Source organism: Aeromonas sp. 62-46, assembly GCF_001898585.1.
GTDB lineage: Bacteria > Pseudomonadota > Gammaproteobacteria > Enterobacterales > Aeromonadaceae > Aeromonas > Aeromonas caviae.
In genome coordinates this window covers 1-57,671 of the sequence record NZ_MKUI01000006.1, presented here as the reverse complement: position 1 = coordinate 57,671, position 57,671 = coordinate 1, and the positions used below count along the sequence as shown (strand labels likewise).

The 57,671-nt window shown below is 62.3% G+C and carries 49 protein-coding genes; 21 read left to right on the top strand and 28 right to left on the bottom strand.

The window, feature by feature from the left end:
- Positions 1-5: 5 nt before the first annotated feature.
- A complete protein-coding gene (locus tag BGO64_RS02985; RefSeq protein WP_010674548.1) occupies positions 6-641 on the bottom strand; it encodes a YitT family protein in 636 nt (211 codons plus the stop codon).
- Between the two features lie 822 nt (positions 642-1,463).
- Positions 1,464-4,670 carry an alpha-amylase family glycosyl hydrolase gene (locus tag BGO64_RS02980; protein ID WP_286700129.1) on the bottom strand — a complete coding sequence of 1,069 codons (3,207 nt, stop codon included), beginning with the start codon at positions 4,668-4,670 and terminating at the stop codon, positions 1,464-1,466.
- Between the two features lie 376 nt (positions 4,671-5,046).
- On the opposite strand from BGO64_RS02980, the gene BGO64_RS02975 reads away from it, so the two are divergent.
- Both BGO64_RS02975 and xseA read left to right on the top strand, forming a co-directional pair.
- Positions 5,047-5,955 (top strand): DMT family transporter, encoded by a 909-nt coding sequence (locus BGO64_RS02975; protein WP_134997788.1) that lies wholly within the window; start codon positions 5,047-5,049, stop codon positions 5,953-5,955.
- A gap of 106 nt (positions 5,956-6,061) precedes the next feature.
- Positions 6,062-7,426: an exodeoxyribonuclease VII large subunit gene (xseA, locus tag BGO64_RS02970; RefSeq protein WP_286700128.1), complete on the top strand. Its 1,365-nt coding sequence runs from the start codon at positions 6,062-6,064 to the stop codon at positions 7,424-7,426.
- Positions 7,427-7,482: 56 nt separating this feature from the next.
- Here the strand turns inward: xseA and hutW are convergent, their stop codons facing one another.
- The 12 genes from hutW to pspA form a co-directional block, all read right to left on the bottom strand.
- Positions 7,483-8,838, bottom strand: coding sequence for a heme anaerobic degradation radical SAM methyltransferase ChuW/HutW (hutW, locus tag BGO64_RS02965; protein WP_286700165.1), 1,356 nt, complete (start codon positions 8,836-8,838; stop codon positions 7,483-7,485).
- Positions 8,839-9,113: 275 nt separating this feature from the next.
- The gene (gene yfiB, locus BGO64_RS02960; protein ID WP_010674543.1) at positions 9,114-9,602 is read right to left on the bottom strand and encodes an outer membrane lipoprotein YfiB; all 489 of its coding nucleotides are present in this window, start codon (positions 9,600-9,602) and stop codon (positions 9,114-9,116) included.
- 33 nt (positions 9,603-9,635) lie between these two features.
- Positions 9,636-10,877, bottom strand: a complete 1,242-nt coding sequence (gene dgcN / locus BGO64_RS02955; RefSeq protein ID WP_042863783.1) for a diguanylate cyclase DgcN/YfiN — start codon at positions 10,875-10,877, stop codon at positions 9,636-9,638.
- On the bottom strand, positions 10,874-11,392 hold the full coding sequence (gene yfiR / locus BGO64_RS02950) for a regulatory sequestration protein YfiR (protein ID WP_080769893.1): 519 nt from the start codon (positions 11,390-11,392) through the stop codon (positions 10,874-10,876). The genes dgcN and yfiR overlap by 4 nt, the downstream gene beginning before the upstream one ends.
- A gap of 222 nt (positions 11,393-11,614) precedes the next feature.
- Positions 11,615-13,162 (bottom strand): transcriptional regulator TyrR, encoded by a 1,548-nt coding sequence (gene tyrR / locus BGO64_RS02945; RefSeq protein WP_286700127.1) that lies wholly within the window; start codon positions 13,160-13,162, stop codon positions 11,615-11,617.
- Between the two features lie 142 nt (positions 13,163-13,304).
- Positions 13,305-13,643, bottom strand: coding sequence for a 4a-hydroxytetrahydrobiopterin dehydratase (locus tag BGO64_RS02940; RefSeq protein WP_010674539.1), 339 nt, complete (start codon positions 13,641-13,643; stop codon positions 13,305-13,307).
- Between the two features lie 41 nt (positions 13,644-13,684).
- Positions 13,685-14,479, bottom strand: a complete 795-nt coding sequence (gene phhA / locus BGO64_RS02935; protein WP_286700126.1) for a phenylalanine 4-monooxygenase — start codon at positions 14,477-14,479, stop codon at positions 13,685-13,687.
- A gap of 166 nt (positions 14,480-14,645) precedes the next feature.
- Positions 14,646-15,689, bottom strand: coding sequence for a YcjF family protein (locus BGO64_RS02930; RefSeq protein WP_286700125.1), 1,044 nt, complete (start codon positions 15,687-15,689; stop codon positions 14,646-14,648).
- Positions 15,690-15,738: 49 nt separating this feature from the next.
- Positions 15,739-17,145, bottom strand: coding sequence for a YcjX family GTP-binding protein (locus BGO64_RS02925; RefSeq protein ID WP_039039019.1), 1,407 nt, complete (start codon positions 17,143-17,145; stop codon positions 15,739-15,741).
- 72 nt (positions 17,146-17,217) lie between these two features.
- Complete coding sequence (gene pspC, locus BGO64_RS02920; protein WP_010674535.1) at positions 17,218-17,622, bottom strand: envelope stress response membrane protein PspC; 405 nt, start codon at positions 17,620-17,622, stop codon at positions 17,218-17,220.
- Between the two features lie 106 nt (positions 17,623-17,728).
- Positions 17,729-17,965, bottom strand: a complete 237-nt coding sequence (gene pspB / locus BGO64_RS02915; protein WP_005300084.1) for an envelope stress response membrane protein PspB — start codon at positions 17,963-17,965, stop codon at positions 17,729-17,731.
- A gap of 3 nt (positions 17,966-17,968) precedes the next feature.
- A complete protein-coding gene (gene pspA, locus BGO64_RS02910; RefSeq protein WP_010674534.1) occupies positions 17,969-18,649 on the bottom strand; it encodes a phage shock protein PspA in 681 nt (226 codons plus the stop codon).
- Between the two features lie 196 nt (positions 18,650-18,845).
- On the opposite strand from pspA, the gene pspF reads away from it, so the two are divergent.
- The 6 genes from pspF to BGO64_RS02880 all read left to right on the top strand — a co-directional run bounded on the left by pspF (position 18,846) and on the right by BGO64_RS02880 (position 25,574).
- On the top strand, positions 18,846-19,892 hold the full coding sequence (gene pspF, locus BGO64_RS02905) for a phage shock protein operon transcriptional activator (protein ID WP_286700124.1): 1,047 nt from the start codon (positions 18,846-18,848) through the stop codon (positions 19,890-19,892).
- Between the two features lie 136 nt (positions 19,893-20,028).
- Positions 20,029-21,624 carry an ABC transporter substrate-binding protein SapA gene (sapA, locus tag BGO64_RS02900; protein ID WP_010674532.1) on the top strand — a complete coding sequence of 532 codons (1,596 nt, stop codon included), beginning with the start codon at positions 20,029-20,031 and terminating at the stop codon, positions 21,622-21,624.
- A gap of 61 nt (positions 21,625-21,685) precedes the next feature.
- The gene (locus BGO64_RS02895; RefSeq protein ID WP_010674531.1) at positions 21,686-22,645 is read left to right on the top strand and encodes an ABC transporter permease; all 960 of its coding nucleotides are present in this window, start codon (positions 21,686-21,688) and stop codon (positions 22,643-22,645) included.
- An 89-nt stretch (positions 22,646-22,734) separates the two neighbouring features.
- A complete protein-coding gene (locus tag BGO64_RS02890; RefSeq protein WP_069784996.1) occupies positions 22,735-23,628 on the top strand; it encodes an ABC transporter permease subunit in 894 nt (297 codons plus the stop codon).
- Between the two features lie 79 nt (positions 23,629-23,707).
- Positions 23,708-24,706: a peptide ABC transporter ATP-binding protein gene (locus tag BGO64_RS02885; protein WP_010674529.1), complete on the top strand. Its 999-nt coding sequence runs from the start codon at positions 23,708-23,710 to the stop codon at positions 24,704-24,706.
- Positions 24,707-24,788: 82 nt separating this feature from the next.
- A complete protein-coding gene (locus BGO64_RS02880; protein ID WP_039039015.1) occupies positions 24,789-25,574 on the top strand; it encodes a peptide ABC transporter ATP-binding protein in 786 nt (261 codons plus the stop codon).
- Between the two features lie 138 nt (positions 25,575-25,712).
- Here the strand turns inward: BGO64_RS02880 and miaE are convergent, their stop codons facing one another.
- Positions 25,713-26,471: a tRNA isopentenyl-2-thiomethyl-A-37 hydroxylase MiaE gene (gene miaE / locus BGO64_RS02875; protein WP_286700123.1), complete on the bottom strand. Its 759-nt coding sequence runs from the start codon at positions 26,469-26,471 to the stop codon at positions 25,713-25,715.
- Positions 26,472-26,564: 93 nt separating this feature from the next.
- Complete coding sequence (locus BGO64_RS02870) at positions 26,565-27,575, bottom strand: LacI family DNA-binding transcriptional regulator (RefSeq protein ID WP_286700122.1); 1,011 nt, start codon at positions 27,573-27,575, stop codon at positions 26,565-26,567.
- A 253-nt stretch (positions 27,576-27,828) separates the two neighbouring features.
- Here BGO64_RS02870 and ascF point away from each other — a divergent pair, with 253 nt between their 5' ends.
- Both ascF and BGO64_RS02860 read left to right on the top strand, forming a co-directional pair.
- On the top strand, positions 27,829-29,283 hold the full coding sequence (gene ascF / locus BGO64_RS02865) for a PTS cellobiose/arbutin/salicin transporter subunit IIBC (RefSeq protein WP_128296697.1): 1,455 nt from the start codon (positions 27,829-27,831) through the stop codon (positions 29,281-29,283).
- 31 nt (positions 29,284-29,314) lie between these two features.
- Entirely contained in the window at positions 29,315-30,745 is a 1,431-nt protein-coding gene (locus BGO64_RS02860; RefSeq protein WP_286700121.1) for a 6-phospho-beta-glucosidase, read from the top strand.
- Positions 30,746-30,835: 90 nt separating this feature from the next.
- Here BGO64_RS02860 and purF read toward each other — a convergent pair whose 3' ends face one another.
- The 7 genes from purF to lrp all read right to left on the bottom strand — a co-directional run bounded on the left by purF (position 30,836) and on the right by lrp (position 39,894).
- The gene (gene purF, locus BGO64_RS02855; RefSeq protein ID WP_010674523.1) at positions 30,836-32,356 is read right to left on the bottom strand and encodes an amidophosphoribosyltransferase; all 1,521 of its coding nucleotides are present in this window, start codon (positions 32,354-32,356) and stop codon (positions 30,836-30,838) included.
- A gap of 18 nt (positions 32,357-32,374) precedes the next feature.
- A complete protein-coding gene (locus tag BGO64_RS02850) occupies positions 32,375-32,866 on the bottom strand; it encodes a CvpA family protein (protein ID WP_010674522.1) in 492 nt (163 codons plus the stop codon).
- A gap of 175 nt (positions 32,867-33,041) precedes the next feature.
- Positions 33,042-34,337, bottom strand: a complete 1,296-nt coding sequence (gene serS / locus BGO64_RS02845; protein ID WP_039039009.1) for a serine--tRNA ligase — start codon at positions 34,335-34,337, stop codon at positions 33,042-33,044.
- Positions 34,338-34,617: 280 nt separating this feature from the next.
- On the bottom strand, positions 34,618-35,955 hold the full coding sequence (locus BGO64_RS02840) for a replication-associated recombination protein A (protein ID WP_041211365.1): 1,338 nt from the start codon (positions 35,953-35,955) through the stop codon (positions 34,618-34,620).
- Positions 35,956-36,022: 67 nt separating this feature from the next.
- Positions 36,023-36,631, bottom strand: a complete 609-nt coding sequence (lolA, locus tag BGO64_RS02835; protein ID WP_039039163.1) for an outer membrane lipoprotein periplasmic chaperone LolA — start codon at positions 36,629-36,631, stop codon at positions 36,023-36,025.
- Positions 36,632-36,708: 77 nt separating this feature from the next.
- On the bottom strand, positions 36,709-39,213 hold the full coding sequence (locus BGO64_RS02830) for a DNA translocase FtsK (RefSeq protein ID WP_286700120.1): 2,505 nt from the start codon (positions 39,211-39,213) through the stop codon (positions 36,709-36,711).
- 189 nt (positions 39,214-39,402) lie between these two features.
- Positions 39,403-39,894: a leucine-responsive transcriptional regulator Lrp gene (lrp, locus tag BGO64_RS02825; protein WP_005300047.1), complete on the bottom strand. Its 492-nt coding sequence runs from the start codon at positions 39,892-39,894 to the stop codon at positions 39,403-39,405.
- 150 nt (positions 39,895-40,044) lie between these two features.
- On the opposite strand from lrp, the gene ald reads away from it, so the two are divergent.
- The 3 genes from ald to BGO64_RS02810 all read left to right on the top strand — a co-directional run bounded on the left by ald (position 40,045) and on the right by BGO64_RS02810 (position 43,594).
- Positions 40,045-41,160 carry an alanine dehydrogenase gene (ald, locus tag BGO64_RS02820; RefSeq protein ID WP_010674517.1) on the top strand — a complete coding sequence of 372 codons (1,116 nt, stop codon included), beginning with the start codon at positions 40,045-40,047 and terminating at the stop codon, positions 41,158-41,160.
- 183 nt (positions 41,161-41,343) lie between these two features.
- Entirely contained in the window at positions 41,344-42,294 is a 951-nt protein-coding gene (trxB, locus tag BGO64_RS02815) for a thioredoxin-disulfide reductase (protein WP_010674516.1), read from the top strand.
- Between the two features lie 58 nt (positions 42,295-42,352).
- A complete protein-coding gene (locus tag BGO64_RS02810; RefSeq protein ID WP_029314438.1) occupies positions 42,353-43,594 on the top strand; it encodes a diguanylate cyclase in 1,242 nt (413 codons plus the stop codon).
- A gap of 83 nt (positions 43,595-43,677) precedes the next feature.
- Here the strand turns inward: BGO64_RS02810 and BGO64_RS02805 are convergent, their stop codons facing one another.
- Positions 43,678-44,148, bottom strand: a complete 471-nt coding sequence (locus tag BGO64_RS02805; protein ID WP_042878043.1) for an outer membrane lipoprotein — start codon at positions 44,146-44,148, stop codon at positions 43,678-43,680.
- A 17-nt stretch (positions 44,149-44,165) separates the two neighbouring features.
- On the opposite strand from BGO64_RS02805, the gene aat reads away from it, so the two are divergent.
- The 3 genes from aat (at position 44,166) to infA (ending at position 45,873) form a co-directional block, all read left to right on the top strand.
- The gene (gene aat / locus BGO64_RS02800; RefSeq protein WP_286700119.1) at positions 44,166-44,873 is read left to right on the top strand and encodes a leucyl/phenylalanyl-tRNA--protein transferase; all 708 of its coding nucleotides are present in this window, start codon (positions 44,166-44,168) and stop codon (positions 44,871-44,873) included.
- Positions 44,870-45,586: an arginyltransferase gene (locus tag BGO64_RS02795; RefSeq protein WP_045524744.1), complete on the top strand. Its 717-nt coding sequence runs from the start codon at positions 44,870-44,872 to the stop codon at positions 45,584-45,586. The genes aat and BGO64_RS02795 overlap by 4 nt, the downstream gene beginning before the upstream one ends.
- A 68-nt stretch (positions 45,587-45,654) precedes the next feature.
- Positions 45,655-45,873, top strand: a complete 219-nt coding sequence (gene infA, locus BGO64_RS02790) for a translation initiation factor IF-1 (RefSeq protein WP_005300033.1) — start codon at positions 45,655-45,657, stop codon at positions 45,871-45,873.
- A 69-nt stretch (positions 45,874-45,942) separates the two neighbouring features.
- Here the strand turns inward: infA and clpA are convergent, their stop codons facing one another.
- Complete coding sequence (gene clpA / locus BGO64_RS02785) at positions 45,943-48,195, bottom strand: ATP-dependent Clp protease ATP-binding subunit ClpA (protein ID WP_010674511.1); 2,253 nt, start codon at positions 48,193-48,195, stop codon at positions 45,943-45,945.
- Between the two features lie 60 nt (positions 48,196-48,255).
- A complete protein-coding gene (gene clpS / locus BGO64_RS02780; RefSeq protein WP_005325410.1) occupies positions 48,256-48,573 on the bottom strand; it encodes an ATP-dependent Clp protease adapter ClpS in 318 nt (105 codons plus the stop codon).
- Between the two features lie 228 nt (positions 48,574-48,801).
- Between clpS and cspD the strand changes: the two genes are divergently transcribed.
- The gene (gene cspD / locus BGO64_RS02775; protein WP_010674510.1) at positions 48,802-49,020 is read left to right on the top strand and encodes a cold shock-like protein CspD; all 219 of its coding nucleotides are present in this window, start codon (positions 48,802-48,804) and stop codon (positions 49,018-49,020) included.
- 116 nt (positions 49,021-49,136) lie between these two features.
- On the opposite strand, the gene asd is transcribed toward cspD, so the two are convergent.
- Entirely contained in the window at positions 49,137-50,249 is a 1,113-nt protein-coding gene (asd, locus tag BGO64_RS02770) for an aspartate-semialdehyde dehydrogenase (protein WP_286700118.1), read from the bottom strand.
- Between the two features lie 340 nt (positions 50,250-50,589).
- Here asd and sugE point away from each other — a divergent pair, with 340 nt between their 5' ends.
- The gene (sugE, locus tag BGO64_RS02765) at positions 50,590-50,904 is read left to right on the top strand and encodes a quaternary ammonium compound efflux SMR transporter SugE (RefSeq protein WP_041215293.1); all 315 of its coding nucleotides are present in this window, start codon (positions 50,590-50,592) and stop codon (positions 50,902-50,904) included.
- A 226-nt stretch (positions 50,905-51,130) separates the two neighbouring features.
- On the opposite strand, the gene BGO64_RS02760 is transcribed toward sugE, so the two are convergent.
- Entirely contained in the window at positions 51,131-51,814 is a 684-nt protein-coding gene (locus tag BGO64_RS02760) for a B3/B4 domain-containing protein (protein WP_239053458.1), read from the bottom strand.
- A 335-nt stretch (positions 51,815-52,149) separates the two neighbouring features.
- On the opposite strand from BGO64_RS02760, the gene ycaO reads away from it, so the two are divergent.
- The 3 genes from ycaO to pflB all read left to right on the top strand — a co-directional run bounded on the left by ycaO (position 52,150) and on the right by pflB (position 57,464).
- Positions 52,150-53,910 carry a 30S ribosomal protein S12 methylthiotransferase accessory factor YcaO gene (gene ycaO / locus BGO64_RS02755; protein ID WP_286700117.1) on the top strand — a complete coding sequence of 587 codons (1,761 nt, stop codon included), beginning with the start codon at positions 52,150-52,152 and terminating at the stop codon, positions 53,908-53,910.
- Positions 53,911-54,291: 381 nt separating this feature from the next.
- Complete coding sequence (gene focA, locus BGO64_RS02750) at positions 54,292-55,140, top strand: formate transporter FocA (RefSeq protein WP_128345702.1); 849 nt, start codon at positions 54,292-54,294, stop codon at positions 55,138-55,140.
- A gap of 41 nt (positions 55,141-55,181) precedes the next feature.
- Positions 55,182-57,464, top strand: coding sequence for a formate C-acetyltransferase (gene pflB, locus BGO64_RS02745; RefSeq protein ID WP_010674504.1), 2,283 nt, complete (start codon positions 55,182-55,184; stop codon positions 57,462-57,464).
- The last annotated feature ends 207 nt before the right edge of the window (positions 57,465-57,671 follow it).

The following is a 57,671-nucleotide window of genomic DNA, read 5'->3' as shown; positions in this document are numbered from 1 at the left end:
GGGGTTCAGTTCCCCTGATAGCGGCCCGGCTTGTGCCAGTTCATCAGCATGGCGTTCATGGCCAGCGCACTCAGGGTTGACCAGAGCAGCAGGGGAAGCGGCAGGGTGAGCAGAGAGAGCGCAAACACCAGCACATCCAGCACCATCTGGCTCTTTCCCGCATTGATGCCGGTGCGCCGTTGCAGCCAGAGCGTCACCACGCCGGTGCCCCCCACGGAGGCATTGTGACGCGCCAGAGACAAGACCCCCATGCCGAGGAAGGTTCCCCCCACCAGGGCGGCAAACAGGGGATGGACATAGCTCACCGTCAGCAGCAGCGGCACCGCCTGGGTGGCCGCCGAGAGGGCGACGTTGACGATCAGCGTCTTGAGGGTGAAGGCGCGCCCCATGGTGACGTAGCAGAACACCATGAAGGGCAGGTTCACCAGGAAGAAGAGCACGCCGATGGGCAGGGTGCTGACATGGGCGATCAGCAGGGCGATGCCCGCGATGCCACCGGTGATCATGCCGGAACACTTGAGCAGATTGAGCCCCACGGCGATAAACATGACCCCGAGCACCATGCCGTAGACATCGTCCTTGAGGGTATGGGCCAGCCCCCTGCCCGCAGCCGCTGGCTGCATGGTCATTTCACCTTCCATATGACTCCTTAGATCCGATTTGATGGTGGCATCCGTTGCCCGACAACCAGGCCGCGTTGGGGCTGATGGCGGCGACCCGTTCACCTTGCCGTCCCCACCCCCCAATCTTGCGCTCCCCCGCCCCCTGATCTCGCCATCATGGGGATGACAAGGCACAGCAAAAAGAGCGCCAATCAAAACAAGAGTCCGCGATAACATAAATAATCGGATTTAAATTCCGACAAATGCGCAATATGCAGGTAGAATCCACCACTTCCGTGATCGGCCATCACAGTGGCGCAGCATGTTTACCCGCGTCACCGAAAAAGGCCTCGTGCTATCCCCTTCACAGCCCGGTTTTTCGGCAGATCATGTCGATAGGATGCCGCTTTTCAGCATGGATGATGCTTGTCATGGGGGAAGCCCGGGGGCCATACGGCGTGTTTCTTCGGGGCGGGTTCCAGGGGCGGATGTGGATGTCGCGCACCAATAAAGAGCAATTGCACCAATATAGAGCAGCCGAGTGGCACAGTTTGCCTTGCACCGCAGCGCAAAGACGACATGGGCACCGCTTTGCTCACTGCCATGAGCACAGCAATGAGCACTCCAATATGCAGAGCATGAAGTGACTCGGGCGGCGGATGCACCACTCCCCTTCCCTCTAGCCCCCTGCCCATGAGCGTGCTGGTCGCGAGTCCACAGGTCTGCCCATCCACCAGCCCCCGCAGCTAGAGCCAGAGCCAGAGCCCCATCAGGATGGGGCATCCATTCAGGCATAGGCAGAAGGCAGAATAAAAAAGTCGGCCCGAAGGCCGACTCGCTGCACCCTGTGACAGGGCTTCCTTACTTGAGGTATTTGCCGTCAGCACCGACCTTGCCCGGGCCGTTCAGTACCCAGACCCGCGCCGAATAGGCGGGCACCGCAAAGCTCAGGCTGCCGTTGCTGACGCTCTGGCTCGCACCGGTTACCGCGTCCGTGTAGGTGCCGTTCTTCAGGCCACTCAGGTTTATCTGCTGGGCCGAGTTGGCCGCAAGGCCCACGGCGGCGTAGCTCCCTTCGGCACTCAGATCACGCACGAAGCTGATGCCGCTCCCCCACTCGTTCACCTGGCTCATGGGCGCTTTTTGCAGGGCGGGCACCGCCTTGCGGATCTGGTTCAAGCGCTTGATGTGCTGATAAAGCGGGTGGCTCGGGGTGGCGGGGTTGTCCAGCACCTCCCCGTAGTAGGCACGACCGGTCTGATCCACCGTCATGGTGGCCCCATCGATATCCTGGGGCTTGCCCGCCTGGAACATCACCTCCTCCCCGTAGTAGAGGGTCGGGATCCCCCGCGCCGTCCAGAGCAGGTTGTAGGTCATGGCCGCATTCCCCTCTTCCCCGCCGTAGCGGTACTTGAAGTCGTTGTCCGGCCCCACGTCATGGTTCTGGAAGAAGGTGATGAGCTTGGTGGCATCCCCATAGACCCAGTCCATGGCGAAAATCCCCCCTACCCCGCCAAAGTTCCCCCGGGTGACGTTGTCACGGAAGGTGGAGAAGAGGGAGAAGTCCAGCACAGAGAGGCCGGAATCGCCCCCTGCACGGGGATTGGCCGGGTTCGGCGTGGTGCGGGTATACCACCAGGGGCGGATCACCGCCGAGGCATTGTCGTTGGCCAGCTCAGAGCCCCAGCCGGTGCCCTTGACCAGGTTTTCGCCAAAGACGAACAGCCCCGGCTTGTGGGCCTGCCAGTCGTGGACATAGGTCAGCAGTTCGTCCCGCTCGATGTGCTTCAAGGTATCGATACGGATGGCATCGACCCCCATGTCGAGGTACTGACGAATGGCGCCGTTGAGGTAGTCCTTGACGTTCTGGTTGCCGGTGGCCAAGTCGATGCAGTCCCCCGCCATGTGCTTGCGCTGCAGGGCGAGCGGGCTCTCCCAGTCACCGCCGGACATGAAACCGTCCAGGTGATACCAGGCGGGATCCAGGGTCTGGGCGTCGATGCCGAAGAAGCGGTTGGGGTTGTAGCCTGCGCTCGGCACGGTGGCGCCAGTCTTGGGGTCTACCAGGGGCTGGGTGCCCGCCGGATCGGACTGGCAGCGGGCCTTATACCAGTCGGGAGCCGCCGGGTTGTCGTCGTCACAGCGGTTGGCACTGGCGTAGTCCCCAAGATTGCCCTGATAGGGACCATTGTTGATGAGTCCCTGGCTCGACCCCGCCGGTACGTAGTATTTGACGGGCAGGCGATCGATCCAGGTCTTGCCGCGCAGGCCGTACTGGCTCGAGTGGTTGAGCACCACGTCCTGGATCACCTTGAGCCCCTTGGCGTGGGCCGCCTGGATGAACTCCCGGTAACCCGCCCCCGGCGACTCCAGACGGGGATCGACCCGGTAGAAGTCGTAGGCATGGTAGCCGTGGTAGTCGAGGCCGGAGCGGTTCTCCACCGGCGGCGTCACCCAGATGGCGGTGAAGCCGAGATCCTTGATGTAGTCGAGCTTGGCGATCAAACCCTTGAAGTCGCCGCGCCACTGGGGATCCCCCGCCTTGTAGCGATCCCGGTTGTAGTAGTTGTTGCTGGCATCGCCATCATAGAAGCGGGCAGTCAGCAGGAAGTAGATGCTCTCGGCACGAAAATCGCCGCTCGCCACCCCCTGCTCGCCGATGCGGTACTCGAAGCGCTGCTCGCGCTGATTGCCGCTGGCGTCGATGGCAAGGGTGCGGATCACCAGATCGGTGCCACTCCCCTTGTCACTCGCCACCAGGGGCTGGCCTGCATAGCGGGCCGATGCCGTGGTGGGCTGGCTGCCGTCCGTCGTGAAATGCACGGCGGGGGCGCTGTCCTGATCGTCGCTCACCCCCAGGGTGATGGACTGGCTGTCCACATAACTCCCCGGGGACGGGGTGGCCGTCACCGTGGGGGCCTGCAGATCGGCCCCGGCCAGCGTCTCCACCTCGATGGCCTTGCGCAGGCTGTCAAAGCAGATGCGATAACTGGTGTTGGCGCTGACTAGGTAATCCTGGGCCGGATACGCCTCGGTCCAGTCCCCCTTGTGGTCAATCTTGAAGCGGGGGTTGTTGCTGCCAAAGGCCTGCTCGGTGCAGAAGGTGGTGCCATCCTCGCTGGTCATAGGGGTGAGCCCCCAGTTGTTGGCCGTGCCCCGGAAGTACCAGCTGTCGCTGCTCTGTCCTGCCCCGACCACCACGCTCACGCTGCTGCTGCCCTTGGCGCCCTGATCGTCGGTGACCGTGAGGCCATAGGTGAAGGTGCCGGTCTGGGTGGTGTTGACGACGATGCTCTCCGTGGTTTCGCCGCTGCTCCACAGATAGCTCGCGATCTGGCCGTCGGGATCCGTGGAGTCGCTGCCGCTCAAGGTGAGCGACGCCCCCTGGGTCACGTTCACCGTCCCCCCCGGGGTGATGACCGCGAGCGGCGGCTGGTTGTCATCCCCAAGGGGGGTGATGCTGTAGGCCAGGGTCTGATCGTTGACCTGGATGCGCACCGTGCCCACGGCGCTCCAGAAGATGTCGCTGCCACTTTTCTCCAGCACGCCGTCACCGTTGCTGTCGCCAAAGTTGACGGCCCAGTCACCAGCCTGATCAAACTTGAGGCGCTGGCTCGCCTTGCCATCCAGGTAGGCGTCCACCTGCCACAGGTGATCCCCTACCAGGGTCATGGGGAGGCTGGCCCAGCCGTTGAAGGTGCCGCGCACGTTGAGCTGCGGCAAGGTGCTGGCAAACCCCGAGGCCTCGCAACTGGCCACCGCCGTCGCGCTCACCGCCTGGGTGCTGGCGTTGATGCGGATCTGGTACGCCGTGTTGGCATTGACCCCGTAGTCGGCCGCCGGGTAGCTCTGCTGCCAGTTGCCGTACCTGTCTATCTTGAAGCGCGGGCCGCCGCTGGCATCCCCGCTCACGAAGCGCTGACAGGTATCAAAATTGACGCCGTCCGTCGACGTCATGGCGGTCGCCGCCCATCCATTCGCGGTGCCCCGGAAGAACCACTCCGCCGCCGTGCTCGGCGCCGTGATCAGGGTTCCCAACAATCCGGCCGCGAGTATCCATCTAGCCATTGATAGTCCTTTATTTTCATTGTTTGTGTGTGATGCCGGTGTGTCCCGGCATTCCCCCATCCGCAACGTCCCGCCTTCAGATGAGCCCGACCAGTCTAGAGTCCCCCATGGCCAATTCATGGCCAACACGCGCAAAATGTGACCACTGTCGACCTCGTCATGGGCTGTATGTGATTGATAGCGCTTTCATTTCCTGGCGCAGAAGTGAGGGGCACCCCCATCGGGGAGAGCAAGATGGCCGCCCTCCGCGACCACCTCGGGCACAGGGTCAGCCCCTGCCTCCTGCACGGCGCCGTTGCCATCGGGGACACTTGCCCCCATGATGCAATCCCTCTTGCCATCTCGGGCAACAGGGCGGTTCATTCAGGGAGAAACGATGAGACCATCGGATTACGGGAGATTGCTCGCGCTGGCAGCCATCTGGGGTGCCAGCTTCTTGTTCATGCGCATCGCGGCGCCGGCGTTCGGCTCGGTCAACACCACCTTCCTGCGGGTCTTCTTCGCCCTCGTCGGGCTCGCCGCCATGCTCCTGCTGCTGCGCACCCCCATGCAGTTTCAGGGCAAGCTCAAATCCATCATGGTGCTTGGCATCATCAACTCCGGCGTCCCCTTCCTGATGTATGCCGTGGCGGCCCTCTGGCTGCCCGCAGGGTATTCCGCCATCCTCAACGCCACCACGCCCCTGATGGGCGCCCTCATCGGCTTCTCCTTCTTTCACGAGGCGCTGACCTTGCGCAAGTGGGCCGGGGTGATGCTGGGGCTGGTGGGCATCGGTCTCATCACCACCACCGGGGAGGTCGACCTGAGCGGCCAACTGGCCATCGGGGTGCTGGCCTGCCTCATCGCCACCGCCTGCTATGGCTGCGCCGGCTTTCTGACGAGGCGCTGGGTCACCGAGCGGGGAGGCCTGGACGCCAAACTGGTGGCCTTTGGCAGCCAGATAGGGGCCGTCCTCTTCCTGCTTCCCTTCTTCGGCTACACCCTGGCGACCGGCCCCGCCGTCGACTGGGCCCAGCCTGGGGTCTGGGCCAGCGTGCTGGCGGTCGGCTTCCTCTGTACCGCCTTCGCCTATCTGCTCTATTTCAGGCTGATCGCCGACATCGGCCCCCTGCGAAGTCTCACTGTCACCTTCCTCATTCCGCCCTTCGGCATCCTGTGGGGCTATCTGGTGCTGGGGGAAACCCTCACCGGCGGCTTCGTGTTCGGCGGCGCCGTGGTCTGCCTCGCGGTCTGGCTGGTCACCAGCCCCGCCAAAGCCGTCAAGTCGGCCAAGGCACAAGCCTAGGCTCCGCGTCATCTGCCGGGCCCATGGCTCGGCAGATGGGCGCAACTGGGGTAAGATGACCCCCATCGTTTCTCCCGCCCCGGCGGACACCACAGCAGGGCCAGCCTTGAATCACCTCGAACCCGCCAGTCAGAGCAGACAACAGCAGATCTTCACCGTCACCCGCCTCAACAGCGCCGTGCGCATGATCCTGGAGCAGGATCTGGGGCTGGTGTGGCTGACCGGGGAGCTCTCGAACCTGGCGATGCCAAGTTCCGGCCACTGGTACTTCTCCTTGAAGGACATGTCGGCCCAGGTGCGCTGCGCCATGTTCAAGGGCAACAACCGCCGGGTGCCGTTCCGTCCCCAGGATGGCATGCAGGTGCTGGTGCAGGCGCGAGTCTCCCTCTATGAACCCCGGGGCGACTACCAGCTCATCATCGAGTCCATGCAGCCCGCCGGGGATGGCATGCTGGCCCTGCGCTTCGAGGAGCTCAAGCGCCGCCTCGGAGCCGAAGGGATCTTTGACGAAGGGCGCAAGCGCCCCTTGCCCCGGGAACCCCGCGCCGTCGGGCTGGTCACCTCCGCCACCGGCGCCGCCCTGCACGACATGCTGACGGTGCTTGAACGCCGCGCCCCGGACTTACCCGTTTTCATCTACCCGACCCAGGTGCAGGGGAGCGCCGCCACCGCCCAGATCGTCTCGGCCATCATGCTTGCCAACCGCCGCGCCGAGGTGGATGTGCTCATCGTCGGACGCGGCGGCGGCTCCCTTGAAGATCTCTGGTGCTTCAACGAAGAGGCGGTGGCACGGGCCATCGCAGGCTCCGCCATCCCCGTGGTGAGCGCCGTAGGACACGAGGTGGACGTCACCATCAGCGACTTTGCCGCCGACCTTCGTGCCCCCACCCCCTCTGCCGCCGCCGAGCTGGTGGCGCCGGACAGGCGCACCCGCGCCCAGCGCCTCGTGCACCTGCGCCAGCGGCTCACCCAGGCCATGAGCCGTCACCAGGTCGCCGCCCGCCATGGCTTCGTCCTGCTGCAGAAGCGGCTCGATCATCAGGATCCCAAGCGACGGCTGGAGCAGCAGTCCCAGCGCCTCGACGAGCTCGACCGCCGCTTGCAGCAGCACCTGCGTGATCGCCTGCACCAGGGGGAGCGGCGCCTCGCGGGCCTCGCCATGCGCCTGCAGGCCAGAAGCCCCGAAAAGCGGCTGGCCATCGGCAAACGTCGTCACCAGCTTGCCGAGGAGCGCCTCCATGCCCTCATCGCAAAACGCCAGGATCTCGCCCGCCACCGCCTCGCCATGCTGGGAGCCCGCCTCGACGGCATCAGCCCGCTGGCCACCCTGGGGCGCGGTTACGCCATCGTGCGCACCCCCTCCGGGGAGGTGATCCGCCGCGCATCCCAGGTCAATGCAGGCCAGACCCTGATCACCACCCTCGCAGAGGGAGCGCTGCGAGTGCGGGTGGACGAGGTCGACAACCGCTGACAAAAAGCGGGGGCCTGCACCAGGCCCCCGCCTCCTTTCTGTGCTCCGATAGCCCGTTATACCCGGGCATGACCGGCCATCTTGCCCGGGTGGCCGGATGGTCTCTCGCCCCCCTTGCTCCCCCCCGGTGGATTGCACCTCAGATACTCGAACAACCCGGCCTGCAAATTCACGTTCCAGAAACGCCCCGCCAGGGTGAGGGCGAGACGCTCGGCCGAGAGCCGTGCCAACCCGTGTCGCTGCCAGGCCTCAAAGAGCGGCATCAAGTGGGAAACCAGCCCCTGTGGCAATTGCGACAACGCCAGCCATCCGGTATCGAGCCCCCCTCGCAGCAGCCCGTCGAGACGGGCATCGGGATTGGGCCTCATCACCATGCCGGGAGCACGCACGCCCTTCGCCTGCGCCTCATGCCAGGGCGCCAGATCCCGGCCATACATGAGGCCGTGGCCGTGAATGTCGCCCCCCGCCCCTGCGCCGAAAGGCAGGATCTCGGCGCCCCACTTGGCCATCTGGTTGTAGCGGCTCTGCTCGGCATCGGTGCGCCGCCAGTGGCTGCAGGAGAGCCGCTCCCAACCCCCCGCCTCCAGCGTCCGGGCCCCGTCGGCATACATGACTGCCCGCTGCTGGCCATCGGCGGCCCAGCCCAGGGTGCCTTTCTCGTCGGCGCGCGCCAGGTTGGTGCCCGCCATGGAGATGAGTTGATAGAGATCCACCCCGTGCACACCGCTCGCCATCACATCCGCGATATCCTGGCGCCACACGGCCTCATCTTGCCCCGGCAGACCGAAGATGAGATCCGCCACGATCACCGCCTCGTTGTGGCGGGTCAGCGCCGCCAGCCGGGCCAGCAAGGTCTCCCTGTCATCGAAGCGGGCCGCCTGCTGGCGCACGCGGGTATCAAAACTCTGCACGCCGAACGAGAAGCGATTGAAGCCACCCGCCAGGGCCGTCTGCCACTTCTCGTCATCAAAGCCGTTGAGCCGCCCCTCCAGGGTCAGCTCCGCATCCACGGTCAGGGGAAAACGGCGGATGGCGCTGGCCAGGCGGGCGAGATCGCCCGCCGCCATGTCGGTTGGCGTGCCGCCCCCCACATAGACCGCCGAGAAAGGCCGGCTCTGGACGAGCGGCGTCTCGGCTGCCTGGCGCAGCGACCCGCAGAGTGCCTCCATGTAGCGGCTCATGCGCGTCGGATTGGCGCCGTTTTCGAAGAAGTTGCAAAAACTGCAGCGCTTGCGGCAAAACGGGATATGGATGTAGAGCGCTCGGGCCTTGGCCTCGCTCTCCTGCTGCCACCAGGCTTGCCAGCCGGCATCGTCCAGCATCAGGGGGGCGGCCCCTCCCCGGCTGGCATGGGCCGACGTCTTGGCGGTGAAGGCGAATTTAAGGGGATCCGGGGTACAAAGCCCCGTCATGGTCGAAGAAAGCTGGAGAGTCGTCACTGGGGTTACCCTGCGTAAATAACGCAAATGATAACGAATATCAGTTGCAGATATTTGTGCTGGATCAAGTCGGGAAGGATTGAGCCGTCACTCTGTCCCCATCAGAGCAGCAGCGCGTCAGGCAAGGAAGGCGTGAAACAACAAGGGAAGAGAGCCACTCTCCCGCTGGAGAGTGGTGGCACACACAGGATCAGGCGGTTGATTCAAGGCTCCCGACGGGAGCGCCGCACCGATACCGGCTGACGGGATCAGCCATTGCCGATGATGATGGCAACCCGGCGATTTTCCGCTCGTCCGGCAGCGGTCGCGTTGTCGGCGATGGGCGCCTCTTCTCCGCGGCCGCGGATATCCAGGTTCCCCTGGGGCATACCCACCGACACCAGGACATCGGCCACCGACCGTGCCCGCTTGAGGGAGAGTTGCTGGTTGTAGGCCTCATCACCGTTGGAGTCGGTATGACCGTCCACCCGGGCCCGGTTCAGTCCTACCTCAATCAGGGCCTTGCCGAGTTTCTCCACCACCTGGCGGGTCTCGGGGTTGAGGGCCCCCACATTGTTGGCGAACAGCACCTTGTTGGAGATATCCAGGGTCCATCCCTCGTCGGTCAGGTGAAAGCCCTGCTCCTTCAAGGCGGCGATCTGCTCCGCCGTGAGCCCCTGGGGAGGGCTCTGGCACGCCGCCAGCACACTCAGCAACAGTGCCACCAGGCCCGCTTTGATCGGGTTCAACATGCGCATTCTTATCATCCTTTCACTATTTCCGGTTCAACTTCACGTGCTCGTTTTTCGTGTTTCTCTCTCCTCCCTGCGTTGTCGTTTGGCTTGATACATGGCGTCGTCTGCCCATTGCAGCAGGGCATCCGCCGTCCTCCCCTGCTCGGGATAGCGGGCAGAGCCGATGCTGATCCCCACCCCGAGATGGCGACCGTCACTCAATACCACGGGGGTGTTCATGGCCTGCTGCACTCGCCCTATTACCTCGCGCACCTCGTCCTCCCCCTGGATCGGGGTCAGGAGGATGACGAACTCATCTCCCCCCAGCCGGCAGACCAGATCCAGGGGTCTGAGCTGATGCTGCACCCGCCGCGCCACGGCGATCAGCACTTCGTCGCCGATGCCGTGGCCCAGGTTGTCATTGATCTGCTTGAAACGATCGCAATCCAGATAGAGCAGGGCAAAACCTTCATGCCCCTTGTTGCCTGCCAGAATGGCCTGCCCCATGCGAGCCTCGAACAGAGCGCGGTTGGGCAGACCGGTCAGGGGATCATGGGTTGCCTGATGCAGCAGGCTGGCGTTCTCCCGCTTCTGGTGGGCCTGCCAGGCTTCCAGCTCGTCGAGCAGCGAATTGAAATCCTCCCCCAGCTCGTGCAGCTCGGCGATATTGGCCGCCGGCACCCGCTCCTTGAGGGCCCGCTGGCGGCTGACGTTGTAAGCCACCTCGGTCAGGGCCTTGAGGGGGGCCGTGATGGAGCGCTGCATCCGGCGCGCCACATGGAGTGCCCCGAGAATACTGATGAGCAGGCACACCAGGGTAGCCAGCAAGGTCTGCAACAGGAATCGCAGCAGGTACTGGCCGTGACCGACCAGATGCACCCTGGCTATCTCCTTGTGCTCGCGCACCATGGGGAGCGCCACGGGCCCCGGCAGGATCAGGCGGGCCAGGTGCTGCTCCAGGGTGGTCCAGGGGGTAGTGATGTCCCGGCGCCAGCTCGCCAGTACCTGGCCGTCCGGCAGCACTATGCTGGCGCTGGCTATGTCTTCCCGGGAGGTGATGGTCTCCAGGGCATCCAGTGCCGCCTCCTTGTCATGGAAGACCACGGCCGCCTCAGTGGTGTAGCTGATGGCCCGCGCCACCAGCTTGAGGTTGTGATCCGCATAAAGGCGCAGCGCCAGCAGCGCCGTGACGGTCAGAAACAGCCCGGCCATACAGACGGCAGTCAGGGAGATCATCATGTGGGTGCGCCCCAGACTCTGTCGCAGGGTAAGCCTGGGAGTGGCGTGATGGACCGTCATCGCACCTCCTCATCGGCTCGCGCGAGCTTGAGCACGGCCGGGTGCACTCGCACGCCACTACGGGCCAGCGCATCCAGATTGACCCGAAAACGCACCCTCTCCTCCCCGGCCTGCAGACAGAAGACCGCATCGGCAATGCACTCGCGGCTCTGCTCACTGATGCTGAGGATGGCGTGACCGCGAAGGCGCTCGAACAGGGAGAGGCGCTGCGCCGGTGCCAACACCCCCAGATAGATGACATCGCAGCGCTGGATCAGCGCCTCATCGTCCATGTCGTAGTGATGGACCTCCACCGGTCGGCCATTGGCCTGCCGTTCGATGGTCAGAAGGGATGACGCATATTCCGTCGGCGCCGTGATGCAGAGCCGAAGTCTGGCGGGCTCGCTGGGCCAGCGGGTGTAACTGAGGATATCGAGCACGGTCTGGCGCACCATGTCGCTGCGCGCCTCGGCGGAGGTTGCCGCCATGGCCTGGTTTGCCAGCATCAGCATGCAGCACAGTGGCGCCAGCCACATCAGTAACCGGAGGTAACAAAACATCTGCATGGTGCCCGCGAGAGTGTCAAGGTCGGCGCCGGGGTAACCCGACGCCCATGATGAGAGTGCCTGCATGGCACCGCACCGAGCTTACCAGCCGGGTGGCCAGCCCCCAGAGGCAAGTGGCACGGTTGCGTCACCGGGTGTCGCAGCCGTGCCTGCAAGGCGCTCAATGCCCCAGGCAGACACCGTCCATCGACACTACTTCTTGCCAATCCCATATTCGCGCAGCTTGTTGGCGATGGCAGTATGGGAGACACCGAGCCGCTTGGCCAGTTGACGGGTGGAGGGGAACGCCGGGTAGAGCCGCTCCAGCAGGCGGCTCTCGAAACGCTTCACCGCCTCGTCGAGCCCCCCTTCGAACCACTCGTCGATGAGCGGCATGGCATCGGCCGCCACCGGCAAGTCCACGTGCTCGGGTCCAATCTCGTCCCCTTCCAGCAGGGTCATGGCGCGGTAGAGGCAGTTGCGCAGCTGGCGCACGTTGCCGGGCCAGCGATAGGCGGTGAGGTACTCGGCCATGTTGCGGGTAAAGCGCGGACGCGGGCGCTGCAGTTCGCTGGCAAAGCGCGACACGAACTGCTGGGCCAGGGCCATGATGTCCGCCTTGCGCTCGCGCAGCGGCGGCAGATTGAGGCTAAGCACATTGAGGCGGTAGTAGAGATCTTCGCGAAACTTCCCTTCATGAACCAGATCCAGCAACTGCTTCTGGGTGGTGCAGATGAAGCGCACGTTGACCCTCACCTCCTGCTCGTCACCGACCCGGCGAAACACGCCATCTTGCAGCACTCGCAGGAACTTGGTCTGCAGATGGGGGGACATGTCGCCGATCTCGTCCAGCATCAGGGTGCCGCCGCTGGCCAGCTCCAGCACCCCGCGCTTGCCCTCGGTGTTGTTGCCAAAGGCGCCGGGGGCATAGCCGAACAGCTCGCTCTCGGCCACGTTGTCCGGCATGGCCGCGCAGTTGAGCGCCATGAAGGGGTGGCTGGAGCGCAGGCTGGCGCCGTGGCAGGCCCGGGCCAGCAACTCCTTGCCGGTGCCGGTCTCCCCCACGATGAGCAAGGGGGCGTCCTGCATCGCGAGCTTGGCTGCATGGGCCAGCACCTCTTTCATCTTCTGGCTCTCGGCCTGGAGGTGCTCAAAGCCCCCCACTTCCACCGCGTGCAGGGCACTGAAGTGCATGCCGACCCGGCGGGCGGATTTGAGCACCACCACGGCGCCGGCCAGAGCCTGCTTGCCCTTCTCTTCGGCCACGAACAGCGGCATCAGATCGCCCAGGTACTCTTCGCCACCGAGGCTCAGCTTGCAGGTCTGGGGCTTGCTCTCCCCCGACTCCAGCCAGCGGCCAAACGAGAAGCCTTTGACCAGGGAGGCGATCGCCACGCCGCGCACCTCGTCCGCTGGCAACGCCAGGGTGGTGAGGGCGGCCTGGTTGGCCTGGGTCACCCGCCCCTTGCTGTCGAGGGAGAAGACCAGGTCCGGCAGTGCCTTGAGCAGGGCCTCTATCTCGTGGTGTTCCCGCTCGGAGGGCATGTAGGGGATGGTCTTGACGTCATAGACGCCGGGAATGCGGCGAATTTCCGGCATCAGATGCTGAAAGTCACGGAACTCCAGCTCGGGGAAATTGAGATAGATGATGCCTGAGGTATCGATTTCGATGCCGCGCAGATCGATGTTGTGCTCCACCAGTCGGTCGAGCAATTCCCGGGTCAGGCCCAGACGGTCTTCACAGCTGACTTCAAGACGCATTCGGCACACACTTCCTAGCTAACATTCTGAATAACGGGATAATACAGACTCGATCCCGCCAGTGCGAGCGCTCCCCCACAAAAATGCGGGCCTGCCCCGCTTTCACCGGGCAGGCCCTGTCTGCGCTGGCGCCAGACGGCGGTTACTTCATCAGCCCGTCGGTGCGGGCAGCCATGATGAAGTCGTTGCGATGCAAGCCGCCTATCTTGTGGGTCCACCAGCTCACGGTCACCTTGCCCCATTCGAGCAAGATCGCCGGATGATGGAACTCCGCCTCCGCCAGTTCTCCGAGGCGGTTGGTGAACGCCAGCCCCTCCTTGAAATTGCGAAACACAAATTCACGACGCAGTTGCAGCTCGCCGTTCACCACCAGGGGCTGCCAGTCGGGGATGAGGTGCATCAGCTCCCCCAACTCCTGATCGCTCACCCTGGGGGCATCGGCGCGGCACGCCTCGCATCGTTGACTCGCCAGTTCAGTCATTCGGGACTCCTTTCATGAAACATCGTGGGAATGAATTCGGGTCAGCTCGCCTGCTTGCCGGCAATGGGGGCAAAGCGGGGTGGACGCAGGCCAAGACGACGGGCCTCGGCCACGGCCGCCATGATCCCCGGCCCCTCCAGACCATAGAGGGTATCGAGACGAGGCAGCACGAAATAGGTCGGCTGCATGATGTCGATGCGATAGGGGGTACGCAGGATCTCCAGCAGATCGAAGGGTTGCAGCTCGGGCTTGCCCGAGAGGGCATAGGCGGTCTCGCCGATGGAGGAGAGAATGCCGCCGCCGTAGATGCGCAGCCCCTCCTCCCCCTGCAGGAGACCGAACTCCACCGTGAACCAGTAGAGCCGCGCCAGATAGACCCGCTCCTCCTTGCTGGCATGGCGTCCGAGCCGACCATACAGGTGGGTGAAGTGGGCAAAGGCCGGGTTGGTCAGCATGGCGCAGTGGCCGAAGATCTCGTGGAAGATGTCGGGCTCTTGCAGGTAGTCGAGCTCGTCCCGGCGGCGAATGAAGGTGGCGACGGGAAAACGGCGATCAGCGAGCAGCGCGAAGAAGTGATCAAAGGAGATGAGGGCTGGCACCGCCGCCACCGACCAGCCGGTGGCGGGCATCAGGGCAGCGTTGATCTCGCCTAGCTGGGGGATGCGGTCCAGAGGCAGGTCGAGGCGTGCCAACCCGGCCTGGTATTCGTCGCAGGCCTTGCCATCGAGCGCCGCAAGCTGGCGTGCAATCAGGATCCGCCAGGTGCCGTGCTCCTCGTCCGTGTAGTGGATCCTGCCCTGCCCATCCGGTTGGCGGGCCGTGTAGAGACTTGCCATGAGTGCTCCCATCCTTCGGGTGCCAGCCGCCATCCGGGCGGTCACTGGCCGTTGAGTCATGGGATCACTGTAACGGTTTGCCCCTCAAAAAAGCAGCCGACCCCGGGGTCGGCTGCTTTTGACAATTGTAAATTATTTGTGACACCCCTATCAAATCCCAGCCACCTCACGACTTGTTGAGATAACCCGCCAACTGGCCGATCAGCCGCTTGCGCAACTCCCCCAGTTTCGGCTTCTCGTCGGCACACCAGGGGAGCGGACGACAGGCTTCCATGGTACGCATCCCAAGGCGCGCAGTGAGCAACCCGGCCCCGACCCCTTGGGCGGCGCGGGCGGAGAGCTTGGCGGTCAGCTCGGCCCCCAGCAGATCCATCCCTACCTCGGTCACCAGCTCGGTGGCCCCCGCATAGAGCATGTTGCGAAACACCTGGCGAATGAGGCGGATGCGGCTCCAGTAGCCGAGCTCGATGGCATAGACATCGGCGATGTCCTCGATCATCCGCAGGTTGCGCCAGAGCATCAGCATCATGTCGACCGTGGCGAGCGGGCTCAGGGCCACCAGCACGGCGGCCTCCCCCGACCATTTGGCGACGCGGGCCTGGGCCAGCTTGTCCCGCTCGGTGAGCACCAGGTGGCTGTAGAGGGTCAGCACTTCCCGATCGCTGTGGCTCTCGTCAAGCTGGGATAGCCAGGTGCGATACCCTTCCCGCCCCTTGTCACCGCTCTTCTCGGCCAGGGCCTCGCAGAAGGCCTGCCCCTGACCCACCCCCTGATGGGCCAGCAGATCTTCGGCTCTTGAGCGCACATCCTGGCGCCGCTTCAAGGTGCGCAGCCGCAGCCATTCGCGCCCCGCCACCCCGGCGGTGCCCACCGCCACCAGGCCGGAGGCGAGCAGCCAGGCGCCGCCCCAGAAGGGGGAGGCGGCAAACTGATCCACCAGAAAAGCGCCAAACTGGCCAAGCGACAGCAGCCCCACCCCGCCCAGCCCCCAGGCCAGCAGACGATGACGGCGCCGAGGCCTGACGGTAAGCGCGGGCTCCACCTCGGTGAGCTCGTCCAGCGCGTCCAGAGGCTCGAAGCTCTCCTCTTCCAGCCGCCGGGCCGGGGCGGGTGGCTGCGCTTCGCTTGCCACCGAGGGCGCGGGCTCCAGCGTCACCTTGCCTTGCAGGGGAGCTGCGTCATCGGTGCGCCATCTTGTTTGATCGTTCATCGCATTCTCTCCTGTGGGCGCCCCTCGAGCACAGCGGGCCACCCACCCGTTATTCGAGGTGATCCCCGAGCAGGAACTCCAGCGCCGCATCGAGCCGGATATGGGGGAGCGCCTGATGGGCGCTCATGGGCAACGGGCGAAAGGCCTGAAAATCAAACCCTTGAGTTTTCCACCACTGCGCAGGCGGGATCTGGGCAGGCACCTCCCCCGGGAAGAGCAGCAAGGGCTCGCCCGAGAGGGTAGTGCCACGAATGGCGGGAAATTCCCGTCCGTCGGCCACCCCCTTGCCCACCTCGGTGGCCTTGATGGCGGCCAGCGCCAGGCATTCGGTCTCTATCCCCTCAAAGCGGGCCTGACCCCGGCCACGGCTCACTAGGTGCTGCAGGAGCGACACCAGAGGCCCGTGCTGCTCCGGCGTGACGTGATCGGCCTTGCTCGCCACAAACAGCAGCTTGTCGATGCGCGGAGCGAACAGACGGCGCCACCAGTTGCTCTTGCCGTAGGCGAAGCTCTCCATGATGCGGGCGATGGCCTGCTGCATGTCACCAAAGCTCGCGGCACCGGCATTGAGGGGCGCCAGGCAGTCCACCAGCACGATCTGGCGATCAAAGCCTGCAAAGTGCTGCTCATAGAAGCCCTGTACCAGATGCTGCTTGTACTGCTCGAAGCGCTGCTTGAAGGTGGCGTAGAGGGTGCCGTCTTCGGGGGAGTGTGTGGGCATCTCCCATACCCAGGGCACGAATTGCAGCAGCGGCGCACCGGCATACTCGCCGGGCAACACGAAACGCCCGGGCTGGATGAGGTGAAGCCCGAGCGCCTGCTTGCAGGCGTGCAGATAATCGGTGTAGCGGGCGGCCAGTTCGCTGGCGGCCCGCTCCTCGAAGGCTTGATCCGCCTGCCAGAGCGGCGTCAACCAGCCTGCCGCCAGGGCTTGCAGCTCGGGACGACGCAGTTGCTCCCGCACCTGCTCGCTCCACTGCTCGTAGTTCAGATCCAGCAGCGGCAAATCCAGCAGCCACTCCCCGGGATAATCCACCAGATCCACATAGAGGGTGGAGATCTCACCCAGGTGCCGACGCAGCGGATGGCGGGTGCGATAACGGATCTCGAGGCGTACCTCGGCCACCCCCCGGGTCGGCGCGGGCCAGGCGGGCGGATCGCCAAACAGGGCATCGAGGCCCCGTTCGTAGGGAAAGGTGGGAATGTGGGCGTTTTGCTGGGGCACCCGGCGAGCACCGAGGATGCGTCCCTGACGCTGGGCGTCCCAGAGTGGCAGACGACCGTCGATGGCCGCGTGCTCCAGTTGATTGACCAGCGCCGTGATAAACGCGGTCTTGCCACTGCGAGAGAGGCCGGTGACCGCCAGCCGGATGTGGCGATCCCGGGCCCGGTTCACCGCGTCAACGGCCTTGTGCTGGAGCACCGACCAGGAGTGTTCGAGTTTGTTGCGTATCAAGGCGGGTCTTCTTCTCCTTGTGATCACATCCGAGAGACGGCCGCGAGGCGGTATCCTCGCGGCTCGGCACGATTAGAGCTTGCTGAACTCCCGTTGCAGGGTGAACTCCTTGGAGGTCACCAGCTTCTCGATGCGCTGCACCCTGGGCTCCAGTGCATCCAACTCCTGGCCGATGCGGGCAAGGGCCTGATGAGGTGTGACACCTGCCTGCCAGCTGCGCGCCTTCATCCGCACCTCTGCGAACTCGGCATCCTCCTGGGAGTAGAGGGTGACCGGCTTCTTGTCGAGCAGGAACCAGGCGGCAATATAGGCGGTGAAGGTGATGAAACCGGCGAAGATGAGACCACTGATGGCCAGCAGCCGCACGATCCAGGTCTCCACCCCGAAGTACTCTGCCAGACCGGCACAGACCCCGGCAATCTTGCCCCGTTGGGGATCCCGGTACAGGTTGCGCCCTTCACGACTGACACTGTTCATACCTTGTTTCTCCAACCGGGGACTTCCGCATCCAGAATCGACGCCAATACGGTTCCGGCCCGCTCCGGCTTTTTGCCACGGTCATGACATCTCTCATTGAAAACCGTCATACCTTGTTTCTCCAACCAGGAACCTCGGCATCCAGAATCGACTCCAGGGCGCCGACCCGTTCCTGCATCTTCTCGGCACGCACCAGCAAGCCCTGCAGCTGTTCACGCTCACCATCGGCAAGGCCGGCGCCAATGCGTCCCTTGGCGCGGTAGTGCAGCACCAGCCAGATGGGGGCCACCACCACCATGAAGACCACCATGGGAACCATCAATACACCCAGCAGATCTTCCATCTGTTACTCTCCCTGTTTCGGTGCCGGATTGTGCTGGCCCAGCTTCTGGCGCATGGCTTCCAGCTCGCGGCTGATCTGGTCGTCCGCTTCCAGCTCGGCAAACTGCTGGGCGAGCGCCTTGTCGGACTGCCCCAGATCGGCGCGGGCTTCCATCTCGTCGATGCGGCGCTCCATGCGCTCGAACTTGCTCACCACGGCCTGACTGTCGCCACGGGCCACCTGGCTTTGCACGTTGAGACGGCTGCTGGCGGCTTCGCTGCGAATGGCCATCGCCTTCTGGCGGGCACGGGCGTCTTCCAGCTTGGCTTCCAGCTGACGGATCTCCTCCCCCAGCTTCTCGATGCCGCTGTCCACCGCCTGCTGTTCACGAGACAGGGCGTCGGCAAGCTCCGCCTGCTTGCTCTTCTCGATGAGGGCGGCCCGGGCCAGATCTTCGCGCCCTTTGGTCAGGGCCAGCTCGGCCTTGCCCTGCCACTCGGCGACCCGCTCCTGATGGCGGCTCACCTGACGGCCGATCTCTTTTTGATTCGCGAGGAAGCGGGCCAGGTTGGAGCGCTCCTTCACCAGTTCATCTTCCATCTCCTGGATGATCAGACGCACCATCTTCTGGGGATCTTCCGCCTTGTCGAGCAGGGCCGTCAGATTGGAATTGATGATGTCGGCCAGGCGAGAAAAAATGCTCATGATTGTACTCCTGTGATAGGCATCGGGTTGTGTCTCCATTGACAATGGCAACTTGTGTGCCAATCTGGAACAATATTTAACTTGTTGATTTATATGGGCACTCAGAATGCAGTTCAAGTCCCGGGGAAACAAGTGATGATTAAAATAACCAACTTTTGGTAAGATTAACCAGATTTTTCAACTCACAGGGGCAGGGATGACCACGGCCACGGAAAGTCTGTTGGGTGAATCCAACGCATTTCTAGAAATCATCGAGCAGGCATCGCGCCTCGCGCCGCTGCGCAAGCCCGTACTCATCATCGGCGAGCGGGGGACCGGCAAGGAGCTCATCGCCCACCGCCTACATTATCTCTCGGATCGCTGGGATCAAAGCTTTGTCACCATCAACTGTGCCACCTTGAGCGAGAGCCTGCTAGAGACCGAGCTGTTTGGCCACGAGGCGGGCTCCTTCACTGGCGCCGCCAAGCGCCATCAGGGGCGCTTCGAGCGGGCCGACGGCGGCACCCTGTTCCTCGACGAACTGGCCACCACCAGCGCCCGGGTGCAGGAAAAACTGCTGCGGGTCATCGAGTACGGGGAGTTCGAACGGGTGGGCGGTGCCAAGCCCCTCAAGGTGGATGTGCGGCTGGTGTGCGCCACCAACGAGGATCTGCCTGCACTGGCAGAGAAAGGACGGTTTCGTCACGACCTGCTGGACCGGCTCGCCTTCGACGTCATCACCCTGCCCCCCCTTCGGGAGCGGCGCGAGGACATCCTGATGCTGGCGGAGCACTTCGCCCACGGCATGACCCGGGAGCTGGGGTATCCGCTCTTTGCCGGCTTCTCGCGCAAGGCGACCCAGCTGCTGCAAGATTACCCCTGGCCGGGCAACGTGCGGGAGCTCAAGAACGTGGTGGAGCGCAGCCTCTATCGCCAGGGCAACCCCCAGCTGCCGCTGGCGGAGCTGGTACTCAATCCCTTTGACTCCCCCTGGCGCCCCCGTGCCCGAGGTGACACCGCCCCTTCCACGGACGCGCCGACCTCGGCAGAGACAACCCCTACCCTGACCCTGCCGCTGGATCTCAAAGGGGCGGTGGCGGAGTACGAGATTAATTTACTCAAGCAAGCGATGCAGCAATCCCAGTATAATCAGCGCAAAGCAGCCCAGTTGCTGGCCCTGAGCTATCACCAGTTCCGGGGGATGCTGCGCAAATATCAATTGCTGGACGGGGATGACAACAGTGGCAACCAGGAGGCGGGCTGATGCCTGGCACCGGGTCTGTGCGCGCGGATAACGCGGCGCACGTCACCCCTGACGGGAGCGCCTGCCCGGCCGCCCCCCGCAACGCGCCCGCCCCCTGGCGGGCAACTTTGTCTGAAAACATGGTTCCAACATGAGAATGCTCACCCCCCTGCTGCTTGGTCTCCTGGTCCTGGTCAGCGGCTGTCAGAAACGCGATGAAGCCTCCAAAACCGGGCTCATCTATTGTGCCGAAGGGGCACCCCGAACCTTCAACCCGCAGCTTGCCAATTCGGATGCGACCCTGGATGCCAGTGCCCGTCCCATCTACGATCGCCTGCTCGAGGTCAATGCCAACACCCTCGGCATCGAAGGGGGGCTCGCCACCCGCTGGCAAAGCAGCGAGGACGGTCTCTCCTATACCCTGACCCTGCGCAAGGGAGTGACCTTCCACCGTACCCCCTGGTTCAGCCCGACCCGTCACTTCAATGCCGACGACGTCCTGTTCACCTGGCAGCGCCTGCTGGACGAACACCACCCCTTCCACGCCGTCTCCGGCGGCGAGTACCCCTATTTTTACAGCCTGGGGCTCGGCAACCTCATCAAGCGGGTCTACAAGAAGGGGCCCTATGAGGTGGTGTTCGAGCTGAACCGCCCCGATGCCTCCTTCCTCGCCACCCTGGCCAGCGACTACGCCATCGTGCTCTCCGCCGAGTACGGGGAGCAGATGCTAAAGGCCGGCACCCCGGCGCTGCTGGACAGCCGCCCCATCGGCACCGGCCCCTTCAGCTTCAAGGAGTATCGCCACAACGAGTTCGTGCGCTACCTGCGCCACCCCGGCTACTGGGGCGGCGAGGCCAGAATGGAGCAGCTCATCTACGACATCACCCCCAAATCCTCCAAGCGCCTTGCCAAGCTGCTGACCGGCGAGTGCGACGTGATGAGCACCCCCTCTGCCAGCCAGTTGTCGGTGATAGACAAGGACTCCCACCTGGATCTGTCGGTGCAGTCGGGGATGAACGTCGCCTTCCTCGCCCTCAATACCCGCAAGGCCCCGTTCAACAAGGTGCAGGTGCGCCAGGCCCTCGCCAGTGCCATCAATGTGCAGAATCTGCTGCAGGCGGTCTATTTCGAGACCGGCCAGAGCGCCGCCAGCCTGCTGCCGCCCCTCTCATGGGGCTACAACCCCTCCCTGCCCCAGCGCAAGCCGGATCTCAAGCTCGCTCGCCAGTTGCTCAAGGACGCGGGCTACCCCAACGGCTTCGAGATGCAGGTGCTGGTGCAACCCGGCGCCCGTCCCTACAACCCGGACGGCCTCAAAACGGCGCAACTGATGCGCAGCGATTTCGCCAAGATTGGGGTGAGCCTCAAGATAGTGCAGCAGGCCTGGCCGGTCATCGAAACCCGGCTCGCCCATGGACAATATGACAGCCTGCTCTCGGGCTGGATCGCCGACAACGCGGATCCGGACAACTTCTTCCGCCAGTTGCTGAGCTGCGCCGCCGTCGAGCGGGGCAATAACTACAGCCGCTGGTGCAGCCCGGCGTTTGATCAGCTGCTGGACGATGCGGTGACCACCCCGCAGCTCGCCTTCCGCCTGCGCAACTATTACTATGCCCAGTCCCTGCTCAACGAGCAGTTGCCGCTCATTCCCCTGGCCCATGCCCTGAGAACCCAGGTGAGTCGCAGCGACATTCAGGGGCTGACCCTGATGCCCTTTGGCGGCACCACCTTCAACCAGGCCCATCGGGAGTGACCATGACAGATAACCACTCCATCGTCGGGCCATCGGCGCACCGTCCCCAGGAGGCATAAGCATGTTTTTCTATATCCTGCGCCGCATCACTCTGCTGGTGATCACCCTCCTGGTGCTGACTCTGGGGGCCTACCTCCTGGAGTTTCGCCTCATCACCCAGGTACTGGATTTCTGGCACGGCTATCCTGACTTCCTCCAGCGCATCGCCGCCGGGGATTTCGGGCTCTCCAGCGTCTCCGGCCAACCGGTCCTCGACGAGATCCGTCACTACTTCCCGGCGACCCTGACCCTCTGCCTCGCCGCCTTCGCCATCTCGCTGCTGGTGGGCATCCCCCTGGGCACCCTGGCGGCCCTCTATCAGGGGCGCAGCCCGGACCTCTCCATCATGGCCGCCGGCCTCGTCGGCTATGCCATCCCGGTCTTCTGGCTGGGGCTGCTGATGGTGATGTTCTTCTCCCTGGATCTTGGCTGGCTCCCCTCCTCTGGCCAGATCAGCCTGCTCTACGACGTGCCCTCCATCACCGGGATCGCCATCGTCGATGTGCTGATGAGCCAGGAGCCCTGGCGGGAAGCGGCCCTGCACGACGCCCTGCGCCATCTGGTACTGCCTTCCCTGGTGCTGGCCGTGGTGCCCACCACCGAGGTGATCCGCCACGTGCGCAGCTCCCTCATCGACGTGATGAAACAGAACTACATCAAGGCCGCCGCCAGCCGCGGACTCTCCCGCCGCCAGATCGTCTGGCGTCACGGGCTCAAGAACGCCCTGCCCCCCGTGTTGCCGCTGCTGGGGCTGCAACTTGGCAGCGTGCTCACATCCGCCATGATCACCGAGGTGGTGTTCGACTGGCCCGGCATCGGCCGCTGGCTGGTGAGCAGCATCGCGCTGCAGGACTATGCCGCCATCCGCGGCGCCTTCCTGGTGGTGGCGAGCTTCGTCATCTTCATCAGCGTCAGCACCGATCTGCTGACCACCATCATGTATCCGGCACGGCGTAAAGAACTCTATGCAAGACAAGATTGATTGCGGTCTGTGGTTGAACCACGGCGGCCCATGGGCCGCCGGCGCACAGGCGTGCCCATCCCCTTGCGACCAGCACGGGAGCCTGCACCATGCACGATAAATCGAACATCTATCCGGAGCTCAAGATCCTCTCCCCCCTGGAGCAGACCTGGGCCTCCTACCGGCGCAACCCGCTGGCCATGGCGGGGCTCTGGTGCTTCGGTCTGCTGCTGCTGGTGACCCTCATCGGTCCCCTGGTGATCCCCTACGGCATCGACGATCAGCACAGCAGCCACCTGCTGCTCGCCCCCTCCTGGGCCAACAGCGGCAACATCGATTACTTCCTGGGGACCGACGATCTGGGGCGCGACATCCTCTCCCGTCTGGTGGCCGGGGCCAGACTCACCTTCGGCAACGCCCTGCTGGTGGTGCTCATCGCGCTGGTCATCGGCTCGGCCATCGGCATCCTCGGTGGCATGAGCAAGGGGGTGAAGTCGAGCGTGCTCCATCACCTGCTCGATACCCTGCTCTCCATCCCGTCCCTGCTGCTGGCCATCATCGTCGTGGCCATCCTGGGGCCGGGTCTGTTCAACACCCTGATCGCCATCACGCTCGCGTTGATACCGCCCTTCATCCGGGCCACCTACAACGCGGTCCACGCCGAGATGCAGAAGGAGTACATCATCGCCAGCCGCCTCGACGGCTCTCCGCCCCAGCGGATCATGCGTCTGGCCATCTTGCCGAACATCGTCGAGACCCTGGTGACCCAGACCACCCGCACCCTCTCCGCCGCCATCCTGGACATCTCGGCGGTGGGCTTCCTCGGTCTCGGGGCCCAGTCTCCCCAGCCGGAGTGGGGTGCCATGCTGGCCGATTCGAGCGATCTTATCTATCTGGCCCCCTGGACGGTGACCCTGCCCGGGATGGCCATCCTGTTCAGCGTGCTGGTGACCAACCTGGTGGGCGAAGGCATTCGCGAAGCACTCAAAGAGGGGAACGACTGATGTTGCCAGCCTTGTTATCTATCCCCGCCCCCGGACGCCCTGAGCGACCCGGCTGCGCCCTGAACGGGAGACATTGCTGATGCCCCTGCTCGATATACGCAACCTCACCATCGAAATCGACACCCCCCAGGGCAAGGTCAAGGCGGTGGACAGAGTCAGCCTGACCCTGAACGAGGGGGAGATCCGCGGGCTGGTGGGGGAATCCGGCTCGGGCAAGAGCCTGGTGGCCAAGGTGATCGTTGGCATCCAGAAGGACAACTGGACGGTGCGCGCCGACCGGATGCGCTTCAACGACATGGACCTGCTGACCATGGCGCCCAAGGAACGGCGCCGCATCATGGGGCGGGAGATAGCGATGATCTTCCAGGATCCCATCAGCTGCCTCGACCCCTCCGAGGAGATAGGCACCCAGCTCGAAGAGGCCATCCCCACCAGCGCCTTCACCGGCAAGTTCTGGCAGCGCTTCCAGTGGCGCAAGAAGCGGGCCATCGCCCTGCTGCACCGGGTCGGGGTCAAGGATCACCGCAAGGTCATGCGGGCCTATCCCCACGAGCTGTCGGACGGCATGTGCCAGAAGGTGATGATCGCCATGGCCATCGCCAACCAGCCGCGCCTGCTGGTGGCGGACGAACCCACCAGCGCCATGGAGTCCACCACCCACTCCCAGATCCTGCGGTTGCTGGACAAGATGAACAAGCTGGGCAATACCACCATCCTCATCATCAGCAACGACATCGCCGCCATCGCGAACCTGACCGACACCCTCAACATCATGTATTGCGGCCAGATGGTGGAAGTGGGGACCCGGGACCAGATCCTGGAATCCCCTCACCACCCCTATACGGATGCCCTGCTCAAGTCCATCCCGGACTTTGACAAGCTGGTGCGCCACAAGTCCCGGCTCGAGACCCTGCCCGGGGTGATACCGCCGCTGCAGCACCTGCCCATCGGCTGCCGCCTCGGCCCACGCTGCCCCTACGCCCAGAAGCAGTGCGTGCAGACACCGCTGATGAGCAAGGTCAAGGGGCATCAGTTCAGTTGCCACTTCCCCCTCAACATGGAAGAACCGAAGAAATGAACCGGCACCAGACCCTGATCCGGGGCACCTGCCCGCCCCGTCAGCCCCTCTATCCGGCGAGCGCACCCAAGGAGACCACGTCGTGACCGAACCTTCCCTGTTGCAGGTCAGGGGCCTGTGCAAGACCTACCAGAACCGCACCGGCCTGTTCAGGCGCCGCGCGGTGGAGGCGATAAAGCCCCTCTCGTTCGATCTCGAGGTGGGCCAGACCCTGGCCATCGTCGGGGAGGCGGGCTCGGGCAAGAGCACCCTGGCCCGCATTCTGGCGGGCATGATTGAACCGAGCGGCGGGGAGATCGCCATCGAGGGGCAACCCATGGTCCACGGCGATTACCAGACCCGCTGCAAGCTGCTGCGGATGATCTTCCAGGACCCCAACACCTCCCTTAACCGGAAAATCCGGGTCGGCCAGATCCTGGAGACCCCCCTTCGCCTCAACACGGCCCTGAGCGAGGAGGAGCGCCGGGAGAAGGTGATCCAGACCCTGCGCATGGTGGGCATGCTGCCCGACCACGCCCTCTTCTATCCCCAGATGCTCTCCGCCGGCCAGCAGCAGCGGGTGGGGCTGGCACGGGCGCTCATCCTCAATCCCAAGATAGTGGTGGCGGACGAGGCTCTCTCGACCCTGGATATTTCGGTACGCTCCCAGATCATCAACCTGCTGCTGGAGATGCAGGAGACCATGGGGCTGAGCTATGTGCTGGTGGCCAACGATCTGGGGATCGTGAGCCACATCAGCGACGAGGTGCTGGTGATGCACGAAGGGCGTGTGGTGGAGCGCGGCAAGACCTTGCGGGTCTTCGCCGATCCCCAGCACGACGTCACCCGCCGCCTCATTCAGAACTACAACAACGAATACCGCCGCTGATCCCGCGGCGCGTTTCCCCTTGTGCCAGACATAAAAAAACCCGGCCTGATGTCTCATCAGTCGCCGGGGGATTGCGCTCAAAAAGTGATTGCGTCGCTCGTAGTAGGAACAGGGGAATGGTAGGCAGCCCCCGTCATCTCAACAACTGTCAGATCTGACAGGCAGTCCGCTATGGAAACGGAATTGCGGATCCGGTGAACAGATGAGCTCGGCCTCCAGGCGACCGAAGAAGGCCACTCGCTCGCTGATGTCTTCGTCTGCGAACGTCTGTGCCAGGGCCAGGTAGTCCTGATAGTGACGCGCCTCCGAGCGCAGCAGGGAGACATAGAAGCGGCCAAGCTCCTCGTCAAGATGAGGGGCCAACCTGGCAAAACGCTCGCAGGATCGCGCTTCGATATAGGCACCGATGATCATCTTGTCCACCACGGCCGCCGGCTCGTAGGTGCGCACATGGGTCAGCAGGCTGCGGGCATAGCGGGAGGCGGTGACGGGACCATAGGGGATGCCCCGTGCGGCCATGATCTCCAGCACCTGCTCGAAGTGGTGCAGCTCCTCCTGGATGAGGCGCACCATGGGGAACAGCAGGGGATTGCGCTCCAGCTCGGCAAACACGCTCCTGTCTGATTCGCCCATGGTGCGCTTGCCGAGGATCTCCGCCTTCTCCGGCAAGGCATCGAGCTCCCGGTAGAAAGTCAGCTTGGGCAGCAGGTGACGCTTCTCCTTGGTCAGGCAGTAGCGGCGCACCAGGCTGTGGGCGGTGAGTGCCGCCTTGTTCTCGCAGTTGGCGTGATCGATAAGCAGGGTCGGCAACTGGGCGGGATCCCGCGCCATTTCCACCCACTCATCCGGGGTCTCGCAATGCAGGAACTGGCGAACGGGGGCTAACAGGTCATCCATCTGAACTCTCATCTGTTGATACGACACGCGGCGCCTGGCGCCGGGGGGCCTATGCTAACGGATCCCGCCCGGCCTGCCCACCGCCATCATGGCTCAGCCCGTCAGACGCCTGAGGGAGTCGCGGCGGATCAGGGTGCCGCTGAAGGCGGGCAGTGCGTCCCGGCTCCCCTCCTCCACCATGGTGATCAGGCGGTTGATGGTCTCCTGGATCATCCCGTTCACCGGCATCTTGACGCTCGACAGCGCGGGAATGACGTAAGGGGCCAGGGGAATGTCGTCAAACCCCACCACCGAAACCTCGTCAGGCACCATCACACCGGCTTCGTGCAGCCGTTTGATGGCCCCGATCGCCATGTCATCGTTGCTGGCCACCAGGGCGCTGAAGCGAGCGCCTCGCGCCAGCAAGGTCGAGACGGCGGCCGCGCCACAGGCGGGGGTCCATTTGCCGGGTGCGATCAAGGTCTCCTGCACGGGGATGCCGTGCCGGATCAGCGCCTGCCGGTAACCGGTCAGGCGCTCGGTGCCGGTGGGGGAATCCGCAGAGCCTGCGATGAAGGCGATCTCCCTGTGCCCCATGGCCACCAGCTTGTCCACCACCGCCTCCGCCGCCGCCTGCTGGTCCGCATAGACGCAGTGGGCCGGATGGCGGCTCAGACGCCGGTTGAGCACCATGATGGGCTGCTCATGCTGCTCGATGATCTCGTCCATCTCCTCCACCCCAAGAAAGCGCGGATAGATGATGACGCCATCGCAACGGGAATCGAGCAGATACTGGATGGCCTGGCGCTCCTCGTCGGCGCTGTGCTTGCCGTCCGCCAGTATGAGCTGGCGCCCGCGATCCTCGGTCATCCGCGCCACCTGGGAGAGCAGCTCGCCGAAGTAGACGCCGTGGTAGAGGGTGTTGGTGACCACCAGTCCCAGGGTCCGGGTATGCCTGGTCGCCAGCTGCCTCGCCACCAGGTTGGGGCGATAGCCGCACTCCTCGATGGCCTGCTGCACCCGGTCCCGGGTCTCCTGGCTGGTGTAACCATTGCCCGACAACACCCGGGAGACCGTCGCCTTCGACACCCCTGCCCGCCTTGCCACCTCCAGCATCGTCGTCATTGTGTTCTCCCTTGCTCGTAACGGGGCGCAGTGTACTGCACCGCCCCCGGCTTGTCGTCGCACGAATGGCGTGCAGGCCCGGGTTCAGTGATCTCATTCACGGATCCGGACGCTCGCTGCACAAGATGCTTGTCTCCCGCGCTCAGGCCGCGCACTCTATGTGGAACCGGTTCCACATTCAGTTTCATGCGCGTTCCCGCCCTTCGCGGCGGCGGGGGCGAGCAGGCCCACTTGGTGAAAAGGATCTACCTCGATGTCAAAAAACTATGCGGCTCTGGCCGGTACCGTCATCACCGCTCTCGGCGGCGCCGACAACGTCGTCGCCGTGACCCACTGCATGACGCGGCTGCGCTTTGTGCTCGGCGATCCCGCCCGGGTCAATGGCCCTGCCCTCAAGGCGATCACGGGCGTGCTCGGGGTGGTGCAGGCGGACAACCAGTGTCAGGTGATCATCGGCAACACCGTCTCCCACGCCTATCGCGAGGTGCTGGCCCTGCTGCCCCAGGGCGGCGGGCAGACTCCGCTTGCGGAGGCTTCCGCTGGCTGGAGCCTGCGCCGCATGGGCGCTGCCATCCTCGACGCCCTGATCGGCACCATGTCCCCCCTCATCCCGGCCATCATCGGCGGCTCCATGCTCAAGCTGCTGGCCATGGTGCTGGAGATGACCGGCGTGCTGGAGAAAGGCTCCTCGACCCTCACCATCCTCACGGTGGCCGGGGATGGGGCCTTCTTCTTCCTGCCCCTGATGGTGGCCGCCTCCGCCGCCGTCAAGTTCAAGACCAACATGTCCCTGGCCATCGCCATCGCAGGCGTGCTGGTGCACCCCAGCTTCATCGAGCTGATGGCCAGAGCCGCCGAAGGGGAGCAGGTGACCTTCGCCCTGGTCCCGGTGACCGCGGTCAAATACACCTACACCGTCATTCCGGCCCTGGTGATGACCTGGTGCCTCTCCTACATCGAGGGCTGGGTCGACCGCATCACCCCGGCGGTCACCAAGAACTTCCTCAAACCCATGCTGATCGTGCTGATCGCCGCCCCCCTCGCCATCCTCTTCATCGGCCCCGTCGGCATCTGGATTGGCACCGCCATCTCCGGCCTGGTCTACACGGTCCACGACTACCTGGGCTGGCTGTCGGTGGCCATCATGGGGGCGCTCTGGCCCCTGCTGGTGATGACCGGCATGCACCGCGTCTTCACCCCGACCATCATCCAGACCATCGCCGAGACCGGCAAGGAAGGCATGGTGATGCCCTCCGAAATTGGCGCCAATCTCTCTCTTGGCGGCTCGTCCCTGGCGGTGGCCTGGCGCACCCGTAACCCGGAACTGCGCCAGACGGCGCTCGCGGCGGCCGCCTCCGCCATCATGGCGGGGATCTCCGAACCCGCACTCTACGGTGTGGCCCTGCGCCTCAAGCGTCCGCTCATCGCGAGCCTCATCAGCGGCTTTGTCTGCGGTGCCGTCGCCGGCATGGCGGGGCTCGCCAGCCACTCCATGGCCGCCCCCGGGCTCTTTACCAGCGTGCAGTTCTTCGATCCGGCCAACCCCATGACCATCGCCTGGGTGTTCGGCGTGATGGCCCTCTCGGTGGTGCTCTCCTTCGTGCTGACCCTGGTGATGGGGTTCGAGGACATCCCGGTCGAGAGCCCGGCCCCCCGCGCCGAGCCCGTGCAACCCGTCGCCACCAGCCAGGCGCAGGCCGGGCTGTGACACCCCATTCAGACATAACAAGAGGTAACCAATGTCGTTAACAAGATTTCCCGAGGGCTTTCTCTGGGGCGGTGCCCTGGCCGCCAATCAGGCGGAGGGCGGCTATCTCGAGGGGGGCAAGGGGCTGACCACGGTAGACATGATCCCCCATGGCCCGCGCCGCATGGCGGTCAAACTCGGCCAGGAGAAGCGCATCACCCTGCAAGATGACGAGTTCTACCCAAGCCACGGGGCCATCGATTTCTATCACCGCTATCGGGAGGACATCGCCCTGATGGCCGAGATGGGCTTCACCGTGTTTCGCACCTCCATCGCCTGGGCCCGTCTCTACCCCAGGGGGGACGAGCGCGAGCCCAATGCCGAGGGCATCGCCTTCTACCGCGCGGTGTTCGAGGAGTGCAGAAAGTACAACATCGAGCCCCTGGTGACCCTGTGCCACTTCGATGTGCCCATGCACCTGGTGACCGAGTACGGCTCCTGGCGCAACCGCCAGATGGTGGAGTTTTTCACCCGCTACGCCCGCACCTGCTTCGAGCAGTTCGACGGCCTGGTGAAGTACTGGCTCACCTTCAACGAGATCAACATCCTGCTGCACAGCCCCTTCTCCGGGGCGGGGCTGGTGTTCGAGGAAGGGGAGCACCAGGATCAGGTGAAGTATCAGGCTGCCCACCACGAGCTGGTGGCCAGCGCCCTGGCGACCCGGATCGCCCACGAGGTGAACCCGACCAACCAGGTGGGCTGCATGCTGGCGGGGGGCAACTTCTACCCCTACTCCTGCAAGCCCGCCGACGTCTGGACCGCCCTCCAGAAAGATCGGGAGAACCTCCTCTTCATCGACGTGCAAGCCAGGGGCGCCTATCCGGCCTATGCGCAGAGGGTGTTTCGTGACAAGGGGGTCACCCTGGTGAAGGGGCCGGAAGATGACGAGATCCTCAGGCACACCGTGGATTTCGTCTCCTTCAGCTACTACGCCTCCCGCTGCGCCGCCGCCGACATGAATGCGGGCAACACCAGCGAGGCCAACGTGGTCAAGTCCCTGCGCAATCCCCACATCGAGGTGAGCGAGTGGGGCTGGGGTATCGATCCCCTGGGCCTTCGCATCACCCTCAACACCTTGCACGATCGCTACCAGAAGCCGCTCTTCCTGGTGGAAAACGGCCTGGGGGCGGTGGACGAAATGAACGAGCAAGGGGAGATAGAGGACGACTACCGCATCGACTACCTGCGCGCCCACATCGAGGCCATGGGGGACGCCATCGAGGACGGCGTGCCCCTGATGGGGTACACCAGCTGGGGCTGCATCGATCTCGTCTCCGCCTCCACCGGCGAGATGAGCAAGCGCTATGGCTTCGTCCACGTGGACCGGGACGACGCCGGCCATGGCACCCTGGCCCGCCGGCGCAAGAAGTCGTTCTGGTGGTACAAGAAGGTGATCGCGAGCAACGGGGAGGATCTGGCCTGAGGCCCCCCTCAGTTTCGCCGCAAGGCGCATCCATGCAACAGGGGGGCCGAGGCCCCCCTGTTGTTCATCACGCTGGCAATCTGAAAACGTTTAACTGCCTTCGTTGAAGATCTCGAGGTTGCTGGTCCCTTCCTGCCACTCGCGCACCGCCTTGTTGTCGTCGCTGCGCAGGGCATTGAGGTGGTCCAGATAACCCTGATCCACGTCGGAGGTCACATAGTGACCGTTGAAGACCGAGGTCTCGAAGTGGCGCAGCTCGGGGTTGATCTCCCGCACCGCCTCTTCCAGATCTTCCAGATCCTGGAAGATGAGGCCGTCGGCACCGATAAGCTTGCACACCTCTTCCACTTCACGGCCATGGGCAATGAGCTCGTTGGCGGTGGGCATGTCGATGCCGTAGACGTTGGGGAAGCGAATTTCCGGTGCGGCCGAGGCGAAGTAGACCTTGGCGGCCCCCGCTTCACGGGCCATCTGGATGATCTGCTCGGAGGTGGTGCCCCGCACGATGGAGTCGTCCACCAGCAACACCTTCTTGCCCTTGAATTCGGAGCTGATGGCGTTGAGCTTGCGGCGCACCGACTTCTTGCGCTGGGTCTGGCCCGGCATGATGAAGGTACGGCCGATGTAGCGGTTCTTCACGAAGCCCTGACGGTACGGCAGGCCCAGGGTGTGGGCGATTTCCAGCGCCACGTCGCAGGAGGTCTCGGGGATGGGGATGACCACGTCCACGTCGAGATCATCCCACTCCCGTGCGATCTTCTGGCCCAGCTTGCGACCCATGTTGAGGCGGGCGGCATAGACGGAGACCTTGTCGATGAAGGAGTCGGGGCGGGCGAAGTAGACGTATTCGAAGATGCAGGGGTTCATCTGCGGGTTCTCCGCACACTGCTCGGAGAAGAGCTGGCCCTGCTCGGTGATGTAGATGGCCTCGCCCGGGGCGACGTCACGCACCGTCTCGAAACCGATGGCATCGAGGGCCACGCTCTCGGAGGCGAGCATGTACTCCACCTGCCCCTGCTCGTCGACCCGGCGACCCAGGATCAGCGGGCGAATGCCGTTGGGGTCACGGAACCCGATGAGGCCGTGGCCGATCACCAGAGAGACCACGGCATAGGCGCCGCGGATCTGCTGGTGCACCTTGCGTACCGCCGAGAAGATATCTTCCGGGCGCAGCGCCATCTTGTCGCACAAGTCCAGCTCGTGGGCCAGCACGTTCAACAGCACTTCGGAGTCCGAGGTGGTGTTGATGTGGCGGCGGGCCACCTTGAACTGCTGCTCCTTGAGCTCCTTGGCATTGGTGAGGTTGCCGTTGTGGGCCAGCACCATGCCGTAGGGGGAGTTCACGTAAAACGGCTGCGCCTCTGCCGCACTGGAGCTGCCTGCGGTGGGATAACGGACGTGTCCGATGCCGATATTCCCTTTCAGGCGCTGCATGTGGCGCACTTCAAACACATCCTTCACCAGACCGTTGGCCTTGCGTTGCCGGAAGTTTCCACTGTCAATGGTCACGATCCCGGCGGCATCCTGTCCCCTGTGCTGCAACACCGTCAAGGCGTCGTAGAGGGCCTGATTGACGGGGGTGGTGCCAACTATACCGACAATACCGCACATGTCTTTGCTACCTCGAAGTCACTGTACCTGTTGAAGAAAACTGGACGAGTTCATCATGAACCCGAAAAACCACTGGATCACCGGCTTGAACTCCGGCACCAGCCTGGACGCCACCCACCAGTCGCTCTGGGAGAGGCTGGTGAAGGTATCCATGAAAAACAGCAGGGCGCTGACGATCAGCACCCCGCGAATGGCGCCAAAACAGACCCCGAGCACCCTGTCGGTGCCGGAAAGCCCGGTCTTTTCCACCAGCAGGCCCACCACGTAGTTCACCACGCTGCCGAGGATCAGGGTCGCCACGAACAGGGCGGCGATGGCCAGACCGTTGCGAACCATGGCATCGGAGAAAGAGGTGAAATAGACGGCGAGATCAGGATAGAAATGGCTGGCAATGAAAAAGGCGACGAACCAGGTGACCAGAGACATGGCCTCCTTGAGAAAGCCGCGCACCAGGCTGATGAGGGCGGAGAAACCGACGATGCCGATGATGGCGTAATCAATCCAGACCATAGAAAAAGATGTCCTGCGAAATTGCGGCGCAGTCTAACAAAAACGATTGCGCAATGCTTGATAAAATTGTGTTACAGGCCCGAAGGGAGCTATCCCTTCCCCTTGCGGCGGGTTTCCCGGGCCCAGAATGCACAACGCCATGGCATGCCATGGCGTTGTCGTCTGCAACGAGCGCTTACCCGATGTGGGTCAGGCCGCCCATGTAGGATTGCAGCGCAGCCGGGATGGCGATGCGGCCATCTGCCTGCTGGTAGTTCTCGAGCACGGCCACCAGGGTACGACCCACCGCCAGACCGGAACCATTCAGGGTGTGAATGAGCTGCGGTTTGCCGTCGATGCGCACGCGAGCCTGCATGCGGCGCGCCTGGAAGTCGGTGCAGTTGGAGACGGAGGAGATCTCGCGATAGGTGTTCTGGGCCGGCAGCCACACTTCCAGATCGTAGGTCTTGGCGGCGCAGAAGCCCATGTCACCGGTGGAAAGTGCCATCACGCGATACGGCAGCTCCAGCAACTGCAGCACCTTCTCGGCGTGACCCACCATCTCTTCCAGGGCATCCCAGGATTTTTCCGGGTGCACCAGTTGCACCATCTCGACCTTGTCGAACTGGTGCATGCGGATGAGGCCACGGGTATCACGACCGTAGGAGCCCGCTTCGGAGCGGAAGCAGGGGCTGTGGGCGGTCATCTTGATGGGCAGCTCCTGCTCGTCGAAGATCTCGTCACGGGCCATGTTGGTGAGCGGCACTTCGGAGGTCGGGATGAGGGAGAACTTGCGCACCTTGCCTTCGTCTTCCCCTTCCCCTTCGATGCCGGTATTGAAGAGGTCCTGGGAGAACTTGGGCAGCTGGCCGGTGCCGTACAGGCTGTCCGGGTTGACCAGATAGGGCACGTAGCACTCGGTGTAGCCGTGCTGCAGGGTGTGCAGGTCCAGCATGAACTGGGCCAGGGCGCGGTGCAGACGGGCAATCTGGCCCTTCATCACCACGAAACGGGCACCGGAGAGCTTGACGCCGTTCTTGAAGTCGACCCCCTTGGCCGCCTCACCCAGATCGATGTGATCGCGCACCGGGAAATCGAACTCACGCGGGGTACCCCAGCGGCGGACCTCCACGTTGTCGTTCTCGTCACGGCCCACCGGGGTGGTCTCGCTCGGCAGGTTGGGGATGGCGTCGGCGATCCCCTTGAGCTGGGCCAGCAGGGCCTCCAGCTCGACCTTGCTGGTCTCGAGCTCGTCGTTGATCTTGGTCACCTCGGCCTTGAGGGGGGCAACATCTTCACCACGACGGGCAGCCTCACCGATGGACTTGGAGCGGGCGTTGCGCTCGGCCTGCAGCTCCTGGGTGCGGGACTGCAGATCCTTGCGTTTCTCTTCCAGAACATTGACCGCCGCTACGTCCAGAACGTAGCCACGTGTCGCCAGACGAGCGGCAGCTTCGGTGATGTCGCTGCGCAGATATTTGGGATCCAGCATGGTTTACCTACTTTTTTTAATGGGATCTGGGCCCGGGTCATCGTGACCGGGTTGGGAAACAGATCCGGAAGTTAACATCGGTTGGCGCACCCCTTTGCCTTCGGAATCGGGCCTTCGAAATCAAGAAGATGGTGCAAGGCCAAGACAACCGGGGTCAGACGGGCAGTGTAGCAGACCGCCCCCCCGCCCGAACAGGGACTATTGCGCCCGTTTTTGCCGGGCCCCCCTCTCCTGATAGCCTTGCCGTGCGCGTTCCGGGCGAGGGGCTTGAAGGTCTTTCCTATCGCTTGCGCGGGCTCTGCTTGTCCAGCTCGTGCAGATAGTCGAGCTTCTGGGCTATCTGCTTCTCAAGCCCCCGCTCGGTGGGTTGATAGTACTGCTTGCCGGCAAGCTCCGGGGGGAAGTACTGCTCGCCGGCGGCATAGGCCCCCGGCTCGTCGTGGGCGTAGCGATACTCGGCGCCGTAGCCCAGCTCGCTCATGAGCTTGGTAGGGGCATTGCGAAGGTGCGGTGGCACCTCGAAGTCCGGCAGGTTCTTGGCGTCGTGAAGCGCCGCCTTCCAGGCGGTGTAGACCGCATTGCTCTTGGGGGCGCAGGCGAGGTAGACGATGGCCTGGGCGATGGCCCGCTCCCCTTCCGCCGGACCGATGCGATGGAAGCAGTCCCAGGCCGAGAGCGCCACCTGCATGGCACGGGGATCGGCGTTGCCCACGTCTTCCGAGGCAATGGCCAGCAAGCGGCGGGCGATGTAGAGGGGATCGCAGCCGGCGCTCACCATGCGGGCATACCAGTAGAGGGCCGCATCCGGTGCCGAGCCGCGAATGGACTTGTGCACCGCCGAGATGAGGTCGTAAAAGTGATCGCCGCCCTTGTCGAAACGGGCCACGTGCTCCCCCACCACGGCGGCGAGCAGGGTACTGTCGATCACCCGCGCCCCTGAGCTGTCGGCCTCGGCCATGTCGGCCAGGAGCTCCAGATAGTTCAGAGACTTGCGCCCGTCTCCGTCCACGGCTTTCGCCAGCGCCTCCTTGGCCCCGGGGGCAAAGCGCAGGCTAGGGTCATTGAGACCGCGCGGGTCCTGCATCGCCTGATCGATCATGGCGAGGATGTCCTGCTCCTCCAGCCTCTTGAGCAGATAGACCCGGGCCCGGGAGAGCAGCGCATTGTTGAGCTCGAACGAGGGGTTCTCGGTGGTGGCGCCGATGAAGGTGATGGTGCCGTCTTCGATGTGGGGCAGGAAGACATCCTGCTGGCTCTTGTTGAAGCGGTGGACTTCATCCACGAACAGGATGGTGCGCACCCCGCGCCAGCCGTTCTCCTTCGCCTTGTCGAGGGCCGCGCGGATCTCCTTGATGCCGGAGGTGACCGCCGAGAGCCGCTCCACCTCCGCCTGGCAGTAGTGGGCAACCAGTTCTGCCAGTGTGGTCTTGCCGGTGCCGGGGGGCCCCCAGAGGATCATGGAGTGGCAGTGCCCCGCCAGGATCGCTTTTCGCAGGGGCTTGTCCGGCCCCAGGATATGCTGCTGGCCGATGTACTGCTCGAGGGTTTGCGGCCGCATCCGGGCCGCAAGCGGACGAAAGTCCGAGGAGAAATCCAGGGATAAATTGCTCATCTGCATTGACCTTGCATCTGATCGGTCATAAACAACACCCGGTCAGACGATAACGCCGGTAACGGCTGGCTCATCAGCGCTGGTCGTCCAACTCGACCCCCTTCGGGATCTTGAAGACAAATTCGTTGCCCTTGAGCACCGGCTTGCGGTTGAAGCTGCTCAGGGTGAACTCGCTCCACTGGCCCTGGGCCTCTTTCACGTCGAAGCGACTGATGTTGTTCTGACGGTCGAAGGTGATGCGAAAGGAGGCGATCAACTCGTCCTTGTTGCGGCTGGTGACGGTGTAGACATCCCCTTCCTGGGTCACGTCATAGTTCTTCCAGAGGCTGTTGTCGTTGCCCGCGATGAGCACGAAGGGGGTGTTGAGCACCGCATCCTTCATCTTGAGGGCGGTGACCTGCTCAACGAAGGGATCGTACACCCACACATCCTTGCCATCGGCCACGATCAAACTCTCGTCCGGGGAGGTAGTGTGCCAGTTGAAGCGGTTGGGTCGCTGTACCAGCAGGGAACCGCTCGCCTTTTGCAGCTCCTTGCCCTTGCTGTCATAGACGGTCTGGGCAAACGTCGCGGAGAAGACATTGACGGAGGAGAGCTTCTCCTTGAGATCGCTGGCCGCATCGGCCCACACCTGGCTGCTGGCAACCAGCAGAATGGAACCCATCAACAGTTGTTTTTTCATCAGGCTCTTCATAGGGAGGTTCTCGATAAAAGGCCACGCCCGCAAAGGGCATGGCCAGAATGATACAGGAGTTAGGCTTAGTCACGAACCGGCGGCGGGGCCAGCACGTCGCGCTGGCCGTTGCCGCCCGGGGCGCTGACGATGCCCTGGTTTTCCATCTGCTCGATGAGACGGGCCGCCCGGTTGTAACCGATCTTGAACTTGCGCTGGACGCTGGAGGTGGAGCCACGGCGGGATTCCACCACGAAGGCCACCGCCTCGTCGAACAGGGGATCGAGCTCTTCATCGCCGCCCCCGCCGAAGTCGCCACCGCCGCCCTCGCCGTCCGACTCGCCGGAGAGGATCTCGTCGATGTAATCCGGCTCGCCACGCAGTTTCCAGTCCGCCACCACCTTGTGTACCTCGTGGTCATCGACGAAGGCACCGTGGACACGGGTGGGGTTGGAGGTGCCGGCAGGCATGTAGAGCATGTCACCCATGCCGAGCAGGGATTCGGCGCCCCCCTGGTCCAGGATGGTGCGCGAATCGATCTTGCTCGACACCTGGAAGGAGATACGGGTCGGGATGTTGGCCTTGATGAGGCCGGTAATGACATCCACTGACGGACGCTGGGTCGCGAGGATAAGGTGAATACCGGCCGCCCGTGCCTTCTGGGCGATACGGGCGATAAGCTCCTCCACCTTCTTGCCGACGATCATCATCATGTCGGCGAACTCGTCCACCACCACCACGATGTGGGGCAGTTTTTCCAGCTCCGGCGGCATCTGATCCATGGAGTCACCCGGACGCCACAGGGGGTCGACCAGGGGATCCCCCGCCTCGATGGCGGCCAGCACCTTGTCGTTGTACCCCTTGAGGTTGCGCACCCCGACCGCGGACATCAGCTTGTAACGACGCTCCATCTCGCCTACGCACCAGCGCAGGGCGTTGGCGGCATCCTTCATGTCGGTGACCACCTCGGTCAGCAGATGCGGAATGCCTTCATAGACCGAGAGCTCCAGCATCTTGGGGTCGATCATGATGAAGCGCAGATCCTCGGGGGAGGATTTGTAGAGCATGGAGATGATCATGGTGTTCACCCCCACCGACTTGCCCGAGCCCGTGGTACCGGCCACCAGCAGGTGGGGCATCTTGGCGAGGTTCACCACCACGGGTTCCCCCGCGATATCCTGACCCAGCCCCATGGTGAGCGGATTGCGGCTGGCCGCGAACGCCTCGCAGTCGAGGGTTTCCCGCAGGTAGACGGTCTGGCGTACCCGGTTGGGCAGCTCGATCCCGACGAACGTCTTGCCCGGGATCACTTCCACCACCCGCACGCTGCTGGCCGACAGAGAACGGGCGAGATCCCGGGAAAGATTGGTGATCTTGCTCGCCTTCATGCCCGGCGCCAGGTCCAGCTCGAAGCGGGTAATGACGGGACCGGGATAGACGCCCACCACCTTGGCCTGCACGTTGTAATCGGCGAGCTTCGCCTCCACCAGCCGGCCCATGCGCTCCAGCTCGTCCTTGCTCATCATCTGGGTCTTGGCGGGCGGCCTGTCCAGCAGATCGATGCTCGGCAAAGGGGCCAGACCGGGCTGGGGACGGCGCTTGGCTTTCACCGGAGCAGCGGTAACGGGAGCATCGGGTTCGTCATCCCCCTCCGCCCAGGGCAAGTCGAGGTCATCTTCTTCCTGGCGCACGGCGGGACGCGGACGGCCATTGGCCACGCGCTTGCCCTTGGCGGCAGGCGCCGGAGCCTCGTCCTCTTCGTCGTCAAACTGCGGATCGAACTGGAAGGTGTCTTCGTCAAGCTCCGGCAGCCATTCGTCAGCTTTTGTCTTTTGAGCGCGATTCTTCGCCTTGGGGTTGCGTGTCCAGCTGCTGTGGGGGTCTTCGTCATCCTCTTCCTGATCGAAGCTACCCACGCCCCCTTCCAGCAGGGGATCCGGCCCCTCATAGCGGGGCTGGCGCCAGCCACCGGTGAGCCAGCGGCCCAGTGTGGTGGGGAAATGGTAGATGGCGCTGACGGAGCCGGTGCAGGCGGCACCGATGCGCTCGACAATGGTGAGCCAGGACCAGCCGGTAAAGAGGGTGATGCCGGTCGCCACGAAGCAGAGCAGCATCAGGTTGGCCCCCACGCCGCCAAACAGCGGCACCACGGCGGAGGCGATCACATCCCCCACCAGGCCGCCGGCGGAAAAGTTCTGCAAGTCGTTGAAGTTCATGCTGGCGATGGCGGACATGCCAAGCACCGTCAGCACGAAGCCGATGATCCGTACCGACAGGGTGAGGTAATCCACTTCCAGCAGCTTGCTCGGGCGCCAGAACAGGCTCCAGCCAAGCAGCACTACCAGGGGGGGCACCAGATAGGAGAAGGCCCCGAAGGTAAACATGGTGATGTCGGCGAGCCAGGCACCGGCGCTGCCCGCGAGGTTTTTCACCTCCCCTTGCCAGGAGGTTTGCGACCAACCGGGATCGGCGGGATGGTAGGTCAGCAGGGCAAGCAAAAGATAGGCAGCCATCAGGGTGATGGCGATCAAGACGGCCTCGAAGATCCGTTGTGTACCTGATAAAGGAGTAAACAGCTTTTTATCGGCCAAACTCCGGCTCCTTTGTGAAAACATGAATGCGGGGATAGGGGGCCTAGTATCCCTGAAAAGCCCACCGATTGTCAGCCAGTGCCTGAGGGCGGGCCTGAAACTCTCTATAAGAAGAAACGAGCGGACCGGCCGCTCGTTTCTGACTATCGTGACTCGTCATGGAACTTGCAAGTCACAGCACAACCCCGCTTATCGGGTGCTGATCACCAGACGACTGCTCTGTTTGACCTCTTCCATCACCACGTAGGTGCGGGTGTCGTTCACGCCCGGCAGACGCAGCAGGGTTTCACCCAGCAGGCGGCGGTAAGCGGACATGTCGCTGACGCGGGTCTTGAGCAGATAGTCGAAATCACCGGACACCAGATGGCACTCCTGGATCTCTTCGAGCACCTGAACAGCCTTGTTGAACTGCTCGAACACATCGGGGGCGCCACGATTGAGGGTAATTTCCACGAACACCAGCAGAGACGCGTCCAGATAATGAGGGTTCAGAATGGCGGCATATCCTTCGATATACCCTTGTCGCTCGAGGCGACGAACCCGTTCCAGACACGGTGTGGGACTCAGGCCAACTCGTTTGGACAACTCAACGTTCGAAATCCTGCCATCCTTTTGCAGTTCATTCAGAATGTTGCGGTCAATCCTGTCCAAATCCTTTAGCCGACTCTTAGCTTCCATCATTTAATTCCATCCTTTGGCTATTTTTTGGTAAGAATCACCAGTCATTTTATAATAATGGTCACAAATCCTGTCAATACCTGAATATACTAGGCGCAAATGTCGCTTAACATCTAGGCAACATAAACCACCAATCGATAGACGAGGGATAGCATGATTATCGGTGTACCTAAGGAAATAAAAAACCATGAATATCGCGTAGGCATGGTTCCGGCCAGTGTACGTGAACTGACAGCACGAAACCATACTGTTTTCGTCCAAAGCGGCGCAGGAAATGGCATTGGGTTCAGTGACGCAGATTATCTGGCTGCCGGAGCCGAGATCCTGGCCTCCGCTGCCGAAGTTTTCGCCAAGGCGGAGATGATCGTCAAGGTCAAGGAACCCCAGGCAGTGGAACGGGCCATGCTGCGTCCCGGCCAGACCCTCTTTACCTATCTGCATCTGGCGCCGGACCTGGCCCAGACCCAGGATCTCATCGACAGTGGTGCCGTCTGCATCGCCTATGAAACCGTCACAGACGGTCGTGGCGGTCTGCCCCTGCTGGCCCCCATGTCGGAAGTGGCCGGACGCATGTCTATTCAGGCCGGTGCCCAGGCACTGGAGAAATCCCGTGGCGGCAGCGGCGTACTGCTCGGTGGTGTGCCCGGTGTGGAACCGGCCAAGGTGGTGATCATCGGTGGTGGTGTGGTGGGCTCCAACGCAGCCCGCATGGCCGTCGGCCTGCGTGCCGACGTCACCATCCTCGACAACAACGTCGATACCCTGCGCCGTCTCGACAGCGAGTTCCAAGGGGCTGCCAAGGTGGTCTACTCCAACCGCGAGACCCTGGAGCGCCATCTGCTGGCGGCGGACCTGGTCATCGGCGGCGTGCTGGTGCCTGGCGCCACTGCGCCAAAACTTGTCAGCCGTGACCACATTGCTCGCATGAAACCCGGTGCGGCCATCGTGGACGTGGCCATCGATCAGGGCGGCTGTGTCGAGACCTCCCATGCCACCACCCATGAAGATCCCACCTTCATCGTCGACGAAGTGGTGCACTACTGCGTGGCCAACATGCCGGGTGCCGTGGCGCGGACCTCCACCGTGGCCCTGAACAACGCCACCCTCCCCTTCATCATCAAGCTGGCCGAACAGGGCTATCGCAACGCTCTGCTCGCCGATCCCCACCTGTTGCACGGCCTGAACGTGATGGCGGGCAAAATCACCTGCAAGGAGGTTGCCGTGGCCCACAACCTGGCTTACACGGATCCCCTGACCCTGCTGAACTGATCGCGTCCCTGCAAAGGGAGGTAGATGAGTGAAAATCCGCCCGCGATGGGCGGTTTTTTTATGCCTGCCATCCCCGGCTCACCCCTCTTGTTGGCGATTGCCCCAATCGATGCGCTGGCCTTTGACCACGGATCACGAATTACCTACAATCGCGCAAACTCATCACGTCTCGGAAATCACATCATGAGCCAAGTCACTCACAGCAAACTGCTGATCCTGGGATCCGGTCCGGCAGGTTACACTGCGGCCGTCTATGCCGCTCGCGCCAACCTCAATCCCCTGCTCATCACCGGCATGCAGCAAGGTGGTCAGCTGACCACCACCACCGAAGTGGAAAACTGGCCAGGGGACGCGGAAGGGCTGACCGGCCCGGCCCTGATGGAGCGCATGAAAGAGCATGCAGAGAAGTTCGATACCCGCATCCTCTTTGATCACATCAATGAAGTGACGCTGACCGAGCGTCCCTTCCGCCTCAAGGGCGACAACGGGGAATACACCTGCGATGCGCTGATCCTCGCCACCGGCGCCTCCGCCAAATACCTGGGTCTGCCCTCCGAAGAGGCCTTCAAGGGCCGCGGCGTCTCCGCCTGCGCCACCTGTGACGGCTTCTTCTACCGCAATCAGGAAGTCGCCGTGGTCGGCGGCGGCAACACCGCCGTGGAAGAGGCACTCTATCTGGCCAACATCGCCAAGAAGGTGCACCTCATCCATCGCCGCGACGAGTTCCGCGCCGAGAAGATCCTGATCAAGCGCCTCAACGACAAGGTCGAGAGCGGCAATATCGTCCTGCACACCCATCAGACCCTGGACGAAGTACTGGGTGACGACATGGGCGTCACCGGTGTGCGCCTGCGCAGCACCCGGGATGACACCACCTCCGAGCTGCCGCTGATGGGGGTCTTCATCGCCATCGGTCACCAGCCCAACACCCAGATCTTCGAAGGGCAGCTGGCGATGGAAAACGGCTATCTGAAAGTGCGTGGCGGACTGGAAGGGTTCGCAACCCAGACCAGTATCCCGGGCGTGTTCGCCGCTGGCGACGTGGCCGACCACGTCTACCGCCAGGCGATCACCTCCGCAGGAACCGGCTGCATGGCCGCCCTCGATGCAGAGCGATATCTGGACGCACAATAATCGGAAGGATATAAAGGGCATGCCAGTTGGCATGCCCTTTTTTATTGCAAGGAGCAGGATGAAACGAAAAATAATGATAGTGGAAGACAGCCTGACGGTACGCCGCATGCTGACCCAGGCCATTGCGCAGCAGACAGGGCTGGAAATCGACGCCTTCGACACCCTTGAAGGGGCTCGCGATTGCCATGGGGAAGATTATGTGGTCGCCCTGGTGGATCTCACCCTGCCGGACGCCCCCGGCGGAGAGGCTGTCAATGTGCTGAGGGAGCGTGGGCTGCCGGTGGTGATCCTGACGGCCGACATCAGCGAAGAGAAGCGGGAAGCCTGGCTGGAGGCCGGGGTGCTGGACTACGTGATGAAGGATTCACGTCACTCCCTGCAATATGCCGTCGGTCTGGTGCACCGCCTCTACCTCAACCAGGCCATCGAAGTCTTGGTGGTCGACGATTCACGCACCTCCCGTCACCGTACCGCGGCCCAGTTGCGCAAGCAGTTGTTGCAGGTGCACGAGGCCAATTCAGCCCGCGATGCGCTGGCGCAGCTCGAGCAGCACCCCGCCATTCGCCTGATGCTGGTGGACTACTACATGCCGGAGATCGATGGCATCAGCCTGGTGCGAATGCTGCGCGAGCGCTACAGCAAGCAGCAGCTCGCCATCATCGGCATCTCGGTATCGGACAAACACGGCCTCTCGGCACGCTACCTCAAGCAAGGGGCGAATGATTTTCTCAATCAGCCCTTTGAACCCGAGGAGCTGCAGTGCCGGGTCAGCCACAACCTGGAGGCCCTTGAGCAGTTCAACAACATCCAGGAATCGGCCAACCGAGACTACCTGACCGGACTTTACAACAGACGCTACTGGTTCAACGAGGGTCAAAAGTGGTTCGAGGAGCATCAGCGCCATCAGGCGCAGCTCTCCCTGTGCGTGCTCGATGTGGATCACTTCAAGCAGGTCAATGATCACTGGGGGCATGCCATCGGCGATCAGCTGCTCTGTCATCTGGCCAGGCTGCTCACCCAGTTCTTCCCGGATGCCATGATAGCCCGATTCGGTGGTGAAGAATTTGCCCTGATGGTGCCCCACTGCCCCGTTCCCGTGCTGCTCAAGCGACTGGAAGGGCTTCGTCTGCAAATGCGCCAGCAACCGCTGTCGCGGGAGATATCGCTCTTTGTACGCGCCAGTTTCGGCGTCATCAATGTCGGGCGGCTCTCCATGGACGAGGCGCTGAGCGAAGCAGATCGCCAGTTGTATCAGGCAAAGAATACCGGGCGAGACAAGATAGTCTGTCAGGACGTCTGAGCAAGCATCAGCAGAGGCACTCCGTGTAGTACCGCCCGGCGCCCCTTATGTGGCGGCCGCCGGGTCAATCCCTTCTTCTCCGTTCAATAGGTCTTGTCGACCCGCACCCCATCACTGAAATAGAGGATGCGCACCTTGTCGCCCTGCGCAAAGACCATGGCCGGATCGTAATCCTGGATCACGTTGATGAGCCCGTTCTGCTCGTTGCGGATCAGCAGCTCCACCAGCTTGTTCTCCACCACGCTGCCCCCTGACTGAAACTGCTGCACCGCCGCCGCTCCCGCCAGCGCCCCGACCGCAGTGGCAATCTCCCGCCCGTGCCCACCGCCAAACTGGTTGCCGAGCAGCCCGCCAAGCACGGCACCTCCCAGGGTTTTCCAGCCGGAATGCTCTGATTCCACCATCTGGTGCTGGGTGATGTTGCGCACCGCATCCACCTGGCCGAAGACCACCTGCTCCACCGGACGCGCCGTGTTGCGTTCATACACCGCACTCCAGGCCGGCGCCGTGACAAAGCCAAGCAAGCTGGATACTATCAGGATAATGGCCTTCATCTATGAACCTCTGCCTTATGTCTCGCTATCTTACCGAACTGGATGATGAGCTGTGCTGGTTTCCCTCCCCCAGCCATGCGCTGGAAGAGCCCAACGGGCTGCTCGCGATTGGGGGAGATCTCTCCCCCGCTCGATTGCTGGCAGCTTACCACAGCGGGATCTTTCCGTGGAATGAACCCCATCAGCCACTGCTGTGGTGGTCACCGGATCCCAGGGGAGTCATCGTGCCCGAGGAACTCCACATCGGCCGCAGCCTGCAGAAGTGTTTGCGCCGCACCCCCTTCGAGATTTACATCAATCGCGCCTTTGATGACGTCATTGCAGCCTGCGCCGCGCCTCGTCGCACCGCCAGCGGCACCTGGATAAGTGCCCCCATGATCAATGCCTATCGGCGCCTTCATCGCCTCGGTCATGCCCACTCCATCGAGGTCTGGCAGGATGATCAGTTGCAGGCAGGTCTCTATGGTCTCTCCCTGGGCAGACTCTTTTGTGGTGAATCCATGTTCAGCCGCATCGACAATGGCGCCAAACTGGCCATGGTGGCCCTCTGTCGCCACTTTGCAGGGCACGGCGGTGCCCTCATCGACTGCCAGATGCAAAACGACTTTCTGGCCACGCTGGGCGTTCAGGAGTGGCCAAGGCAGCGCTTTCTGACCACCCTGGCCACCCTGACCCGGCAACCGTTGCAAGAGGGATGCTGGCAACCGAGGAGAATCAGCCTATGAGTGAAGAAGTGATCCTCAAGGTCGGGCTGACCCCCAGGCACCCGTGCAGCTACCTCGGTCACGAGCAGGAGCAGTTGCTGGTCCTGATGGACCATGAACTGCTCAACGCCGCCGGGTACGAACGGCTGCTGACGGCAGGATTCCGGCGCAGTGGCAACGACATCTATCGTCCTCACTGTCCCGCCTGCAGCGCCTGCCAATCCTTGCGCATACACAGTGAACGCTTCATCCCGAGCCGTGGGCAGAAGCGCATCCGCCAGTTGAACCGGGATCTCGAGCTCGTGCTGAGCTATGACGACAAGCCCGAGTATTACCAGCTCTATGAACGCTATATCCGTGAGCGTCATCGGGATGGCAGCATGTATCCACCGAGCCGGACCCAATACAAGGGGTTCCTGCACTGTGACTGGATGCCCCCCCTCTATCTGGAGATGCGCAAGGAGGGACGCCTCATCGGCGTGGCCACCACGGACCTGCTTCCCCACTCTCTGAGCGCCATGTACACCTTCTTCGACCCCGACTATGCCGACCGGTCGCTCGGCACCTTCGCCATCCTGAGCCAGTTGGAACTGGCCAGACGGACCGGTCGTCAGTGGCTCTATCTGGGGTATCTGGTGGAGGAGTGCCGCAAGATGAATTACAAGCGCCAATACCTGCCCCATGAGCTGCTGGTACAGGGCGAATGGAAAAAAATCGACACCAAGCCCGAGTAAACTTTACACATAGCCTTAAATCCGGCATGATCCAGCGGTTTTTTGTTGTGGCTTATCAAGAGGATTCAATGGCTAAAGAAGACAGTATTGAGATGCAGGGTACCATTCTCGAAACCTTGCCCAATACCATGTTCCGTGTGGAACTGGAAAATGGTCACGTGGTTATCGCTCATATTTCCGGCAAGATGCGCAAAAACTACATCCGTATCCTGACTGGGGACAAAGTAACGGTGGCTCTGACTCCGTACGATCTCTCCAAGGGACGTATTGTTTTCCGCTCTCGCTAAGCCAGGAATTCAGCAAAAAACCCCAGCCTCTCGGTTGGGGTTTTTTGTCATTTCCGGCCTTGCTCACAGTCAGTGAGAGACAGCTTCAACGTTGACCTGAAAATCAAAGCTGAGGCTGTTGTTCACCAGCTCGACCTTCACAATGCCGCCATCGACCAGGGAACCGAACAGGATCTCGTTGGCCAGGGGCTTCTTGAGGTGCTCCTGAATGACCCGGCCCATGGGTCTTGCCCCCATTGCCCTGTCATACCCTTTCTCTGCCAACCAGTGGCGCGCCTCTTCAGACACCTCCAGTGAAACGCCCTTGGCATCCAGCTGAACCTGCAGCTCGACGATGAACTTGTCAACCACCTGATGGATCACTCCCATGTCGAGATGGTTGAACCAGATGGTGTGATCGAGCCGGTTGCGGAACTCCGGACTGAACGTCTTGTTGATCACCGCCATGGCATCGTGGCTCATGTCCTGCTGCTGGAAGCCGATGGACTTGCGCTGGGTTTCCTGAACCCCTGCGTTGGTGGTCATCACCAGGATCACATTGCGAAAATCTGCCTTGCGCCCGTTGTTGTCCGTCAGGGTACCGTTGTCCATCACCTGCAGCAGCAGGTTGAAGACATCCGGGTGCGCCTTCTCGATCTCGTCAAGCAGCACGACGGAGTGCGGATGCTTGAGGACGGAGTCGGTCAACAGCCCTCCCTGCTCGAATCCCACGTAACCGGGAGGAGCCCCGATCAACCGGGACACGGTATGGCGTTCCATGTATTCCGACATGTCAAATCGCAATACCTCGACCCCGAGCGCCTTGCCCAGTTGCTGGGTCACTTCGGTCTTGCCCACCCCGGTCGGGCCGGCAAACAGGAAGCAGCCCACAGGTCGGCGTTCGTTGCCAAGCCCTGAACGTGACAACCGAATGGCATCGGTCAGCACCTCGATGGCCTTGTCCTGCCCGAACACCACCATCTTGAGATTACGCTCCAGGTTCTTCAGCACTTCCTTGTCGGAGGAGGAGACAGATTTCTCGGGAATACGGGCAATCTTGGCAACAATGGCTTCGATTTCCGGCACATTGATCACCTTCTTGCGCTTGCTGACGGGCAAGAGGCGTTGCCCTGCCCCCGCTTCGTCGATGACGTCGATGGCCTTGTCAGGCAGATGGCGATCATTGATGTACTTGGCGGAGAGCTCCACCGCCGCCCGGATCGCCTTGACGGTGTAACGCACGCCATGGTGAGACTCATAACGGCTCTTGAGTCCCATCAGAATGCGAGTGGTGTCGTCTACTGTGGGTTCGACGATGTCGATCTTCTGGAAGCGGCGAGCAAGGGCCCTGTCCTTCTCGAAGATCTGGGCATATTCCTGGTAGGTGGTGGAGCCCACGCAGCGCAGCAGACCATTGGAGAGCAGCGGCTTGATGAGGTTGGCCGCATCCAGCTGGCCACCGGAAGCCGCACCAGCGCCAATGATGGTGTGGATCTCGTCGATGAAGAGGATGGCCCCCTCCTGACGTTCGATCTGCTTGAGCAGCACCTTGAGGCGCTTCTCGAAGTCACCTCGATACTTGGTGCCCGCCAGCAGGGAGCCCATGTCCAGGGAGTAGATGGTGCTACCCGCAATCACCTCGGGCACATCCCCCTTGACGATACGGTAGGCAAGCCCTTCGGCGATGGCGGTCTTGCCCACCCCGGCTTCCCCGACCAGCAAGGGGTTGTTCTTGCGACGGCGGCACAATACCTGAATGGTGCGATTGAGCTCCTGATCACGGCCGATGAGCGGGTCGATACGCCCCTCCAGCACCAGCTGGTTGAGGTTGGTGGCAAAGCTTTCTATCTGGGCAGAGGATACCTCGTCATCAGATTCCGCATTGTTGCCACCACTCTCGGGCTTGTTGTCCTTGCGCACCCCGTGGGACAGGAAGTTCACCACATCCAGGCGGCTTATTTCGGCTTTTTTCAGGAAGTAGGCGGCCTGGGACTCTTGTTCGCTGAAGATGGCGACCAGGACATTGGCACCGCTCACCTCGGTATTACCCGACGACTGGACATGGAAGACGGCACGTTGCAGCACGCGCTGGAAGCCCAGCGTCGGCTGGGTTTCCCTGTCTTCGTCGTCACGGGGGATGAGCGGGGTCGTTTGATTGATGAAGGCGCGGATCTCTTTGCGCATCTGTTCCACATCCGCACCACATGAACTCAGCGCCTCATGGGCTGAGCTGTTATCCAGCAGGGCCAACAACAGGTGCTCGACGGTCATGAATTCGTGGCGCTCGTCACGGGCCAGTTTGAAAGCCTCGTTCAGCGTCTTTTCTAGATCTTTGTTCAACATAGGCACCTCCCCTCAGTACAGCAACAATGCGGTGTCGTTATCGCCATCAAGTCATCAGATTCAAGCCTTTTCCATGGTACATAGCAGTGGATGTTCGTTGTTACGTGAATAGGTGTTGACCTGGACCACTTTGGTCTCGGCAATCTCGGCGGTAAATGTGCCGCAGACTCCCTTACCACTATAATGCACGCTCAGCATCACCTGAGTGGCCTTCTCCAGATCCATACCAAAGAACCTTTGCAGCACCTCCACCACGAACTCCATCGGTGTGTAGTCGTCGTTGTTCAGGACGACCTTGTACATGGGTGGCGGTTGCAGCTTCGTTTTCTCTGCTTCTGCAATCTCTTCATTAGCAAAGAGTTCTTTCTGCTTGCTCATAGTTGCGCTTTGGTACCTCTAGATTACTACCGTGTCGCTCAAGATTGTCAATAGACTTGTTAACCAGATCACATCGGTTGTTAACAACTTCTTGACTCGCTTAAAAGTTGGACTAGATTGGTTACTTGCTAATCGGCGCCCGTCTGCTACGGGGTCATGCCCTAGTTATATAAGGCTGGCGCAGGTTACTCAACGACTTCAGGGTAATCAATAAAAGGATGTAGATGTATGGCAACCGGAACAGTCAAGTGGTTCAACAACGCAAAAGGATTTGGGTTTATCTGTCCGGAAGGCGGTGGTGAAGACATCTTCGCTCACTACTCCACGATTCAAATGGAAGGTTACAAGACCTTGAAAGCAGGTCAGGCAGTCAACTTTGAACTGCAGCAGGGGCCGAAAGGAAATCATGCCTCTGTCATCGTGCCAAACGAAGCACAGAACATCTAAGAGTCAAACTGGATAAATTAAAAAGCGGCATCCCAAGGGATGCCGCTTTTTTATGGACAGGCACGAAGAGGGGAACAAGAAAGGCCAGGCCTTCCTTGTTCCCTGCTGCCGCTACCTCAGCGGGCCAGCAGGATGTTGAGCATGCGGCGCAGCGGCTCGGCGGCGCCCCACAGCAGCTGGTCACCCACAGTAAAGGCGGCCAGGTACTCCGGACCCATATTGAGCTTGCGCAGACGACCCACCGGGATGCTGAGGGTGCCAGTAACGGCAGCCGGGGTCAGCTCGCGGGCGGTGATGTCGCGATCGTTGGGGATCACCTTGACCCAGTCGTTGTGGGCGGCCAGCAGGGCTTCGATCTCGGCCAAGGGAACATCTTTTTTCAGCTTGATGGTGAAGGCCTGGCTGTGGCAGCGCAGGGCACCGATACGCACGCACAGACCATCCACCGGAATGGCGGCGTTTTCGATGCCCAGGATCTTGTTGGTCTCGGCCTGACCCTTCCACTCTTCGCGGCTCTGGCCGTTGTCGAGCTTGGTGTCGATCCAGGGGATGAGGCCACCGGCCAGCGGCACGCCGAAATTGTCCACCGGCAGGGTGCCGGAGCGGGTCTTCTCGGTGATCTTGCGCTCGATGTCGAGGATGGCGGAGGCGGGATCCGCCAGCTCCACCGCCACTTCATCCCGCAGCATGCCCATCTGGGTGACCAGCTCGCGCATGTGGCGGGCACCACCACCGGAGGCCGCCTGATAGGTGGCCACGCTCACCCACTCCACCAGATCGGCCTTGAACAGGCCACCCAGGGCCAGCAGCATCAGGCTGACGGTGCAGTTGCCGCCAACGAAGGTCTTGATGCCGTCGTTCAGGGCATCTTCAATGACGTCGCCGTTGACCGGATCCAGGATGATGACAGCGTCCTTCTCCATGCGCAGGGAGGAGGCAGCATCAATCCAGTAGCCCTGCCAGCCGGCGGCTTTCAGGCGCGGATAGACATCCTTGGTGTAGTCGCCGCCCTGGGCGGTGATGATGACGTCCTGTGCGGCCAGCGCCTCGAGATCGAAAGCGTCCTGCAGGGTGCCGGCATCGACGCCAAAATTGGGGGCGGCCTCACCGGCCTGGGAGGTGGTGAAGAAGGTGGGTTGAATACGGGCAAAATCCTTCTCTTCCTGCATCCGGCTCATCAAGACCGAACCCACCATGCCACGCCAACCGACCAAACCTACTTTTTTCATAATGTCCTACCCTGGATAGCTGCTTATAGAAATCGTGTGTGGTACCCGTGACCCCCTGCCTTGGCGCCAGCCGTTTACAAGGGATTCACAATATATGAGTTGCAAAAAATGCGTCTGTTCACATTACGGATTGTGGCGGCGGGCGCAAGTCGAATTGCGCAATATTCTGTGCCATTCGCTGCAATATCCATCGGCCTGGCCGACCTGCGGGCAGCCGGTTGGCATCCTGCTTCCAGTTGGGGCATCATTGAGACCGACCGGCAGCCCCGCTGCCCCTCGGGGACGGCCCCGAGGCCTCCTGATACGCAGGGACGACCCTGCTTCCTGCGGAATCTGCCTTATGTCCTGGTTGCTCCTGCTGTTGGCCGGCCTGTTCGAGGTCGCCTGGGCCATCGGCCTCAAATACACCGACGGTTTCAGCCGTCCCCTCCCCACCCTGCTGACCCTGATCGCCATGGCCGTGAGCGTGCTGCTGCTCGCCATGGCGGTCAAACAGCTGCCCCTTGGCACCGCCTATGCGGTCTGGACCGGCATCGGCGCGGTCGGCACCGTGCTGATGGGGATCTGGCTGTTCAACGAACCGGCCACCCTGGCCCGGGTGCTCTGCCTGCTGCTCATCATCGTCGGCATTCTGGGGTTGAAGTTCATCGGTTAGGCGCGCTGAAAGGGCCGGGTACACCGGCCCCGACGTGGCAAGCTCCAGGGGGCGATGTCGGCCCGGCATGTTGCTGTGTTCCTCTGCTTGCTGATGTGTTCGCAGGCGGTGGGGAAAGGCGGGTGGCACAGACGTGGCATGGCGCGTGATGGCGAGCAAGATCCGCCCCATGACCGCCCGGGCGAGCATGGGGCGCCTCCTTTTATCTTTTCGTCTGCTCCTTCAATCACTCCACCAGCGTCTGCTCGATGCGGGCCCCAGGCATCATCTGCGTAAGACCGGCAATCAGCCTGTCGCCGGCCTCCCACAAGGCTGTGCGCGGCATCGGCGGCAGACACTCCAGAATGAACCACATCCGGGGGGAAGAGAGGCTCAGGCGAGTGCGGATCCCCTGGCGCCAGTTCCAGCGGCGACAGGTGACGCCGAGATCGTCCCGCCACACCACCTCTCCGGGAGCCGGTGCCTCCTGGGTTGGCAGCCCTTCTTTGAGGGTGTCAAAGCATTCGCTGCCATCGGCAATCACCAGGCGCGGCGTCCCCACATAGGCCGCCAGATCCTCCCCGCCCACGGGAATGGCATACTCGATGCTGATGGCGTTGTAGAGATCGACAACGGGATCGATGGCAGGCAAGACGCCATCGCGCAGCACCCGCTTGCGCAGTGCCTGGGCCGAGCAGGGCGTGCGGGCAGGCTTGGCGCCAAACCCCTTGAACACCTGATCCCAGGCGGCCAGATGTTCAAGGGCCCAGGGAGCCTCGTCGGTGCCAAGGGCCGCACATGCCCGGGCCAGGGCCCGCTCCCCCACCAGAGTGTCAATCACGGGGGCGGCTTCCACCACGATGCTGAGGGCACAAAAGCCCGGCGCCAACCTGGCTATCTCGGGGTCTATACGGGGGATCATCGGGAACATTCAGCACTCCTGGTCAAGGTTCATCAAGACGGGGCGGCGGAACGGGCACGGGCGTTCCCCTCTTTTCCTTCCCCCGCCAACGGTTGACGCCATGATGAAGGGCACAGGGTCATAATAAAATTTACTTTATCTTAATTATGTTAAGTAAAACTGATGACCCAACCCTCTTTCCCATGAAAAATCGCCGCCCCGCAGCGCACCGCCCGGCCCCACTGCCACACCCCGCCCATCCAATGCAGACCTGGGCAAGCCCACACCATTGCCCTGGCCGCTTTCCCCGTCACTCATGCTATTATCTGCGTCCAAACATGAGCCCATAAAATCAGGACATTGTGATGACCGACCACACTTTTATTCCCGGCAAGGACGCAGCGCTGGAAGACTCCATCGAACGCTTCCAGACCAAGCTGCAAGCCCTGGGGTTTGATATCGAAGAGGCCTCCTGGCTCAACCCCGTGCCCAACGTCTGGTCCGTGCACATCCGGGACAAGGAGTGCGCCCTCTGCTTCACCAACGGCAAAGGTGCCAGCAAGAAGGCGGCGCTCGCCTCCGCCCTTGGCGAGTATTTCGAGCGTCTCTCCACCAACTACTTCTTCGCCGACTTCTACCTGGGCGAGCAGGTCGCCAATGGCGACTTCGTCCACTACCCGAACGAGAAGTGGTTCCCCATCGAGGGGGATCAGCTGCCCGCCGGTCTGCTCGACTCCTTCACCCGCAAGTTCTACAACCCGGACGGTGAAGTGACCGCCGACATGCTGGTGGACCTGCAATCCGGCAACGAGGAGCGCGGCATCGTCGCCCTGCCCTTCGAGCGCCAGTCCGACCACCAGACCGTCTATATCCCGATGAACATCGTCGGCAACCTGTATGTTTCCAACGGCATGAGCGCCGGCAACACCCGCACCGAGGCCCGCGCCCAGGGGCTGTCGGAGGTGTTCGAGCGCCACGTGAAGAACAAGATCATCGCCGAGGCCATCAGCCTGCCCCAGATCCCGGGCGAGGTCATCGCCCGTTACCCCGGCATCAAGGCGTCCATCGATGCACTGGAGGCCGAAGGCTTCCCCATCTACAGCTTCGATGCCTCCCTCGGCGGCCGTTATCCGGTCATCTGCGTGGTGCTGCTCAACCCGAGCAACGGCACCTGCTTTGCCTCCTTCGGCGCCCACCCGCGCTTCGAGGTCGCCTTCGAGCGCACCGTCACCGAACTGCTGCAAGGGCGCAGCCTCAAGGATCTGGACGTCTTCGTGCCGCCGTCGTTTGACAACGAGCAGGTGGCGGATCACCACAACCTGGAGACCCACTTCATCGACTCCTCCGGCCTCATCAGCTGGGATCTGTTCAAGGAAGAGTCCGACTTCGAGTTTGCCGACTGGGACTTCCGTGGCACCTCGCAAGAGGAGTTCGACCACCTGATCGGCATCTTCCACGAGCTGGAGCAGCCGGTCTACATCGCCGACTACGAGCACCTGGGTGTCTACGCCTGCCGTATCCTGGTGCCCGGCATGTCCGACATCTATCCGGTGGAAGATCTGCTGCTGGCCAATAACACCATGGGGGCCCACCTGCGGGAGACCATCCTGGCGCTGCCGGCGCTCGAGTGGGACGCAGAGCAGTACATGGCCCTGTTCGACCAGCTGGATGAAGAGGGTCACGACGAGCGGACCCGGGTGCGCGAGCTGCTCGGCATCGCCGCCGCCAAGGGCACTGCCCTGCACACCCTGCGCGTCGGTGAGCTCAAAGCCATGCTGGCGCTGGCCGCAGGCGACCTGGAGAGCGCCCTCGACCTCATCGACTGGACCATGGAGTTCAACCAGTCGGTGTTCCCGGCGGATCGCGCCGCTTACTACCGCGCCCTGCGCGCCTGCGTCGAGCTCTTCCTGGACGAGGAACGCGACCCCGAGCAGTACCGCCCGGTGTTCGCCCGCATGTTCGGGGAAGAGACCCTGGCGCAGGCGTGGGCCAACGCCCGCGGCGAGGCGCGCTTCCACGGTCTGGAAGCCGCCGATCTCTCCCTCTCCCAGTTCCCGCTGCACCAGAAACTGCTGGCCGCTTACGAGAAATTGCAAAAAGCCAAACGAATCCATACCTGGAACTGATATGCTAGTGTGACGAAGGGGCCTTATGGCCCCTTCTGTTTTATGGTCTACGCTTTGGCTGGCCGTGCCACAAAGATGAAATAAAAGACAAAAAATACCTCTTAGGGGGTTGTTAATTTGGCACTCATGGTGCAGTGCGGCCGCACAGGTGCCTGGCCGGTACTTTTTTCAGGGTGTCCTTTATAAGTTCTTAAAAATCATAAAATTAATAACAGACTCATTTCTGTTTCACCTGAAACCTGGTGTAAAGAAACGCTTCCGGATGGCGAAAAATCCTGTAGTAAAATTACATTCACAATCTGTAATTCTTGATCGGAGTCAATTTTGGGGATCAGCCCCTTTGTTATGATTTCCACAGGCAAAATATGCAGGTACTGAGAATTGAAAGCAGAATCTCCCTTTGATTGTCTGAAGCCCGAAGCCATCGCCGCCCTGGCCGAAGACATTACCTATGCCAAGGCCACCAAGCCCGCATACAAGGTCATTCCCCTGGCCATCACCGCTGGCGCCTTCATCGCCATCGCCTTCGTCTTCTATATCACCGTCACCACGGGCTCAAGCGGCATGGCCTGGGGCATGTCCAAGCTGGTGGGCGGCATCTGCTTCTCCCTCGGTCTCATCCTCTGCGTCCTGCTCGGCGCCGAACTGTTCACCTCCACTACCCTCACCCTGGTAGCCAAGGCGGCGAATCGCATCAGCTGGGCCCAGCTGCTCAAGAACTGGGGACTGGTCTACTTCGGCAACCTCATCGGCGGTCTCATCATCGTCGGCCTCATCATCATGTCGGCACAATACACGGCAGCGGATGGCCAGTGGGGTCTGAACGCCATGAAAGTGGCCCAGCACAAGATCCATCACACCTTCTTCGAGGCCGTGGCCCTTGGCATCCTCTGCAACCTCATGGTGTGTCTCGCCGTGTGGATGGCCTTCGGCGCCCGCAGCGCCACCGACAAGGTGATGGTGATGCTGCTCCCCGTCGCCATGTTCGTGGCCTCCGGTTTTGAGCACAGCATCGCAAACATGTTTATGATCCCGGTCGGTATCGCCATCCACAGCGTCGCGAGCCCGGAATTCTGGCAGGCCATCGGCCAGGATCCGGCGACCTTTGCCGACCTGACCGTGTCCAACTTCGTCCTGCACAACCTCATCCCTGTCACCATCGGTAATATCATTGGTGGTGGCGTCATGGTTGGGCTGACTTACTGGTTTATCTTCCGTCGCCATCATTAAGGATGGCGGCAGACACATAAATACCTTGAGAGGTAATGAAAATGGCAGAACTTAACGAACAGTTCCAAAAAGCATGGGAAGGCTTCGCAGCCGGTGAATGGCAGACCTCTGTCAACACCCGTGACTTCATCCAGAAGAACTACACCCCGTATGAAGGTGACGAGTCCTTCCTGGCTGGCGCGACCGAAGCCACCACCAAGCTGTGGGACAAGGTCATGGAAGGCATCAAGATCGAGAACCGCACTCACGCGCCGGTCGATTTTGATACCGACCTGCCCTCCACCATTACCGCTCACGATGCCGGCTATATCGACCAGAGCCTGGAGCAAATCGTTGGTCTGCAGACCGACAAGCCGCTCAAGCGCGCCATCATCGCCAACGGCGGTATCAAGATGGTCAAGACCTCTTGCGAAGTGTACGGTCGCCAGCTTGACCCCATGGTCGAGAAGATCTTCACCGAGTACCGCAAGACTCACAACCAGGGCGTGTTCGACGTCTACACCAAAGACATCCTGAACTGCCGCAAGTCCGGCGTCATCACCGGTCTGCCGGATGCCTACGGCCGTGGCCGTATCATCGGTGACTACCGCCGTGTTGCCCTGTACGGTATCGACTTCCTGATGGCCGACAAACTGGCTCAGTTCAAGTCCCTGCAGGCTGACCTGGAAAACGGTGTCAACCTGGAAGCCACCATCCGTCTGCGCGAAGAGATCTCCGAGCAGCACCGTGCCCTGGCCCAGATGAAGGTGATGGCTGCCAAATATGGCTGCGACATCTCCGTACCGGCCAAGACCGCCAAAGAAGCCGTACAGTGGACCTACTTCGCCTACCTCGCGGCGGTCAAGTCCCAGAACGGCGCGGCCATGTCCTTCGGTCGTACCTCCAGCTTCCTGGACATCTACATCGAGCGTGACCTGCAAAAGGGTCTGATCACCGAGCAAGAAGCCCAGGAGCTGATGGACCACATGGTCATGAAGCTGCGTATGGTTCGCTTCCTGCGTACCCCGGAATACGATTCACTGTTCTCCGGCGACCCGATGTGGGCCACCGAGACCCTGGCTGGTATGGGCGTTGATGGCCGTACCCTGGTCACCAAGAACAGCTTCCGTATGCTGAACACCCTGTACACCATGGGCCCGTCCCCTGAGCCGAACCTGACCATCCTGTGGTCCGAGAAGCTGCCGGTCGGTTTCAAGAAGTACTGCGCCAAGGTATCCATCGAGACCTCTTCCGTTCAGTACGAGAACGACGACCTGATGCGTCCGGACTTCAACAACGATGACTACGCCATCGCTTGCTGTGTGTCCCCGATGATCGTCGGCAAACAGATGCAGTTCTTCGGTGCCCGTGCCAACCTGGCCAAGACCATGCTGTATGCAATCAACGGCGGTATGGACGAGAAGCTCAAGATCCAGGTCGGTCCTAAGACCGAAATGGTCACCTCCGAGTACCTCGACTACAACGACGTGATGGACAGACTGGATCACTTCATGGACTGGCTGGCCAAGCAGTATGTCGCCGCCCTGAACATCATCCACTACATGCACGACAAGTACAGCTACGAAGCCTCCTTGATGGCGCTGCACGACCGTGACGTCTATCGCACCATGGCCTGTGGTATCGCCGGTCTGTCCGTAGCCGCTGACTCCCTGTCTGCCATCAAGTACGCCAAGGTCAAGCCGGTACGTGATGCCGATGGCGTCTCCATCGACTTCGAAATCGAAGGCGAGTACCCGCAGTTCGGCAACAACGACGCTCGCGTCGATGACATCGCCTGCGACCTGGTCGAGCGCTTCATGAAGAAGATCCAGAAGCTCAACACCTACCGCGGTGCCGTGGCTACCCAGTCCGTGCTGACCATCACCTCCAACGTGGTGTACGGCAAGAAGACCGGTAACACCCCGGATGGTCGTCGCGCCGGTGCGCCGTTCGGCCCGGGTGCCAACCCGATGCACGGTCGTGATCAGAAGGGTGCCGTTGCTTCCCTGACGTCCGTTGCCAAGCTGCCGTTCGCCTACGCCAAAGATGGTATCTCCTATACCTTCTCCATCGTGCCGAACGCGCTGGGTAAAGACATGGAAGCCCAGAAAGCCAACCTGGCCGGCCTGATGGATGGTTACTTCCACCACGAAGCCAACCTGGAAGGTGGTCAGCACCTGAACGTCAACGTAATGAACCGTGAAATGCTGCTGGACGCCATGGAAAACCCGGAGAAATATCCGCAGTTGACCATCCGCGTATCCGGTTATGCCGTTCGCTTCAACTCCTTGACCAAGGAGCAACAGCAAGACGTCATCACCCGTACCTTCACCGCTTCTCTGTAATAGAGTCTCGGAGAACAAAAACCGGCGCCCAGGCGCCGGTTTTTTTATGGCCGTTAGCCGGTGTGCAAGCCGCTTCCTACCTCACAGGCCCTCAGACTCACAGGCTCTGAGCCGCAGGCTCGGCCAGACGTTTGAATCGCCCCGGCTTCTCTAGACACTTTCGAGCCTCTCGAAATATTGCTTCTCACACTCTACTGGCGATAGCCC

Excerpts from the sequence above, each read along its gene's own strand:
- BGO64_RS02870 (WP_286700122.1), bottom strand. The coding sequence starts at position 27,575 with ATGACGACGATGCTGGAGGTGGCAAGGCGGGCAGGGGTGTCGAAGGCG.
- infA (WP_005300033.1), top strand. The coding sequence starts at position 45,655 with ATGGCTAAAGAAGACAGTATTGAGATGCAGGGTACCATTCTCGAAACC.
- BGO64_RS02975 (WP_134997788.1), top strand. The coding sequence starts at position 5,047 with ATGAGACCATCGGATTACGGGAGATTGCTCGCGCTGGCAGCCATCTGG.
- purF (WP_010674523.1), bottom strand. The coding sequence starts at position 32,356 with ATGTGCGGTATTGTCGGTATAGTTGGCACCACCCCCGTCAATCAGGCC.
- asd (WP_286700118.1), bottom strand. The coding sequence starts at position 50,249 with ATGAAAAAAGTAGGTTTGGTCGGTTGGCGTGGCATGGTGGGTTCGGTC.
- pspB (WP_005300084.1), bottom strand. The coding sequence starts at position 17,965 with ATGGAAGATCTGCTGGGTGTATTGATGGTTCCCATGGTGGTCTTCATG.
- yfiR (WP_080769893.1), bottom strand. The coding sequence starts at position 11,392 with ATGTGGCTGGCGCCACTGTGCTGCATGCTGATGCTGGCAAACCAGGCC.
- BGO64_RS02895 (WP_010674531.1), top strand. The coding sequence starts at position 21,686 with ATGTTTTTCTATATCCTGCGCCGCATCACTCTGCTGGTGATCACCCTC.
- pspF (WP_286700124.1), top strand. The coding sequence starts at position 18,846 with ATGACCACGGCCACGGAAAGTCTGTTGGGTGAATCCAACGCATTTCTA.
- dgcN (WP_042863783.1), bottom strand. The coding sequence starts at position 10,877 with ATGACGGTCCATCACGCCACTCCCAGGCTTACCCTGCGACAGAGTCTG.
- BGO64_RS02810 (WP_029314438.1), top strand. The coding sequence starts at position 42,353 with ATGAAACGAAAAATAATGATAGTGGAAGACAGCCTGACGGTACGCCGC.
- pspA (WP_010674534.1), bottom strand. The coding sequence starts at position 18,649 with ATGAGCATTTTTTCTCGCCTGGCCGACATCATCAATTCCAATCTGACG.
- BGO64_RS02890 (WP_069784996.1), top strand. The coding sequence starts at position 22,735 with ATGCACGATAAATCGAACATCTATCCGGAGCTCAAGATCCTCTCCCCC.
- BGO64_RS02980 (WP_286700129.1), bottom strand. The coding sequence starts at position 4,670 with ATGGCTAGATGGATACTCGCGGCCGGATTGTTGGGAACCCTGATCACG.
- BGO64_RS02840 (WP_041211365.1), bottom strand. The coding sequence starts at position 35,955 with ATGCAGATGAGCAATTTATCCCTGGATTTCTCCTCGGACTTTCGTCCG.
- pspC (WP_010674535.1), bottom strand. The coding sequence starts at position 17,622 with ATGAACAGTGTCAGTCGTGAAGGGCGCAACCTGTACCGGGATCCCCAA.
- miaE (WP_286700123.1), bottom strand. The coding sequence starts at position 26,471 with ATGGATGACCTGTTAGCCCCCGTTCGCCAGTTCCTGCATTGCGAGACC.
- pflB (WP_010674504.1), top strand. The coding sequence starts at position 55,182 with ATGGCAGAACTTAACGAACAGTTCCAAAAAGCATGGGAAGGCTTCGCA.
- BGO64_RS02850 (WP_010674522.1), bottom strand. The coding sequence starts at position 32,866 with ATGGTCTGGATTGATTACGCCATCATCGGCATCGTCGGTTTCTCCGCC.
- BGO64_RS02930 (WP_286700125.1), bottom strand. The coding sequence starts at position 15,689 with ATGAACGATCAAACAAGATGGCGCACCGATGACGCAGCTCCCCTGCAA.
- BGO64_RS02795 (WP_045524744.1), top strand. The coding sequence starts at position 44,870 with ATGAGTGAAGAAGTGATCCTCAAGGTCGGGCTGACCCCCAGGCACCCG.
- trxB (WP_010674516.1), top strand. The coding sequence starts at position 41,344 with ATGAGCCAAGTCACTCACAGCAAACTGCTGATCCTGGGATCCGGTCCG.
- phhA (WP_286700126.1), bottom strand. The coding sequence starts at position 14,479 with ATGGCAAGTCTCTACACGGCCCGCCAACCGGATGGGCAGGGCAGGATC.
- serS (WP_039039009.1), bottom strand. The coding sequence starts at position 34,337 with ATGCTGGATCCCAAATATCTGCGCAGCGACATCACCGAAGCTGCCGCT.
- BGO64_RS02805 (WP_042878043.1), bottom strand. The coding sequence starts at position 44,148 with ATGAAGGCCATTATCCTGATAGTATCCAGCTTGCTTGGCTTTGTCACG.
- ald (WP_010674517.1), top strand. The coding sequence starts at position 40,045 with ATGATTATCGGTGTACCTAAGGAAATAAAAAACCATGAATATCGCGTA.
- clpS (WP_005325410.1), bottom strand. The coding sequence starts at position 48,573 with ATGAGCAAGCAGAAAGAACTCTTTGCTAATGAAGAGATTGCAGAAGCA.
- clpA (WP_010674511.1), bottom strand. The coding sequence starts at position 48,195 with ATGTTGAACAAAGATCTAGAAAAGACGCTGAACGAGGCTTTCAAACTG.
- BGO64_RS02885 (WP_010674529.1), top strand. The coding sequence starts at position 23,708 with ATGCCCCTGCTCGATATACGCAACCTCACCATCGAAATCGACACCCCC.
- yfiB (WP_010674543.1), bottom strand. The coding sequence starts at position 9,602 with ATGCGCATGTTGAACCCGATCAAAGCGGGCCTGGTGGCACTGTTGCTG.
- sugE (WP_041215293.1), top strand. The coding sequence starts at position 50,590 with ATGTCCTGGTTGCTCCTGCTGTTGGCCGGCCTGTTCGAGGTCGCCTGG.
- tyrR (WP_286700127.1), bottom strand. The coding sequence starts at position 13,162 with ATGCGTCTTGAAGTCAGCTGTGAAGACCGTCTGGGCCTGACCCGGGAA.
- lrp (WP_005300047.1), bottom strand. The coding sequence starts at position 39,894 with ATGATGGAAGCTAAGAGTCGGCTAAAGGATTTGGACAGGATTGACCGC.
- hutW (WP_286700165.1), bottom strand. The coding sequence starts at position 8,838 with ATGACGGGGCTTTGTACCCCGGATCCCCTTAAATTCGCCTTCACCGCC.
- aat (WP_286700119.1), top strand. The coding sequence starts at position 44,166 with ATGTCTCGCTATCTTACCGAACTGGATGATGAGCTGTGCTGGTTTCCC.
- BGO64_RS02940 (WP_010674539.1), bottom strand. The coding sequence starts at position 13,643 with ATGACTGAACTGGCGAGTCAACGATGCGAGGCGTGCCGCGCCGATGCC.
- sapA (WP_010674532.1), top strand. The coding sequence starts at position 20,029 with ATGCTCACCCCCCTGCTGCTTGGTCTCCTGGTCCTGGTCAGCGGCTGT.
- ascF (WP_128296697.1), top strand. The coding sequence starts at position 27,829 with ATGTCAAAAAACTATGCGGCTCTGGCCGGTACCGTCATCACCGCTCTC.
- BGO64_RS02985 (WP_010674548.1), bottom strand. The coding sequence starts at position 641 with ATGGAAGGTGAAATGACCATGCAGCCAGCGGCTGCGGGCAGGGGGCTG.
- lolA (WP_039039163.1), bottom strand. The coding sequence starts at position 36,631 with ATGAAAAAACAACTGTTGATGGGTTCCATTCTGCTGGTTGCCAGCAGC.
- ycaO (WP_286700117.1), top strand. The coding sequence starts at position 52,150 with ATGACCGACCACACTTTTATTCCCGGCAAGGACGCAGCGCTGGAAGAC.
- BGO64_RS02760 (WP_239053458.1), bottom strand. The coding sequence starts at position 51,814 with ATGTTCCCGATGATCCCCCGTATAGACCCCGAGATAGCCAGGTTGGCG.
- BGO64_RS02860 (WP_286700121.1), top strand. The coding sequence starts at position 29,315 with ATGTCGTTAACAAGATTTCCCGAGGGCTTTCTCTGGGGCGGTGCCCTG.
- cspD (WP_010674510.1), top strand. The coding sequence starts at position 48,802 with ATGGCAACCGGAACAGTCAAGTGGTTCAACAACGCAAAAGGATTTGGG.